At 53.8% G+C, this 57,290-nt stretch carries 57 protein-coding genes (2 of these 57 only partly in view); 14 read left to right on the top strand and 43 right to left on the bottom strand.

All coding sequences use genetic code 11. The features are described from left to right. The 3 genes in view from ptsH to crr are tightly spaced (at most 45 nt apart) and all read left to right on the top strand, a layout consistent with a single transcriptional unit that may run on beyond the window. Positions 1-92: the end of a phosphocarrier protein Hpr gene (ptsH, locus tag O6D90_RS06890; RefSeq protein WP_002913505.1), read on the top strand. Its footprint begins 166 nt before the window's first position; only the last 92 of its 258 coding nucleotides appear in the window; its start codon lies off the left edge, out of view; its stop codon occupies positions 90-92. Positions 93-137: 45 nt separating this feature from the next. Further along, positions 138-1,865: a phosphoenolpyruvate-protein phosphotransferase PtsI gene (gene ptsI, locus O6D90_RS06885; RefSeq protein ID WP_016153925.1), complete on the top strand. Its 1,728-nt coding sequence runs from the start codon at positions 138-140 to the stop codon at positions 1,863-1,865. 40 nt (positions 1,866-1,905) lie between these two features. Further along, positions 1,906-2,415 (top strand): PTS glucose transporter subunit IIA, encoded by a 510-nt coding sequence (gene crr / locus O6D90_RS06880; protein WP_000522253.1) that lies wholly within the window; start codon positions 1,906-1,908, stop codon positions 2,413-2,415. Positions 2,416-2,492: 77 nt separating this feature from the next. On the opposite strand, the gene O6D90_RS06875 is transcribed toward crr, so the two are convergent. After that, on the bottom strand, positions 2,493-2,732 hold the full coding sequence (locus O6D90_RS06875) for a hypothetical protein (RefSeq protein ID WP_016153926.1): 240 nt from the start codon (positions 2,730-2,732) through the stop codon (positions 2,493-2,495). Further along, a complete protein-coding gene (pdxK, locus tag O6D90_RS06870; protein ID WP_016157089.1) occupies positions 2,729-3,595 on the bottom strand; it encodes a pyridoxine/pyridoxal/pyridoxamine kinase in 867 nt (288 codons plus the stop codon). Before pdxK ends, O6D90_RS06875 begins: the two co-directional genes overlap by 4 nt. An 82-nt stretch (positions 3,596-3,677) precedes the next feature. Between pdxK and ptsJ the strand changes: the two genes are divergently transcribed. Beyond that, positions 3,678-4,970 carry a transcriptional regulator PtsJ gene (ptsJ, locus tag O6D90_RS06865; protein ID WP_016157090.1) on the top strand — a complete coding sequence of 431 codons (1,293 nt, stop codon included), beginning with the start codon at positions 3,678-3,680 and terminating at the stop codon, positions 4,968-4,970. A 13-nt stretch (positions 4,971-4,983) separates the two neighbouring features. After that, positions 4,984-5,700, top strand: coding sequence for a GMP synthase (locus O6D90_RS06860; RefSeq protein ID WP_016157091.1), 717 nt, complete (start codon positions 4,984-4,986; stop codon positions 5,698-5,700). A 91-nt stretch (positions 5,701-5,791) separates the two neighbouring features. On the opposite strand, the gene cysM is transcribed toward O6D90_RS06860, so the two are convergent. The 7 genes from cysM to O6D90_RS06825 all read right to left on the bottom strand — a co-directional run bounded on the left by cysM (position 5,792) and on the right by O6D90_RS06825 (position 12,413). After that, the gene (gene cysM / locus O6D90_RS06855) at positions 5,792-6,703 is read right to left on the bottom strand and encodes a cysteine synthase CysM (RefSeq protein WP_016153930.1); all 912 of its coding nucleotides are present in this window, start codon (positions 6,701-6,703) and stop codon (positions 5,792-5,794) included. A 118-nt stretch (positions 6,704-6,821) separates the two neighbouring features. Beyond that, positions 6,822-7,919 carry a sulfate/thiosulfate ABC transporter ATP-binding protein CysA gene (gene cysA, locus O6D90_RS06850; RefSeq protein ID WP_016157092.1) on the bottom strand — a complete coding sequence of 366 codons (1,098 nt, stop codon included), beginning with the start codon at positions 7,917-7,919 and terminating at the stop codon, positions 6,822-6,824. Further along, positions 7,909-8,784 carry a sulfate/thiosulfate ABC transporter permease CysW gene (gene cysW, locus O6D90_RS06845; RefSeq protein WP_271143280.1) on the bottom strand — a complete coding sequence of 292 codons (876 nt, stop codon included), beginning with the start codon at positions 8,782-8,784 and terminating at the stop codon, positions 7,909-7,911. The genes cysA and cysW overlap by 11 nt, the downstream gene beginning before the upstream one ends. Further along, a complete protein-coding gene (gene cysT, locus O6D90_RS06840; RefSeq protein WP_003038061.1) occupies positions 8,784-9,617 on the bottom strand; it encodes a sulfate/thiosulfate ABC transporter permease CysT in 834 nt (277 codons plus the stop codon). Before cysT ends, cysW begins: the two co-directional genes overlap by 1 nt. Then, positions 9,618-10,634, bottom strand: a complete 1,017-nt coding sequence (locus O6D90_RS06835) for a sulfate ABC transporter substrate-binding protein (RefSeq protein ID WP_016157094.1) — start codon at positions 10,632-10,634, stop codon at positions 9,618-9,620. A gap of 156 nt (positions 10,635-10,790) precedes the next feature. Next, positions 10,791-11,582: an SDR family oxidoreductase UcpA gene (gene ucpA / locus O6D90_RS06830; protein WP_016153934.1), complete on the bottom strand. Its 792-nt coding sequence runs from the start codon at positions 11,580-11,582 to the stop codon at positions 10,791-10,793. Positions 11,583-11,756: 174 nt separating this feature from the next. Then, a complete protein-coding gene (locus O6D90_RS06825) occupies positions 11,757-12,413 on the bottom strand; it encodes a FadR/GntR family transcriptional regulator (protein WP_016153935.1) in 657 nt (218 codons plus the stop codon). A gap of 144 nt (positions 12,414-12,557) precedes the next feature. Between O6D90_RS06825 and O6D90_RS06820 the strand changes: the two genes are divergently transcribed. Further along, positions 12,558-13,874 (top strand): anaerobic C4-dicarboxylate transporter family protein, encoded by a 1,317-nt coding sequence (locus O6D90_RS06820; protein WP_016153936.1) that lies wholly within the window; start codon positions 12,558-12,560, stop codon positions 13,872-13,874. 121 nt (positions 13,875-13,995) lie between these two features. On the opposite strand, the gene O6D90_RS06815 is transcribed toward O6D90_RS06820, so the two are convergent. The 7 genes from O6D90_RS06815 to O6D90_RS06785 form a co-directional block, all read right to left on the bottom strand. Continuing rightward, complete coding sequence (locus tag O6D90_RS06815) at positions 13,996-15,312, bottom strand: anaerobic C4-dicarboxylate transporter family protein (protein ID WP_016153937.1); 1,317 nt, start codon at positions 15,310-15,312, stop codon at positions 13,996-13,998. Between the two features lie 62 nt (positions 15,313-15,374). Continuing rightward, on the bottom strand, positions 15,375-16,475 hold the full coding sequence (gene argH, locus O6D90_RS06810) for an argininosuccinate lyase (protein WP_016157095.1): 1,101 nt from the start codon (positions 16,473-16,475) through the stop codon (positions 15,375-15,377). 8 nt (positions 16,476-16,483) lie between these two features. Beyond that, on the bottom strand, positions 16,484-16,750 hold the full coding sequence (locus tag O6D90_RS06805; protein ID WP_016157096.1) for a lyase family protein: 267 nt from the start codon (positions 16,748-16,750) through the stop codon (positions 16,484-16,486). Positions 16,751-17,206: 456 nt separating this feature from the next. Next, complete coding sequence (yfeX, locus tag O6D90_RS06800; protein ID WP_271143279.1) at positions 17,207-18,106, bottom strand: porphyrinogen peroxidase; 900 nt, start codon at positions 18,104-18,106, stop codon at positions 17,207-17,209. Positions 18,107-18,200: 94 nt separating this feature from the next. Next, positions 18,201-18,776, bottom strand: a complete 576-nt coding sequence (locus O6D90_RS06795) for an RpoE-regulated lipoprotein (protein ID WP_016157097.1) — start codon at positions 18,774-18,776, stop codon at positions 18,201-18,203. Positions 18,777-18,835: 59 nt separating this feature from the next. Then, on the bottom strand, positions 18,836-19,285 hold the full coding sequence (locus O6D90_RS06790; protein WP_016157098.1) for a DUF2919 domain-containing protein: 450 nt from the start codon (positions 19,283-19,285) through the stop codon (positions 18,836-18,838). Continuing rightward, positions 19,272-19,697, bottom strand: a complete 426-nt coding sequence (locus O6D90_RS06785; RefSeq protein WP_003038048.1) for a GNAT family acetyltransferase — start codon at positions 19,695-19,697, stop codon at positions 19,272-19,274. The genes O6D90_RS06790 and O6D90_RS06785 overlap by 14 nt, the downstream gene beginning before the upstream one ends. A 211-nt stretch (positions 19,698-19,908) precedes the next feature. Here O6D90_RS06785 and amiA point away from each other — a divergent pair, with 211 nt between their 5' ends. Both amiA and hemF read left to right on the top strand, forming a co-directional pair. After that, positions 19,909-20,778 (top strand): N-acetylmuramoyl-L-alanine amidase AmiA, encoded by an 870-nt coding sequence (amiA, locus tag O6D90_RS06780; protein ID WP_016153942.1) that lies wholly within the window; start codon positions 19,909-19,911, stop codon positions 20,776-20,778. A 2-nt stretch (positions 20,779-20,780) separates the two neighbouring features. Further along, entirely contained in the window at positions 20,781-21,680 is a 900-nt protein-coding gene (hemF, locus tag O6D90_RS06775; protein ID WP_016157099.1) for an oxygen-dependent coproporphyrinogen oxidase, read from the top strand. 67 nt (positions 21,681-21,747) lie between these two features. Here hemF and eutR read toward each other — a convergent pair whose 3' ends face one another. The 18 genes from eutR to maeB all read right to left on the bottom strand — a co-directional run bounded on the left by eutR (position 21,748) and on the right by maeB (position 38,961). Continuing rightward, on the bottom strand, positions 21,748-22,800 hold the full coding sequence (eutR, locus tag O6D90_RS06770; RefSeq protein WP_016153944.1) for an HTH-type transcriptional regulator EutR: 1,053 nt from the start codon (positions 22,798-22,800) through the stop codon (positions 21,748-21,750). Between the two features lie 48 nt (positions 22,801-22,848). Beyond that, positions 22,849-23,379, bottom strand: a complete 531-nt coding sequence (gene eutK, locus O6D90_RS06765) for an ethanolamine utilization microcompartment protein EutK (RefSeq protein WP_016157100.1) — start codon at positions 23,377-23,379, stop codon at positions 22,849-22,851. 11 nt (positions 23,380-23,390) lie between these two features. Beyond that, positions 23,391-24,050 carry an ethanolamine utilization microcompartment protein EutL gene (gene eutL, locus O6D90_RS06760; RefSeq protein ID WP_016153946.1) on the bottom strand — a complete coding sequence of 220 codons (660 nt, stop codon included), beginning with the start codon at positions 24,048-24,050 and terminating at the stop codon, positions 23,391-23,393. Positions 24,051-24,059: 9 nt separating this feature from the next. Then, positions 24,060-24,956 carry an ethanolamine ammonia-lyase subunit EutC gene (eutC, locus tag O6D90_RS06755; RefSeq protein WP_016153947.1) on the bottom strand — a complete coding sequence of 299 codons (897 nt, stop codon included), beginning with the start codon at positions 24,954-24,956 and terminating at the stop codon, positions 24,060-24,062. Between the two features lie 20 nt (positions 24,957-24,976). Next, positions 24,977-26,338, bottom strand: coding sequence for an ethanolamine ammonia-lyase subunit alpha (gene eutB / locus O6D90_RS06750; protein WP_003038029.1), 1,362 nt, complete (start codon positions 26,336-26,338; stop codon positions 24,977-24,979). Positions 26,339-26,349: 11 nt separating this feature from the next. Next, positions 26,350-27,753, bottom strand: a complete 1,404-nt coding sequence (gene eutA, locus O6D90_RS06745; RefSeq protein WP_016157101.1) for an ethanolamine ammonia-lyase reactivating factor EutA — start codon at positions 27,751-27,753, stop codon at positions 26,350-26,352. Continuing rightward, the gene (gene eutH / locus O6D90_RS06740; protein WP_016153950.1) at positions 27,750-28,982 is read right to left on the bottom strand and encodes an ethanolamine utilization protein EutH; all 1,233 of its coding nucleotides are present in this window, start codon (positions 28,980-28,982) and stop codon (positions 27,750-27,752) included. Before eutH ends, eutA begins: the two co-directional genes overlap by 4 nt. A gap of 27 nt (positions 28,983-29,009) precedes the next feature. Beyond that, positions 29,010-30,197, bottom strand: a complete 1,188-nt coding sequence (eutG, locus tag O6D90_RS06735) for an ethanolamine utilization ethanol dehydrogenase EutG (protein WP_016153951.1) — start codon at positions 30,195-30,197, stop codon at positions 29,010-29,012. After that, positions 30,187-31,026, bottom strand: coding sequence for an ethanolamine utilization protein EutJ (gene eutJ, locus O6D90_RS06730; RefSeq protein WP_016153952.1), 840 nt, complete (start codon positions 31,024-31,026; stop codon positions 30,187-30,189). Before eutJ ends, eutG begins: the two co-directional genes overlap by 11 nt. A 12-nt stretch (positions 31,027-31,038) precedes the next feature. Continuing rightward, a complete protein-coding gene (locus O6D90_RS06725) occupies positions 31,039-32,442 on the bottom strand; it encodes an aldehyde dehydrogenase family protein (RefSeq protein WP_016153953.1) in 1,404 nt (467 codons plus the stop codon). 11 nt (positions 32,443-32,453) lie between these two features. Next, entirely contained in the window at positions 32,454-32,741 is a 288-nt protein-coding gene (gene eutN / locus O6D90_RS06720) for an ethanolamine utilization microcompartment protein EutN (RefSeq protein WP_016153954.1), read from the bottom strand. Positions 32,742-32,855: 114 nt separating this feature from the next. Beyond that, positions 32,856-33,149: an ethanolamine utilization microcompartment protein EutM gene (eutM, locus tag O6D90_RS06715; protein WP_003835054.1), complete on the bottom strand. Its 294-nt coding sequence runs from the start codon at positions 33,147-33,149 to the stop codon at positions 32,856-32,858. Positions 33,150-33,185: 36 nt separating this feature from the next. Beyond that, positions 33,186-34,202, bottom strand: a complete 1,017-nt coding sequence (pta, locus tag O6D90_RS06710; protein ID WP_016153955.1) for a phosphate acetyltransferase — start codon at positions 34,200-34,202, stop codon at positions 33,186-33,188. Further along, positions 34,199-35,002, bottom strand: a complete 804-nt coding sequence (eutT, locus tag O6D90_RS06705) for an ethanolamine utilization cob(I)yrinic acid a,c-diamide adenosyltransferase EutT (RefSeq protein WP_016157103.1) — start codon at positions 35,000-35,002, stop codon at positions 34,199-34,201. Before eutT ends, pta begins: the two co-directional genes overlap by 4 nt. A gap of 9 nt (positions 35,003-35,011) precedes the next feature. Continuing rightward, on the bottom strand, positions 35,012-35,716 hold the full coding sequence (gene eutQ / locus O6D90_RS06700) for an ethanolamine utilization acetate kinase EutQ (protein WP_016157104.1): 705 nt from the start codon (positions 35,714-35,716) through the stop codon (positions 35,012-35,014). Next, a complete protein-coding gene (gene eutP, locus O6D90_RS06695) occupies positions 35,694-36,173 on the bottom strand; it encodes an ethanolamine utilization acetate kinase EutP (protein WP_016153958.1) in 480 nt (159 codons plus the stop codon). Before eutP ends, eutQ begins: the two co-directional genes overlap by 23 nt. 12 nt (positions 36,174-36,185) lie before the next feature. Then, positions 36,186-36,521 carry an ethanolamine utilization microcompartment protein EutS gene (gene eutS / locus O6D90_RS06690; RefSeq protein ID WP_003037995.1) on the bottom strand — a complete coding sequence of 112 codons (336 nt, stop codon included), beginning with the start codon at positions 36,519-36,521 and terminating at the stop codon, positions 36,186-36,188. A gap of 160 nt (positions 36,522-36,681) precedes the next feature. Then, complete coding sequence (gene maeB / locus O6D90_RS06685) at positions 36,682-38,961, bottom strand: NADP-dependent oxaloacetate-decarboxylating malate dehydrogenase (protein WP_016153959.1); 2,280 nt, start codon at positions 38,959-38,961, stop codon at positions 36,682-36,684. Positions 38,962-39,241: 280 nt separating this feature from the next. Here maeB and tkt point away from each other — a divergent pair, with 280 nt between their 5' ends. After that, positions 39,242-41,236: a transketolase gene (tkt, locus tag O6D90_RS06680; protein WP_016157105.1), complete on the top strand. Its 1,995-nt coding sequence runs from the start codon at positions 39,242-39,244 to the stop codon at positions 41,234-41,236. Here tkt and O6D90_RS06675 read toward each other — a convergent pair. From O6D90_RS06675 to aegA, 3 genes are all read right to left on the bottom strand, one after another. Then, complete coding sequence (locus O6D90_RS06675; protein ID WP_016157106.1) at positions 41,226-42,269, bottom strand: DUF1176 domain-containing protein; 1,044 nt, start codon at positions 42,267-42,269, stop codon at positions 41,226-41,228. The two genes, tkt and O6D90_RS06675, sit on opposite strands and share 11 nt — an antisense overlap. 123 nt (positions 42,270-42,392) lie before the next feature. After that, a complete protein-coding gene (nudK, locus tag O6D90_RS06670) occupies positions 42,393-42,968 on the bottom strand; it encodes a GDP-mannose pyrophosphatase NudK (RefSeq protein WP_016157107.1) in 576 nt (191 codons plus the stop codon). Positions 42,969-43,125: 157 nt separating this feature from the next. After that, positions 43,126-45,105 carry a formate-dependent uric acid utilization protein AegA gene (gene aegA, locus O6D90_RS06665; RefSeq protein ID WP_016157108.1) on the bottom strand — a complete coding sequence of 660 codons (1,980 nt, stop codon included), beginning with the start codon at positions 45,103-45,105 and terminating at the stop codon, positions 43,126-43,128. Positions 45,106-45,368: 263 nt separating this feature from the next. On the opposite strand from aegA, the gene narQ reads away from it, so the two are divergent. Together narQ and acrD are read left to right on the top strand one after the other, a co-directional pair. Beyond that, positions 45,369-47,066 (top strand): nitrate/nitrite two-component system sensor histidine kinase NarQ, encoded by a 1,698-nt coding sequence (gene narQ / locus O6D90_RS06660; protein ID WP_016157109.1) that lies wholly within the window; start codon positions 45,369-45,371, stop codon positions 47,064-47,066. Positions 47,067-47,250: 184 nt separating this feature from the next. Then, positions 47,251-50,364, top strand: coding sequence for a multidrug efflux RND transporter permease AcrD (gene acrD, locus O6D90_RS06655; protein ID WP_016153965.1), 3,114 nt, complete (start codon positions 47,251-47,253; stop codon positions 50,362-50,364). A gap of 75 nt (positions 50,365-50,439) precedes the next feature. Here the strand turns inward: acrD and ypfM are convergent, their stop codons facing one another. Next, a complete protein-coding gene (gene ypfM / locus O6D90_RS06650; protein WP_001386977.1) occupies positions 50,440-50,499 on the bottom strand; it encodes a protein YpfM in 60 nt (19 codons plus the stop codon). A 389-nt stretch (positions 50,500-50,888) separates the two neighbouring features. Here ypfM and O6D90_RS06645 point away from each other — a divergent pair, with 389 nt between their 5' ends. Genes O6D90_RS06645 through O6D90_RS06635 form a run of 3 tightly spaced genes read left to right on the top strand, consistent with a single transcriptional unit; the run spans position 50,889 to position 52,604 of the window. After that, complete coding sequence (locus O6D90_RS06645) at positions 50,889-51,245, top strand: ArsC family reductase (RefSeq protein WP_016153966.1); 357 nt, start codon at positions 50,889-50,891, stop codon at positions 51,243-51,245. Positions 51,246-51,248: 3 nt separating this feature from the next. After that, positions 51,249-52,376 carry a succinyl-diaminopimelate desuccinylase gene (gene dapE / locus O6D90_RS06640; RefSeq protein WP_016153967.1) on the top strand — a complete coding sequence of 376 codons (1,128 nt, stop codon included), beginning with the start codon at positions 51,249-51,251 and terminating at the stop codon, positions 52,374-52,376. Between the two features lie 27 nt (positions 52,377-52,403). Continuing rightward, positions 52,404-52,604: a YpfN family protein gene (locus tag O6D90_RS06635; RefSeq protein ID WP_003835080.1), complete on the top strand. Its 201-nt coding sequence runs from the start codon at positions 52,404-52,406 to the stop codon at positions 52,602-52,604. Between the two features lie 48 nt (positions 52,605-52,652). Here O6D90_RS06635 and ypfH read toward each other — a convergent pair whose 3' ends face one another. The 5 genes from ypfH to bamC all read right to left on the bottom strand — a co-directional run. Next, the gene (ypfH, locus tag O6D90_RS06630) at positions 52,653-53,351 is read right to left on the bottom strand and encodes an esterase (RefSeq protein WP_016157110.1); all 699 of its coding nucleotides are present in this window, start codon (positions 53,349-53,351) and stop codon (positions 52,653-52,655) included. Positions 53,352-53,424: 73 nt separating this feature from the next. Further along, positions 53,425-55,440, bottom strand: coding sequence for a tRNA(Met) cytidine acetyltransferase TmcA (locus O6D90_RS06625; protein ID WP_016157111.1), 2,016 nt, complete (start codon positions 55,438-55,440; stop codon positions 53,425-53,427). Between the two features lie 15 nt (positions 55,441-55,455). Further along, entirely contained in the window at positions 55,456-56,322 is an 867-nt protein-coding gene (gene ypfJ / locus O6D90_RS06620; protein ID WP_016157112.1) for a KPN_02809 family neutral zinc metallopeptidase, read from the bottom strand. Between the two features lie 128 nt (positions 56,323-56,450). Next, a complete protein-coding gene (gene purC, locus O6D90_RS06615; RefSeq protein ID WP_003835086.1) occupies positions 56,451-57,164 on the bottom strand; it encodes a phosphoribosylaminoimidazolesuccinocarboxamide synthase in 714 nt (237 codons plus the stop codon). 111 nt (positions 57,165-57,275) lie between these two features. Further along, positions 57,276-57,290, bottom strand: the 3' portion of a protein-coding gene (gene bamC, locus O6D90_RS06610) for an outer membrane protein assembly factor BamC (protein WP_016153971.1). The gene runs 1,020 nt beyond the window's last position; only the last 15 of its 1,035 coding nucleotides appear in the window; the start codon falls outside the window, past its right edge; the stop codon is at positions 57,276-57,278.

Raw genomic sequence — 57,290 nt, 5'->3', positions numbered from 1 at the left:
CTCAGGGTACCGTTGTCACCCTGTCCGCAGAAGGTGAAGACGAGCAGAAAGCAGTTGAGCATCTGGTTAAACTGATGGCTGAACTCGAGTAAGTTCAACGAGTTCTTTTAAATATCAGTCACAAGTAAGGTAGGGTTATGATTTCAGGCATTTTAGCATCCCCGGGTATCGCTTTCGGTAAAGCATTGCTGCTGAAAGAAGACGAGATCGTCATTGACCGGAAAAAAATTTCTGCCGACAAGGTTGATCAGGAAGTTGAACGTTTTCTGAGCGGTCGTGCCAAGGCATCTGCGCAACTGGAAGCGATCAAAACCAAAGCTGGTGAAACGTTCGGTGAAGAAAAAGAAGCCATCTTTGAAGGGCATATCATGCTGCTCGAAGATGAGGAGCTGGAGCAGGAAATCATAGCCCTGATTAAAGATAAGCACATGACGGCTGATGCAGCTGCGCATGAAGTTATCGAAGGTCAGGCCACAGCCCTTGAAGAGCTGGATGATGAATACCTGAAAGAACGTGCGGCTGACGTACGTGACATCGGTAAACGCCTGCTGCGTAACATCCTGGGTCTGGCTATTATCGACCTGAGCGCTATTCAGGAAGAAGTTATCCTGGTAGCCGCAGACCTGACCCCGTCAGAAACCGCACAGCTGAACCTGAACAAGGTGCTGGGTTTCATCACCGACGCGGGCGGACGGACTTCCCATACTTCTATCATGGCGCGTTCTCTGGAACTGCCAGCCATCGTAGGTACGGGTAGCGTCACCTCTCAGGTTAAAAACGACGACTATCTGATTCTGGATGCCGTAAACAACCAGGTTTACGTCAATCCGACCAACGAAGTTATTGAGCAACTGCGCGCCGTTCAGGAGCAGGTTGCTACCGAGAAAGCGGAACTTGCTAAGCTGAAAGATCTCCCGGCTATCACGCTGGACGGACATCAGGTAGAAGTTTGCGCCAACATCGGTACCGTTCGTGACGTTGAAGGCGCTGAGCGTAATGGCGCCGAAGGTGTTGGTCTGTACCGCACCGAATTCCTGTTCATGGACCGTGAATCGCTGCCGACTGAAGAAGAACAGTTTGCCGCATATAAAGCCGTTGCTGAAGCCTGTGGCTCTCAGGCGGTCATCGTCCGTACCATGGACATCGGCGGCGATAAAGAGCTGCCGTACATGAACTTCCCGAAAGAAGAGAACCCGTTCCTGGGCTGGCGTGCCGTACGTATCGCCATGGATCGTAAAGAGATCCTGCGGGATCAGGTTCGCGCAATCCTGCGCGCCTCTGCTTTCGGCAAACTGCGCATCATGTTCCCAATGATCATCTCTGTTGAAGAAGTGCGCGCACTACGCAAAGAGATCGAAATCTACAAACAGGAACTGCGCGACGAAGGTAAAGCATTTGACGAAAGCATTGAGATTGGCGTGATGGTGGAAACACCGGCAGCGGCAACAATTGCGCGTCATTTAGCCAAAGAAGTTGATTTCTTTAGTATCGGCACCAATGATTTAACGCAGTACACCCTGGCAGTTGACCGTGGTAATGATATGATTTCACACCTTTACCAACCGATGTCGCCATCTGTGCTGACGCTGATCAAGCAAGTTATTGATGCTTCTCATGCGGAAGGCAAATGGACTGGCATGTGTGGTGAGCTTGCAGGCGACGAACGTGCTACACTTCTGTTGCTGGGGATGGGTCTGGACGAATTCTCTATGAGCGCCATTTCTATCCCGCGCATTAAGAAGATTATCCGTAACACGAACTTCGAAGATGCGAAGGTGTTAGCAGAGCAGGCTCTTGCTCAACCGACAACGGACGAGTTAATGACGCTGGTTAACAAGTTCATTGAAGAAAAAACAATCTGCTAATCCACGAGATGCGGCCCAATTTACTGCTTAGGAGAAGATCATGGGTTTGTTCGATAAACTGAAATCTCTGGTTTCTGATGATAAGAAAGACACCGGAACTATTGAGATTGTTGCTCCGCTCTCTGGCGAGATCGTCAACATCGAAGACGTGCCGGATGTAGTTTTTGCTGAAAAAATCGTTGGTGATGGCATCGCTATCAAACCAACCGGTAACAAAATGGTCGCCCCTGTTGATGGCACCATCGGCAAAATCTTTGAAACCAACCACGCTTTCTCTATCGAATCCGACAGCGGCATTGAGCTGTTTGTTCACTTCGGTATTGATACCGTTGAACTGAAAGGCGAAGGCTTTAAGCGCATCGCTGAAGAAGGTCAGCGCGTTAAAGTGGGCGACCCGGTTATTGAATTCGATCTGCCGCTGCTGGAAGAAAAAGCCAAGTCTACCCTGACTCCGGTTGTTATCTCCAACATGGACGAAATCAAAGAGCTGATCAAACTGTCCGGTAGCGTGACAGTGGGTGAAACTCCGGTTATCCGCATCAAGAAGTAATTCTTGCTGCTGAGAAGAATGGCGCCTGGTGGCGCCATTTTTTTTATCTGGCAGACCTCAAAATCTGCCGGATAACGCTAAATTTGTGAGGTGACTGGTCGGTAACACGCCTCGCGCATCAGGATTTTCATCCCTTCCGGCCCGCTTTCCAGCATCCGTCGCTCCGAATCCGCCACTAACAGTTCACAATTGTAGCCACCCGCGATGCCAAACATGGCCCGCGCCACACAGATATCTTCCAGCGCCGTTGCCCCGCTGGTGTCAAAATGTCCAACCATACGCCCATTCTGGCGAACCACCAGCCGGTAACTCTTCATCGCGCCTCCCCTGCCGGTGGCAGAATTAACTCATCACAACCGCACAGATTGGTCCATTTCATCACTTCCAGTACGCGCTGAGCTGCATCGTGCGTCGCGGTTGTCAGCGCTTTACCCAGCACAATACCGCTCACCAGCTCAGCACAAAACAGATCGCCAGTTCCCTTCAGATCCGTTTTAACCCGTGGATGAGCGAACACCTCAACCGTTTCAGCCGTCACTACCGCCACGTTAATAATATCTTCGCTATCCCCCGGCGCGCTGGTGATCACCACCCATTTCAGCGTTTCGGTAAGCAGCGATTGCGCCGCCGTGATGGCTTCATCAAGCGTACGACACGGCTTTCCGCTCAGCATTTGCAGTTCAAACACGTTCGGCGTCAGTCCCTGAGCCAGCGGCAGCAAGTGCTGACGGTAGGCCTGCGGAATTTCAGCTTTTACATACATACCGCTGTCCGTATCGCCAATCACCGGGTCAACCAAAATGCACACTGTCGGATGCGTAGCCCGCACCGTTTCCAGCCACTGTGCTAATAGAGCGATTTGCTCTGCACTGCCCATATAGCCTGTAGTCACCGCCTTCAGCTCGCGCAAAGCATCACGCTCATTCAAGGCGCGGAGATACCCGCTAAACCAGTCGGACGGAATAACACCGCCGTAAAATGTTTCATAATGCGGGGTATTACTGAACAGCACCGTAGGCACTGCCGTCACGCGTAATCCCTGCGCTTTAATGGCCGGAACGGCGATGCTGTTGCCTACGCTGCCATAAACCACCTGTGACTGGACGGCGACGATATCGGTCTGTAACGCCCGATGCTTGTCGCCGAAGAGCACTGACTGAATATCACTCCCCTGCTCCATAAATTTCTCCTCTCGCTGGACAGCGGGCTTACGCCTCACTATTATCGTCATATGCTAAAATTCATTTTGTCATAGGTCAATAATGATCGACGGAAAAACCGCTAACGAAATTTTTGACAGTATTCGTCAACATGTCGCTACAGGCACGTTGGCAGCAGGAGAAACGTTGCCGCCGGTGCGTGAACTGGCAACAGCATTGAACGTTAACCGTAATACTGTCGCGGCGGCTTATAAACGCCTGGTCACCTCCGGGCTGGCACAAAGCCAGGGACGTAACGGCACGGTAATCAAGGGGATTTCAGCCCCCGTTGCGCTGGAAGGCGGCAATCCGGATACCGCGCTTATCGATCTTTCCGGCGGTAATCCAGCCCCCGCGCGTCTTCCCGATCTCAGCCGTTATTTCGCGCAAATAAATAAGAATCCTCGTTTGTACGGTGATGCCGCTGTATCACCCGGCCTTAAGGCGTGGGCCGCGCAATGGATGCAAGATGCGATGCCAGCCAAGGGAGAAATTGATATCACCAGCGGCGCCATTGATGCCATTGAGCGGCTGCTGTGCGCCCATTTACTGCCTGGCGACAGCGTTGTGGTAGAAGATCCATGCTTTTTGAGCAGCATCAACATGCTGCGTTATGCCGGATTCTCCGCCAGTCCGGTCAACGTTGACAGCGAAGGCATGCAGCCAGACATGCTGGAAATCGCGCTACAGAAAGGCGCGCGGGCGGTGATTCTGACGCCGCGCGCCCATAATCCGACAGGATGCAGTCTGAGTGCATCCCGCGCGGCGCAATTGCAGGAAATCCTGGCCCGCTATCCGCAGACGCTGGTGATCGTCGACGACCACTTTGCGCTGCTGTCCGCATGCCGTTGGTATCCGGTGATTGCGAAGGAAACAACGCACTGGGCGATTGTCCGCTCAATGTCGAAAACTTTAGGCCCGGATTTACGCCTGGCCATCGTCGCCAGCGATCCACTCACTTCCGCGAAACTGCGTTTACGGCTCAACGCCGGCAGTCAGTGGGTCAGCCATCTGCTGCAGGATCTGGCCTGCGCCTGCCTGAGTGACGAGACTTATCAACACACGCTGGCGCAAACTCAGCAGTTTTACGCCGCCCAGCAGCAAAAGCTGGCAGCGGCTCTGCGGCTTCATGCCATTACGCTGCCCGACAGCGACGGTCTTAATCTGTGGCTGCCGCTAGAAGATAACAGCCAGGCGATCGCTTTTGCGCTGGCAAAGTCCGGCTGGCTGGTACGTGAAGGCGAAGTGTTTGGCGTCAATACGCCTGCGCATGGCCTGCGCATTACGCTGTCAACATTAGCAGACAGCGACATTGATAAGCTGGCGACTGATATCCATCAGGCGCTAAAGCGCTAACAGGAGAGAAAAAGTGCGAGTTCATTTTGTTATTCATGAGTCTTTCGAATCTGCTGGCGCGTACCTGCCGTGGGCCGAATCACGCGGCTATACCATCAGTTGGTCGCGCGTTTACGCCGGAGAAACTGTTCCCGCTAATGCCGATGGCTTCGATATGCTGGTGGTATTTGGTGGGCCGCAGTCACCCCGCACCACGCTCGCAGAGTGCCCATACTTTGACTCTCAGGCAGAGCAGCATCTGATAAATCAGGCGATTGCGGCACGAAAAATCGTGGTGGGGATCTGTTTGGGGTCGCAGTTAATCGGCGAAGCACTGGGCGCGAAGGTGTGCCAAAGCCCGGAAAAAGAGATTGGTCACTATCCGATCGCCCTGACCGAGGCAGGCCAACAGCATCCGTTGTTCAGCCATTTCGGCTCACCGCTCAACGTGGGTCACTGGCACAATGACATGCCGGGATTGACCGACCAGGCGACAATTCTTGCCACAAGCGAGGGATGTCCGCGACAAATCGTACAATACGGTAATTTCGTCTATGGTTTTCAGTGCCATATGGAGTTTACCGCCGAAGCGGTCGAAGGATTAATTCAGCACTCTGAGCAAGAACTGGCCGAAGCGAAAGGGAAGCGCTTTATTCGCGCTGTTGAAGAGATGCGCACCTGGGATTACCAGCAGATGAATGAGACGCTGTGGCAATTCCTTGATAAGTTGGTAGAAAAACGTAACGATTGAACAGTGCGGGCCGGAGAAGACGCTTTGCGTCGTCATCCGGCGATCCTGCCGTACGGTTGCCTGCTAGCGCTACGCTTATCAGGCCGACAAATTAAATACCTAATCCCTGGCTGAAATGCTCTTCGCCAAAGACCCCGGTGGAAAGGTAGCGATCGCCGCGATCGCAGATGATCGCCACCACCACCGCCCCCGGTGTCGCGCGCGCCACGCGTAACGCGCCCGCAACCGCGCCGCCAGAACTCACTCCGCAAAAAATCCCTTCGCGAACGGCCAGTTCACGCATGGTGTTTTCCGCATCGTTCTGATGAATATCCAGCACCTCATCCACCAGCGAGGCGTTGAAAATGCCCGGCATATATTCCGCAGGCCAGCGACGAATGCCCGGAATACTACTGCCTTCTTCCGGCTGCAGGCCAACGATGGTGACGGGTTTGTCCTGTTCACGCAGAAAACGCGATACGCCGGTAATGGTGCCTGTCGTCCCCATGCTGGAGACGAAATGGGTAATACGGCCTGACGTCTGCTGCCAGATTTCGGGTCCGGTAGTCGTGTAGTGCGCATACGGGTTATCAGGATTATTAAACTGATCGAGAAGTTTACCTTCTCCGCGCTGCGCCATCTCAAGGGCTAAATCACGCGCCCCTTCCATCCCCTGCTCTTTGGTCACCAGAACCAGTTCAGCCCCGTAAGCACGCATCGCCGCACGTCGCTCCTGGCTCATGTTGTCTGGCATCAGGAGCTTCATGCGGTAGCCTTTCAGCGCGGCAATCATCGCCAGCGCTATACCCGTATTACCGCTGGTGGCCTCAATCAGCACGTCGCCTGGCTGAATTTCCCCGCGCTTTTCCGCTTCAACGATCATCGACAACGCCGCGCGGTCTTTCACTGAACCTGCGGGATTATTGCCTTCCAGCTTGACCCAAATTTCACTGCCGTTATCCGCCGTCAGACGTTGTAATTTCACCAGAGGCGTATTGCCAATTGTTTGTTCTAATGTGTTCACGTTTTCAGCTCAATAAAATGCCGGGTGGCGCTGCGCTTACCCGGCTTACAGGTCATGCACCACCCGTTAAGCCCGGTAAGCGCAGCGCCACCGGATGATAACTATACGAATTAACCTATCAGGCACTTTGCGCCAGGGCAAGTTCCTCTTCACGCGTTTCAATACGCTGGTCGCCATTATACAAACGCGCATTTTGCAGCCCAACAAACAGACGTTCGCCGCGGTTCGGAGAATCATCGCCCTGCATAACCACCGTCAGCGGTTCGTTATACCACCCCAAGGGTTGCACAACTAATTGGGTGTAGTGTCCTTTCGGGCTGGCTTCCAGCACCTGTACCGGCAACGGCGAATCCAGACTGGTACGGCGGCTGACGTCCACTTCCCACGGACGCAGGAACAGATCCACCGGGCCCTGATAGCCAGGCGTATAGCCCAACGGCCAGCGATGTGCGCCCACGTGGAATTGTCCACCGCGAATCGTCCCTTGCAGGCGGTTAACTTCACCCATAAATTCCAGGACAAAACGGGTAGCCGGTTCGCGCCATACCTGATCGGGCGCATCGGCCTGCTCGATATGACCCTGGCTCATCACCACCACGCGGTCTGCGACTTCCGTCGCTTCTTCCTGATCGTGGGTAACAAACACGCTGGTGAACTTCAGCTCTTCATGCAACTGACGCAGCCAGCGACGCAGTTCTTTACGCACCTGAGCATCGAGCGCGCCAAACGGCTCGTCGAGCAACAAGATCTGCGGCTCTACCGCCAGCGCACGCGCCAACGCCACGCGCTGCTTTTGCCCACCGGAAAGCTGTGCCGGGAAACGGTCCGCCAGATGAGCCAGTTGAACCATCTCCAGCAGTTTGATCACCTTTGCTTTGATCGTCGCCGCATTCGGGCGCTCCCGCCGTGGCAGAACAGTCAGACCAAAAGCGATATTGTCGAAAACGGTCATATGACGAAACAGCGCATAGTGCTGAAACACGAACCCCACCTTACGGTCGCGGGCGTGCAAACGACTGACATCAGTGCCGTGGAAACGGATATGCCCGCTGGACTGATGCTCCAGCCCGGCGATGATGCGCAGCAGCGTGGTTTTGCCCGATCCAGAAGGCCCCAACAGGGCGACCATCTGACCTGAAGGAATATCCAGCGAGATATCGTTCAGCACCTGGGTGCGACCAAAAGACTTCTTAATATTGGCAATCTCAATGCTCATGATTTTCCTCCTGCTGCGCGCGTTTCTCCGGGTTTTCCAGGCGCCATTGCAACATGCTCTTCAAAAACAAGGTAATAATCGCCATCAGCGTTAATAGCGCCGCGGCGGTAAAGGAGCCGACTGTGTTGTAGTCCTGCTCCAGTAATTCAATCTGTAACGGCAGAGACAAGGTTTCACCGCGAATCGAGCCAGAAACCACCGATACCGCGCCGAACTCGCCAATCGCACGGGCGTTGGTCAGCACCACACCGTACAGCAATGCCCAACGGATATTCGGCAGCGTAACGCGACGGAACATTTGCCAGCCGGAGGCGCCAAGCAGAACCGCCGCCTCATCTTCATGGCTGCCCTGACTTAACATCACCGGCACCAGTTCGCGCACCACAAACGGACAGGTCACGAACACCGTCACCAGCACCATTCCCGGCCAGGCAAACATAATTTGCAGGTTGTGTTCATCCAGCCATCCGCCAAGCGGGCCGTTAGAGCCGTATAACAGCAGATAGACCAGGCCGGCGACCACCGGTGAAACGGCAAACGGAATATCCAGTAACGTGAGCAACAACTGGCGTCCAGGGAAGTTAAAGCGGGTCACCAGCCAGGCCAGTAACACGCCAAACACCAGGTTTACCGGCACCGCAATCAGCGCAATCAGCACCGTCAGCCAGATGGCGTGCAGCATGTCCGGATCAGCCAGGTTGTGTAATACCGGCATCAACCCCTTGCTGAACGCCTGCACGAAGATGTAAACCATCGGCACCAGCAAAATAAAGGCGGATACCAGCATGCCCGTGCCGATCAGAAACCATTTCCCCCAGTTGATGCGGGGTGCGCCATAACGTTTCAATTGGGTAATGTCTGCCATCAGTGACCTACCACGCGTCGACCAAAGCGACTTTGCAGGGTGTTAATTGAAAACAGCAGCAGCAACGAAGCCCCGAGGATCACAGATGCAATCGCGCTGGCGGCCGGGTAGTCAAACTCCTGCAAACGAACAAAAATCATCAGCGAGGTCACTTCCGTTTTCCATGCGATGTTTCCGGCGATAAAGATAACCGCGCCAAACTCACCGAGGCTGCGGGTAAACGAGAGCGCAACGCCCGCGACTAGCGCGGGAGACAGCTCCGGCAGTACCACTTTACGAAAGCTCTGCCAGCGCGTAGCGCCGAGCGTTTCCGCCGCTTCTTCATACTCCGGACCTAACTCTTCCAGCACCGGCTGCACGGTACGCACCACGAATGGAATGCTGGTAAAAGCCATCGCCACCGCAATGCCAAGCCAGGTGTAAGTCACTTTAATATCCAGCTTCGCCAGCCACTCGCCGTAGAAACCGTTGACCGAAAACAGCGATGCCAGCGTCAGACCTGCTACCGCCGTAGGCAGCGCAAACGGCAGATCCATCAGCGCATCCAGCAGCGTACGGCCCGGAAAGCGATAGCGGGTTAAGATCCACGCCATCAGCAAACCAAACACGCCGTTAAAAATCGACGCCACAAACGCCGACAGCAGCGTCACTTTATAAGCCGCCACCACCTGCGGGTTGGTAATCACATCCCAGTATTGCGCCCAGCTCATTTGCGCCAATTGCATCACCAGCGCGCTAAGCGGCAGCAGCAAAATCAGGCAGACAAACAGTAAGCTGGTGCCCAAACTTAAGGTAAAGCCGGGCAGCACGCGTCGGGAAGAAACAGCAAACATTTACTTACGCCCCGCCGCCAACAGTTTGTCCAACTCACCGCCGCTGACAAAGTGCGTTTTCATTACCTCAGGCCACGAGCCAAACCTGTCTTCCACGCGGAAAAGTTCGGTCTGCGGGAATTTATCCTGCAGTTTGTCCATCACCTGCGGATTATTCACGCGGTAGTAGAAATCGGTAATGATGGCTTGCGCCTGCGGGCTGTACAGCCAGTTCAGGTAAGCTTTTGCCGCTTTTTCAGTACCGTTAGCCTGCACATTTTTATCTACCCAGGCCACCGGGAACTCCGCCAGAATGTTGATCTTCGGCACCACCACTTCGAAGCCCTGGTCTTCATACTGTTTACGGATGTTGTTCACTTCTGATTCAAAGGTGATCAGCACATCGCCCAGACCGCGTTCCACGAATGTGGTGGTTGCCCCGCGACCGCCAGTATCAAACACTTCCACGTTTTTCAGAAACTGGGTCATGAACTGTTCAGTTTTGGCTTTATCCCCACCATCCGCTTTATCTGCCGCGCCCCACGCAGCCAGATAGGTATAACGCGCGTTACCGGAGGTTTTCGGATTCGGGAAAATCAGTTTCACGTCCGGGCGAACCAGGTCGTTCCATTCGTGGATATTCTTAGGGTTACCCTTACGCACCAAAAACGCCATGGTTGAATAGAATGGCGAACTGTTATTCGGCAGACGACTTTGCCAGTCGGCCGGGATCAGCTTGCCTTTGTCATGCAGGATCTGCACATCGGTCACCTGGTTATAGGTCACCACATCGGCTTTCAGCCCCTGCAGAATCGCCAGCGCCTGTTTTGATGACCCGGCATGAGATTGTTTAATCGTCAGTTTGTCACCGCCGTTATCCTTCGCCCATTGCTGTTCAAACGGCGGGTTAAGGGCGGCAAACAGCTCGCGAGAGACATCGTATGAACTGTTCAGCAGCTCCGTTGCCTGCGCCTGACCCACCAGCAGCAGCATTGCTGCCAGCGTCAGGGTTCTTTTTTTCAGTAAGTTAACGGCCATTGCGCACCCTTATAAATTTAATGACTTTCTTATGGTCATCATATTTATAACCAGTGCTAAAGGAGTAACGGTTTTATATACCGTTTGATGATTTGAAAGTTGAAAAGAGAATAAGGGTACCTCCTCCCCAGCGCACGGGGAGGAGACCGGCATCAATCAGACGCCGACGCTAACGCTTTCAGGCAGGGTGCTGCCGCCATCAATCACGTTTTGCGTGCCAGTTAAGTAACTGGACTCATCCGACGCCAGGAATGCCGCCAGTTCACCAACCTCAAGTGGGCAGGCCAAGCGGCGCATCGGGATCGCTTTTGCCATTTCGACTAATACGGATTCAGGATCCTCCGGATTAGACTGACGAGCGATATTTTCCGCCATCGGCGTACGAACGTAGCCCGGGCAAATGGCATTAACGCGAATGCCGGACTGCGCGTATTCCACCGCCAGAGATTTGGTCAAACCGATGATTGCGGCTTTCGACAGCGCGTAGGCCGTTTCACCCGGATCGGCAACCATATCGCCGGTCACAGATGACATCATCACGATGCGCCCGTCTTTGCGCGCAATCATCTCCGGCAGAACGGCTTTCGTCACGTTCCAGACGCCTTTAATGTTGATATCAATGTGGAAATCGCGATCTTCATCGCTCATATCAAGGAAGTTGCCGAGGCGACATACGCCCGCATTGTTGACCAGAATATCGATTTTGCCTTCAATCTTCTTCGCGCGTTTTACCGCTTCCGTGACCGACGCAAAATCTCTGACGTCAGCGTGAACGGCGGTGCAACGGTGCCCGCGCCCAGCCAACTCATCCGCCAGTTTTTCAATCTCATCGGAGATATCCAGCAGGATTAGGTTCGCGCCATGGCGGGCAAATGTTCTGGCGATCCCTTCGCCAATACCCTGAGATGCGCCCGTAATCAATGCTGTTTTGCCCGTGAGTTTTCCCATTTCAATATTCTCCTTTTGAATATGAAGCATTCGCTTCATTCACGCAGAAGATACAGCAATAACAAATAAGTGCTGAGGAATAGCTCACTAAATCAGGTTAATCTCAGGTAAAAAAAATCCCCGGCGTTGCGGGGACCCAACGGTAAACATGCTCTGACCAGGTTAACAGAAGACTTACAGCCGTTTTTCCAGCAAATGTGCTCTCATCAACTCCGATGCCATCTGCGCATCCCCTTTTTTAATATGAAGCAGTATTTCCCTCTGTTTTGCCGCCGTATCAAGAAAATACTGACGATCGTTCGCAGGTAACGACTCCCTTGTTTTCTCAAAATAAGTAATGAGGACATCAGAGAAAACCTGCAGCACCCGGTTGCCACTCGCCTGTAGCAAGAGCAAATGAAAATCTCTATCGTGACGATCGGCCACCTGGGGGTTATCCGCATTCTCTTCAATAAGCCTTAGCTCATTTTCAAGTTTGGAGAGCATCGCCGGAAAAATTCTACGCGTTGCCAGAGGGATAATCGCGCACTCAATCAGGATCCTTGCCTCTGTAAATTCCGTGATATCAAACCCAGACAAATCAAACTGCATTAACAACTGGTGATTTATGTTGTGCTGTTCCAAATTCTTCAAGACGCTGCCACGACGAGGAGATCGTTCCAACATTCCCATCTGTACCAGTGTGCTAAGCGCCTGACGAACTTTATATCTTGATGTATTAAAACGAACGGCAAGCTCAGTTTCAGTTTCAATGCGACCATCAGCATTACGGTTAGCATCATCAAGCAGATAATTTTTAATACTTTCAAACAGTTCGTTTTTGTTATCCATAAACACTCTCGGATTAAAGTGCTGCAAAACTGATGAGTATAAATAATCTAATAAGTTAGATTGCTTAATATACTGTTATGGTAAGATTATAGCCCCTATTATTCAAATTATACCAAGCCATTTGTTAATAAAAAGGAATTAATTATGGTGTTATTCGTAACTCAGTTTGCGATAGTACTTATATGTATCGGTATAGGTGGGCGTTTTGGTGGGATTGGCCTGGGGGCTGCTGGCGGGTTAGGACTCGCTATCCTGACTTTTGGTTTTGGACTCCCTCCCGACTCACCTCCTTTCACTGTTATTTCTATTATCCTTGCGGTTATCACTTGCATCACAATCCTCCAGGCGGCTGGCGGGCTTGATTTATTCGTTACGATGGCAGAACGGATCCTCAGAAAGTGGCCGGGCGCGATCACTTTCCTCGGCCCCGCAGTCGCTTACCTTTTTACTGCTATCTGCGGAACAGGATATGTTGCCTTTTCGGTTTATCCAGTCATTGCTGAAATTGCAGCTGATGCCAGGGTACGGCCAGAGAGGGCCATGTCGATGTCAGTAATCGCTGCCAATTTTGGGCTTATTGCCAGCCCGGTCAGTGCGGTCGTTACAGGGACAATTGCTGTCCTTGCTGGATTACATGTCTCTGCTTTAGATATCTTGTTAGTCACCGTTCCCGGAACGTTCCTTGGCTGCGTTGTCGGCTGCCTGTTCGTCTTTAAAAGAGGTCATGAGCTTAAAAATGATCCGGAATTCCAACGCAGGGTTGCTGAAGGTGAGTTTGAATCAGTAAAAGCTGAAGAGCGAACAGCCAATATAGTGACAAAAGAGGCGAAGAGAGGATTGCTGATTTTCCTTACCGGTATCATTCTGGTCGTTCTTATGGGTTCAATTCCTGAATTACGTCCTGAGTGGAATAACGGTACCGGAATGGAGCGTATGAGTATCCCTACCACGCTGCAAATAGTTATGCTGACAACAGCATGTATTATTATGATGGTATGTCGAATTTCTCCGTCAAAACTCGATTCAGGTTCTGTTTTTAAAGCTGGTCTTGTGGGTGTTGTCGCCATATTTGGTCTGTCATGGATGATGAACTCCTTTTTTGAGGCATGGCACGAGTTATTTAACACGGCTTTCCACGGTTTTCAGAATCCAGTCTTGTTCGGCATTATTGTTTTTGGTCTTTCAGCCGTAATTTATAGCCCCGCAGCGACTGCTGTAGCGCTACTCCCCGCTGGCGTGTTAATGGGATATCCGGCAGAAACCCTGGTCGCCCTGCTCCCGCTGACTTGTGGATCATTCATTATTCCAGGGGGGGCACAGATTGGCTGTGTGGCGTTTGATCGTACCGGGACAACTCGAATTGGCAAGTATGTGGTTAATCACAGCTACATGCTACCTGGTCTTGTCACCGTTGTAGCATCAACCCTTTTTTGCTTCCTTTTTTCCAAAATGCTGATGTAGTGAGAGAGCAATTTAATTGTGGTAAACCTTTTCTTCATGGCATCCCCCCTGAATGAATTCAGAGAGGATGCCTGGTACTCACTTCTGAATAGCACCACTGCAATTTTCCATAGAATGTACTTTACAGAACAACCTGAGCAATGAGATAAGCAAAAATTACCTGAGAGATAACCATCACAAAGCCCGGACGAATATAGCTATGGTTGACAACAAAGCGTCCAATCTTTGTGGTACCTGTTCGATCAAATGCAACACAGCCGATTTGATTTGCTCCCGGTATAATAAAGTCACCACAGGTACAAGCAAAAATAGCGATAAGAAACGGGGCTGGAATACCTAAGGTAACACCGAGTGGCATGATGGCAGCTACCGTCGCCGCCGGGCTCATAATGACCAGCGAGAACAAGAATACAACCACACCAAATAGCATTGGTGCATCATTGACAATGCCACCAAAGACCTTAATCAGTTCTGGCTGATAGGCATCAAAAAACGTCGCCGTCATCCATGAAACGCCGAGTATTGCTACCACTCCCATCAAACCTGCACGGAAGACTGAGCCGCTATTCAAGGTACTACTTGGTACTTTACTGACAATCATAATAAACAACGCGGCTGTCAACATGACCATCTGAATAACCATTGGGGTTGACAGTCTTTTTCCATCCCAGGAAGGGAGTAACTCAGTAAAAGAACCTAAAATAAGTACCAGTACCACACCAATCGCAAAGATAACGACACCTTTTTTAGCGCCAGCTGAAGCAACAAATTCTTTTTTCTGCTCAGTATGCATGAACTCATATTCACCAGCAGCAACTCTCCTCTGGAATTCCGGATCATCCTCCAGCTCTTTTCCGCGTTTATAAACTGAAAAGCTGGTAACAATAGCAGCCATAAAGAATGATGGGAGAGCAATCGTCAGTATTTGCCCAAGGCTAATCCCGGCATATTCATGCAGAATAGCCAGCATCCCCGCGGTTGCCGCACTCATCGGACTGGCAGCAACCGCGACACTGGCCGCAATAACCGTTGCGGACAACGCTCGCTCCGGACGGACCTTTGCTTCAGCAGCAACTTCAGCGACAACCGGATACAAAGAGAAAGCAACGTAAGTAGTCCCACAGAATAACGTAAATATGGAAGTTAATATGGGGGCAACAAAAGTAATTGCCTGTGGTTTTTTACGGAGTAATTTTTCAGCCACGCGCACAAGATAATCAAGCCCACCAGCGGCCTGTAATACGCTGACAGCGCCAATCACACAAATAATAATTAGCATTGCAGTAATAGATGGTGCGGAGGGTTTTAGTCCAAAACCCAGAACTAATATTGCAACACCAAGTCCTCCACCAGCACCCAGCCCCATTCCGCCATAACGCCCGCCTATACCAATACAGGCGAGTACAATAAATAATTGTATAAAAAATAAAGCATCCATTTTTCACCTCAAAGCGTCTCCCGGATATTGCATCCGGGAGATATTAATTACTATGCTCGGGATTAGTTTAAATATGATTTAGCAATTTCGATCTGTTTTTTAACAGCATCAGTCCCTGTGCCACCATAAGACATTCTTGATTTAATACATGCTTCGAGAGATATACTCTCATAAATATCATTTTCGATTTTATCATCAAATGTGTGGAATTCATCCAGGGTAAGCTCTTCCAACATTTTTCTATGTTTTATACAGTAATTAACAGCACTGCCAACAATATGGTGAGCTTCTCTAAAAGGAATGCCTTTACGAACCAGGTAGTCAGCCATATCGGTTGCGTTTGAAAATCCTCTTGCCGCTGCGCTGCGAGTATTATCTGAAAGAATAACCATTTTTTCGAGCATCGGCGCCATAATTTTCAGACTGGTCTGTAAGGTATCCATAGAGTCATAGACCTGCTCTTTATCCTCACTCATATCAGTATTATAGGCCAGAGGGATACCTTTCATAATGGTTAACATCGCCATTAGATTTCCGTACATACGCCCCCCTTTGCCGCGCATTTTTTCAGCCACGTCGGGGTTTTTCTTCTGTGGCATGATGCTGGAACCGGTACAGAAATCATCTGAAAGCTCAATAAATTTAAAATCCTGACTTGAGAATAAAACCAGTTCTTCTGACAAACGGGTAAGATGCATAAAGCACATAGCAGCGGCGGCAGTGAATTCAACCATATGGTCACGATCGCTGACAGAATCAATACTGTTTTCAGTCGGTTTGTCAAAGCCAAGCTCTTTAGCCGTGAAATCACGATCAATGGGGAAAGTAGTACCGGCAAGGGCTGCTGAACCTAAAGGGCATTCCCCCATGCGTTGATAAAGGTCTGCAAAACGAGTCCAGTCACGGCGTAACATCCAATAATATGCCATTATCCAGTGCGACAGAAGAATAGGCTGACCGGTCTGTAAATGAGTATAGCCAGGCATGATCGCATTAATGTTATTTTCAGCCTTGCTGATAATAACTTTTTGTAGATGAACGATATCCTGCTGAATTTCACGAATAGTCGATCTCATGTGCATTTTCGAATCGACAGTCGTCTGGTCATTACGACTGCGGCCAGTATGTAGCTTCCCGCCTACAGGACCAATTATTTCTGTCATACGTCTTTCTATCGCCATATGAATATCTTCATCACGGTATCAAAAACGAATTGCCCTTCCTCAATCTCTTTATTAACTTGCCTTAACCCACCAATAATCGCATTCGCTTCATCCTGCGTGATAATCCCCTGACGGCCCAGCATAGTGGCGTGAGCAATACTCCCCTGAATATCAAAAGAGCAGAGACGTTGTTCCAGCATAATTGTCGCATTATAAGATTCGACCAGTTTATTTGTAGGCATATCAAAACGCCCACCCCATAATTTTGTAGACATAAAACCTCCAATGACCCTTTGTTGCAAAATGGTTAAATATAAATTCCGTTATTTTTCGGTCATTTTCAGATTACAAGACAGTCATTTTAATTGTCAACAAATGAAGGCATTAAATCAATTTATAGCGAAATTAATTACACTTATTATTTATTTTGTTTTCATAAATTGCATTAAAAAACCTGATCTTCCTCACATTTAAATTGTGATTTAATTCAGATATATTCAGAATTTTTAAAGTAATAAATTGGTATTAATAGTTTATTAATTCTAAATAATTCCATTTAATACCGTTCTCATAACCAATAAACTGGCAGGTAAATAATAATGAACGTGGGAGGTGATTTTTCAGGATGAGCGTCAACGCGAGTGCATCATCAGCATGGCGGACGTTGGGTGGTTCAAGGGAGAGCTATATTGTGCCAGATGGCGGCATCAGCGCCATCTGGCATCAAAAAATTACAGGGCCAGCAAACGATCCAGCGATGGCGCGAAATAATAGCCGCCGGTCACCGGTTTAGTGAAGCGCAGCATCGCGTCGCGCTTGCCGTCAGTGTCGCCAAACATGCTCAGCAGTTGCTGCTCGATGTTGTGCAACCGGGCGCAATAGGCACAGAAATAGAGGCCGTGCGTACCGCTGGCGGTGCCGTATGGCAGGCTCTGGCGCACAATTTTCAGTCCTTTACCATCTTCTTTGAGATCGACACGGCTCAGGTGAGAAGTAACCGGACGGTCATCACCGTCGATCTCTTCGTTGGCTTCCTTGGTACGCCCAATCATCATTTCCTGGTCATGAATGCTCATGCGGTTAAGCTGCTTCAGGTTATGTTCCCAACGCTGCACAAACACATAGCTGCCACCAGCATCCACGCCATCTTTAATAACCGCGACTTCACGGCGCGTTTCAACGCCTGCCGGGTTTTCCGTTCCGTCAACAAAGCCGCTGAGATCGCGCTCTTCAACCCAACGGAAACCGTGGATCTCTTCTTTGACTTCAATACAGTCGCCAAAGGCTTCCAGTGCCGCCTGTGCAACGGAGAAATTCACGTCATGACGCAAAGAGAGAATATGAATCAGCACATCATACTGGGTGGCTGGGGCAAGACCTTTACCGTAAGGGATAAAGTCTTTTAACTCTTCTGCGCCAACGCCGCCGCTCAGTGTACGCCAGGTGTTGTTGCCAAAAGCAACAACCGCGCCCAGATGCGCATCCGGGAACTTCGCTTCAAAGGTCGCCAGCTTATCGGCGAAGGTTTTGCTGGCCCCACGCAGGGCCTCAACGTCGCCTTTAACATTGGCTTCAATCCAAATCGCCGCACGGCAATGTTCTGGCAAAATGCCACTCTGAACCTGAGACATTGTTCCTCCTGAAAAAAAAGATGCCACGACATCGTGGCATTGATGGGCGCTATTCTACCTGTTTTTTTAACAAGCCGATTTGTTCAGACGCAAATTAACGCCGCCAGATAATTTTGCTTACTTTCCATGCTTTCAACGTATCGTCAGACGGCATTAAGCCCTCAGGCCCGCTCCACTCACCGGAAAAGACGTAGCTAATATGTTGACTTCCTTCTGCTTTACATTCAACACCCGCGCTGTCATCGCCAGTCGCCTTCTGACAATTACCAAAGGCTTTAGTGTAAAGGTCGCTAAACGGTGTACCGATTTCGACACCCGCAGAAGAGGGAATATCGCTGTCGACTACATCAATACGGCTAATCGTTCCCTGATTGCCATTGATAACCATCGCCAGCTTGTCATCTTTCATCGCTTCATAAAAGCGCACCACATTACCGTTATCGGTCTTCATCCCGCTACGCAGGCGGTAATCACCGTCCAGCGCATCAGCAATGTTTTTTTCATCCAGCGGGGTTGCGCCAGTTAACGCTCCGACGCCCTGCTCAGTGACCTGCGTTGAAGAACCAAACCAGTTCCACGGATTGGCGGCAGACCAGTTCACCGATGACAACGTTGAACACCCGGTCAATAGCAGCGGCATCGCGCATAAAGTCAAACGCAGTGATTTCATTTCACTTCCTTCCTTATTTATCAACGTTGCTTGGAGTCCGGTTTCGCCAAAAAGTGCCGTTATTCTTTCTCGAGGGAAAAACAGGCGCGCAGACGTTGATTAGTTAACAGCCAGATCAGCGCAACGACATCCGCCACCAGCAGCGCCAGCCCGACGCCGTTGACCGGATCGCCTGCCAGCCACATCACCGGCTGCCAGCACAGTAGCACCAGTTGAGCGAGGATCAGTAATCCTCGCAGCCAGCGCCATACCACCGGAAACGCAAAGCGTCGCCCGCTGAGTAAAAATGCTAATACCGCGGGAACGCCGGGAAGCAAACCCAGCCAGAAAGCGTCGTGATCGGGATAAAACAGATTCAGCAGCGTGTTGCCTTGCTCACGGGAAGAACCGGCAATCACAAACAGAACCCAGGTGCGCGCCTGCAGCAGCAGCACGCACCAGAAGAGAAAAGGCAGGCGCAGACGCCCATGAGCGTCATAGTCGGCCGGATGAAACTCAGTACTCTTCATCTTCGATCAAACGCTTGCCCAGATTGAGTACATCCGCATGTTCATAACCCAGACGTTCATACATACCCTGTACGACGTCATTATCGTCACGCACCATGATTTGAATCTTCGGACAACCGCGGGCAATGAGCTTTTTCTCCAGCCGGTTGAGCAGCGCATTGGCAATGCCGCGACCGCGAAACTCAGGATGTACGCCCAGGTAATAGGCCGAGCCGCGATGCCCGTCATATCCGCCCATCACCGTACCGACCACCTCGCCATTCACTTCAGCGACCAGGAACAAGCTGACGTCATGATTGACTTTACGCTCAATGTCCATTTCAGGGTCGTTCCATGGACGCAGCAAATCACAGCGCTCCCAGAGGGTGATCACCTCTTCGAAATCTTCCTGGCGAAAAACGCGTATTTCCATGGTATTGGTTACCTTTTCAGGACGTTAAAAAGCGATTATGGCGCGAACGGCTGATTTAGCCAATATCTGACGCGAAGCGGCGGAAAAAATGGCATAATACGGAATTGTCACGTATTGAAATGAAAAGTAAAACAATTCTTATCCCGATCCGTCGCAACGGACAACGCGATACGATATAACGTTTAGAACCTTTTTTTACAACTCAGGCCGTATGAGCACTTTTAAACCACTAAAAACACTCACATCGCGCCGCCAGGTGTTGAAAGCCGGGCTGGCCGCCCTAACGCTGTCAGGCATGTCGCAAGCCATCGCTAAAGAAGAAGCGCTTAAGACCAGCAATGGACACAGCAAACCGAAAGCGAAAAAAGCCGGCGCTAAGCGCGTTGTTGTCCTTGATCCGGGTCACGGAGGGATTGATACCGGCGCAATTGGTCGCAATGGGTCGAAGGAAAAGCACGTGGTACTGGCGATTGCCAAAAACGTGCGCTCGATTCTACGCAACCAGGGGATTGATGCACGCCTGACGCGCTCCGGCGATACATTTATTCCGCTTTACGATCGCGTCGAGATCGCACATAAGCATGGCGCGGACCTGTTCATGTCGATCCACGCCGATGGTTTTACCAATCCGAGCGCTGCAGGTGCGTCGGTCTTTGCGTTGTCCAATCGCGGTGCCAGTAGCGCCATGGCGAAGTATCTGTCCGATCGTGAAAACCGGGCCGATGAAGTGGCCGGGAAGAAGACCACCGATAAAGACCATTTGCTGCAGCAGGTGCTGTTCGATCTGGTGCAAACGGATACCATTAAAAACAGCCTGACGTTAGGCTCGCATATTCTCAAGAAGATCAAGCCGGTACACCGTCTTCACAGCCGCAGCACGGAACAAGCCGCCTTCGTGGTGCTAAAATCACCATCAATTCCGTCGGTACTGGTCGAAACCTCGTTCATTACCAACCCGGAAGAAGAACGTCTGCTGGGTACGGCGGCATTTCGCCAGAAAATCGCCACCGCTATCGCCAATGGCATCATCAGCTATTTCCACTGGTTTGATAACCAGAAAGCACACTCGAAGAAACGTTAACCATGAAGCCCGATGCACAGCGCGTAAAACAGTTCCTGCTCAGCCTGCAAGATGATATTTGCCAGCAGTTATCCGCCGTAGACGGCGCCGAGTTTGTTGAGGATAACTGGCAACGTGAAGCAGGCGGTGGCGGGCGCAGCCGGGTGCTGCGTAACGGCGGTATTTTCGAGCAAGCGGGCGTCAACTTCTCCCACGTTCACGGCGAGGCAATGCCGGCCTCGGCTACCGCCCATCGCCCCGAGCTTGCGGGACGCAGCTTTGAGGCCATGGGCGTCTCGCTGGTGGTACATCCGCAGAATCCCTACATTCCGACCAGTCATGCCAACGTGCGATTTTTTATCGCGGAAAAACCGGGCACTGACCCGGTCTGGTGGTTTGGCGGCGGCTTTGACTTAACGCCCTACTACGGCTTTGATGAGGATGCGGTTCACTGGCACCGCACGGCGCGAGATCTGTGCCAGCCGTTCGGCGAAGACGTTTATCCCCGTTACAAGAAGTGGTGCGATGACTACTTCTTCCTCAAGCATCGCAACGAACAGCGCGGCATTGGCGGGCTGTTTTTCGATGATTTGAATACGCCGGATTTCGACCACAGCTTCGCCTTTATGCAGGCGGTAGGTCAAGGCTATACCGAAGCGTATCTGCCCATCGTTGAGCGCCGCAAAGCAATGAGCTGGGGCGAACGTGAACGCAATTTTCAGCTTTACCGTCGCGGACGCTATGTGGAATTTAACCTGGTGTGGGATCGCGGCACGTTATTCGGTCTGCAGACCGGCGGCCGTACGGAATCGATTCTGATGTCGATGCCGCCGCTGGTGCGCTGGGAGTATGACTGGCAGCCGGAAGCGAACAGCCCGGAAGCCGCCCTTAGCGCGTTTATTCAGGTTCGCGACTGGGTGTAACCCCAGACAATACCAGCCCCCAGGCCGGATAAAACGCATTTGCGTCACATCCGGCACATTCATCGCATCATGCCCACTGGCGCATGCGCTGATGCAGCGTCAATGAAGGTTTTTCCGCAAACAGCTGCTGGTAGTCAGTGGCAAACTGCCCTAAATGCCAGAACCCCCACTGCATGGCGGCGTCTTTCACCGTCGTACTCTGCGACCACGGGCTTATCAGCTCGCGACGTACGGCGTTCAGGCGAATGCGTTTTAACCAGGCATTCGGACCGATACCAAGGATCGCATGAAAGGCGTTTTGCAACGTCCGGCGGCTGACGTGCAGTTGATTACACAGATCGAGCACAGTCAGCGGTTCTGACATATTTTCCAGCACATATTCCCGCGCACGCGACAGCAGGCGACGATAGCTCTGATGGCTGATGCTCTCAGCCGTGATAATCGGCTGCGCTTCTTCCAGCATAGTGCCCATCGCCAGCAGCAGGTTATCGCCCAGCACTTTGCGTACCGCAGGTTGATGGAGGTTTTCCGGATTTTCGCTAAACGTCGCCAGCGCCTGCTGCACAAAGCCCCATAACGCGGCTTTGTGTTGTTCTTTCACTTCCAGCGCCGACTGGTTGCGCAGCATATGCAGCACTCTTTCCGGGTTATGCAGGAAGTTGGCCTGACGGGCAATCGCCTCTTCCGAAATGACGACACCCAGAATGGTGTAATCATCCGGCGTACTCAGTTCAAACTCTGTCCCGCCAGGGCGGGTGGCAATTTCAGCGCTCCCCAGACACTGGGTGCCAATAAATCCCTGTTCGCCGCGCGTGGCCGGAATACCAAACCAGAAAGAGTTCGGCCAGACAAGACACGACTGACGTAACGCCAGTCCGGTGTATTCACGGAACACCTGAATATCATCGAGCAGGATTTCCGTGAACTCGCCATGAAATTTTCCCGGATGTAACTGGTCGTAGATCTGCTGCCATGCGGTAATCGTCAGCGCATGCTCATACACATCCGTTGTTCGCCGCTGGTGAACGTTGTCCACCTCCACTTTCGGCGTAAGTTTAACGTCTTCGGGTAATGCTTCATGATAAAGATGGTGCAGGTTTGCAGTACGGTTCTTTTTCATGATCTTTTAAGCCGGAAGCTTCAACGAAGCCCCCGGCCCTCCGACAGGTTAATTTTTTAAGCGATAGCGACTACTGCGTTTACGCAACGCTCCGTCAGAAAAGAGCTGTTCCAGCGCCTTTCTGGCTTCATCAAGTGACCAGCCAAAGTGGGCAGCCACTTCCCCTGCCGTCATTCCTTGACGGACCGATGCCAACAGCGTCAGAAGTTGATCAGAGGATTCAGGCGTCAACGGGGCGTCCTGCGTCTTCTGCGTTTTTACATCTGTTTTCACTTCTGGCTTCTGTTCTGGTTTCTTCGGCTGGCGCTTAAAACCGCCGATCAGCCACTGGGTATCATCGTCCGGTCGGCCGATTTCCTTACGGCTGATAACACGGCCTGTACGCGCAGCAGCGGCGCTACCGGCATCCAGCGCTGCGCGGCACGCAGCCAGATCGCCTTCCACCACCAGCGTCAACCGGCCAGGATCGAGCACTTCGTGGCTAAGCAGCCGCACGTTCGCGGCTTTCAGCATGGCATCCGCCGCATCCACGGCAGCGACCATGCCATCCACTTCAAGTAATCCCAGTGCATTGATCATCACAACCTCTCTTACGCGCGCTGGATTGGGTTACGGGCAATATCCAGAACGGCATCGGCAAAGGCGTTACATGCAGCTTTACAAGCGGCCTGGCTACCGGTCATAAACGCAGCCGAATAGTTGGTTTCTGACGGCGGCGGAACGTAAGTCACCAGTTGTACATCAGCCGATTTCAGCGCAGCATCAATACCAAATGTCGCTTCCAGCGGCGGCGCCACCAGATACGCCATCGGATCGCCAAGCCGGCATCCTGCGGTCGCCGAGAGATACGAGCCGGTACGCGAAACCACATGCGCCAGGAAGGCGGTATCTTCTGCGTCATTCGCCCACTGAAACGCCGCGCCGCTTTCAATATTGGCTACCATCGCGTCCAGACCTGCACGAACTTCTGCCGGGTTGGGTCCACCGAGCATAATCAGCACTTCACCCGAAGTTGGAGAGGGACTGTGCGCCGCGCCGGCATACAGCGAGCGGCCATAAACCACTTCCACCATTGCCTGTTTTGTCGCTTCGTCTGCGGCAATATACGCCACGTCATCAGAATCTGCTGTGATGAGTCCGAGGCTACGTATATGTGGCGGTAATTTAAGTTCACGGGCAAAACCGTCATTTACCGAGGCAATCACGCGCATTGCGGTGACTGAAGGTCTAATCAAATCTAATGCTGGCATGATGCCTCCTTAACGGGTCATATTGATGCCGGATGCTTTTTGCTCCAGCATGCGCTTGGCCAAATCCACAATGACCGCCGCCGCTTCAACCGGTGGCGTACCGCCCTGGTGAATGTTCGAGATACAGGTACGGTCAGCTTCAACGGTCGTCGCCACACGCGGCGAATAGACGGCGTAGCAAGAAAGGCTTTCCGACTGGCCCAGGCCCGGACGTTCCCCAACCAGCAGGATCACCGCTTTCGCGCCCAGCAGTTCGCCGATCTGATCTTCGATTTTCACGCGACCATAGCGAACAAAGAACGGCGTCCCGACCTTCAATCCGGCCTGTTTTAAGCCAGACAACAGCGGCGGCAGGATCTCTTCGTAGTTAGCGGTGATAGCGTCCGTAGACAGGCCATCAGAAATAATCACCTGCACATCCGGGTTCATTACACACTGTGACTTCAGCGCTTCAATGGCTTCCGCACTCAAACGGCGCCCCAGATCCGGACGCGTCAGATACAGGTTTTTGTCACTGATTTCCGAGCGCACTTCCAGCAGCCCCTGGGCTTTTACCCACTCTTCCGGCACTTCTTTCAATACCGTATCTTTCGAACGCGAGTGGTCGGCCAGGAAGCGCAGCAGCGCCTGGGTACGCGGACGTGGACCGGCTCGACCGGTACATACACGCGCCGCAGTGCTGCGACGCAGTTCAGTCAACACCTCTGCGCGGTGCGGATTCTCAACGCCAATCCACGCTTTAGCCTCGGCTGAGCCTAAATCCATCGCACAGCTTTCACCGGTCGGCGCGGCGCACTGGGTGGTGCTGCATTGCGCTTGTACTGCCGGCGCTTGAGCCTGCGGCTGCGACTCACCCATTGACGCCATCACGCTGCGTACAATTTCTTCAATCTGTTTTTGATCCATCGTGTGTCATCCCCGCGTCATCAGAAGAACAGTGACGGATCGCCCGCCCGTTTGGTCAGGCGACCGTTTGCCATAATGCCCATGGTTTCCAGCCAGCGTTCAAACTCCGGCGACGGACGCAGGTTCAGCAACTGGCGCACGGTCGCGGTGTCGTGGAAGGCGGTGGTCTGATAGTTGAGCATGATGTCGTCACCGAGCGGCATGCCCATGATGTAGTTGCAGCCAGCGGTGGCGAGCAGAATCATCAGGTTTTCGTTGAGGTTCTGGTCAGCATCAGCATGGTTGGTATAGCAGCAGTCGCAGCCCATTGAGATGCCGCTCAGCTTGCCCATAAAGTGATCTTCCAGACCCGCGCGAATAATCTGACGGTCGTTGTAGAGATACTCCGGCCCGATAAAGCCGACAACGGTGTTCACCAGGAACGGATCGTAGTGACGCGCCAAACCGTAGTTACGTGCTTCCATCGTCACCTGATCGGCGCCGAAGTTAGCGCCAGCGGAGAGCGCAGACCCTTGTCCGGTTTCGAAGTACAGGCAGTTTTCCCCGGCGATACGGTTAAACTCAGCGCCCACTGCACGCGCTTCATCCAGCATGGCCAGCTCAACGCCAAACTCTTTTAAGCCTTTCTCGCTGCCGCAGATACTCTGGAAAATCAGCCCGCCCGGCGCGCCGCGACGAATGGCTTCGATCTGGGTAGTAACGTGCGCCAGGACGCAGCCCTGGGTCGGGATATTGAATTTGTCGATGACGCCGTACACGGTATCAAGTACGCGGCTTAAGTTTTCCACGTCATCTGTTACCGGGTTAACGCCAATCACCGCATCGCCCGCCCCGAAGGACAGCCCTTCGTAGATTTGTGCCGCAATACTCTGCACGTCATCACGGGTGTCGTTCGGCTGTAAACGACAGCTGAAGGTGCCCGGCAGACCAATGGTGGTGTTGGCCTTTTTGATCACCGGCATTTTCTTACCGCCGTAGATCAGGTCCGCGTTAGAGCAGATTTTTGCAACCGCTGCGACCACTTCCGACGTTAATCCTTTGCGCGTAAACGCAATGTCATCAACGGAGGTTTCATCGCTCAGCACGTACTCGCGCAGCTCGCTGATACTCCAGTTTTTGATGCGGTTATAGGCCGTTTCGTTGACGTCGTCCTGAATCAGACGCGTCACGCAGTCCTCTTCATAGGAAATCACCGGGTTGTTGCGGATATCCGCTACCGTCATTTCCGACAGCACCTGTTTGGCCGCCACTCGCTCTTGCGAACTGGTTGCAGCTACCCCTGCCAGCACATCCCCCGAACGCAGTTCGTTGGCTTTTGCCAGCACCTCTTTAACATCCTTAAACTGATAAACATTGCCGAACAATGTGGTCTTTAGTTTCATAAGTCGTTCCCTCAGGAAGGAAATGCGAGTGATTTCACCGTCACCGGCACAACCGATCCGCCAAAAAGAGGCGTACCAATGTCGATATAGTCCCCCGCCCGGACAACCACCTCATCGATGACTGCCAGCGGGTGTTGCTGTAACTGTGGGCGTAACAGCATGCCCAGGGCTTTACCAAAATCCTGCTCGGCTACCACCAGCAGGGGATGCGGATTCGGATGGCGCGCGACAAAGGCCAGTAGCGCATCAATAACCGTTAACAGCGCGGCGTAGCGCACCGGCAGCGAACCGGGTAGCGCCAGCACGTAAGCGTCTGTTTGCGGGTCCAGATCGAGCTGCATCAGCGCTTGTTGCCAGGCGGCCACCAAATCAGCCTCATCAACCGGAATCGCCACCGGCAGATTGCGCAGCGGAAGCGCCACACCTTCCAGCCAGATGGTGCTGCCCGAAAGCGACAGCGTATGCGCACCGGCGCCAATCACCGTGGCGCGCACGGTTTGCGCCGGGAACTGCACGTTCATCTCACGCAGGCGCGGATGTTCATGCAGCGCCGTCGCTAACAGCGGCCCAATATCGGAAAAACAGAATGGATCGGCAGGCTGGTTGCGGTAGCACTCGCCCACCCCGCCGGACAACGTAATCACTTCCGGCTTCACACCCGTCGGCAACAGACCGGTTTGCATCAGCGCCTGCGCCAGCGGTGACAGCGTGCCGTCAATCACCTCAACGATCAGCGCCGCCATCCGTCGGGCCACCTGAACAAGCTGCGCCGCATTAAGGGTCCGGGCGTCGGTGCCAGGGCCAAATACGTCATCAACAATCATCTGTCCTGGCTGATGCGCATGCACCACCCGCCCCTGACCGTCTGTCTCCAGCAGCCGTCCGCCGACGTTCAGGCAGGCCGAACCGCTGACTTTTCCGGCATCGAACAGGACGTAGTTCGACGTCCCGCCACCGATGTCGATATTCAGTACGCGGCACAACTTATGCTCTGACAGGGTTTGAGCCCCTGCGCCGTGACCGGCAATCACTGATTCCAGATGCGGACCGGCGCTGGCAACCACGAAGTCCCCCAGCGACTGAGAGAGCGTCATCACCGCTGGTCGCGCGTTGCGGGTTTTGGCACTTTCTCCGGTGATGATGATCGCGCCGGAATCGACGGTCTCAGGCGCAATTCCCGCCGCCTGATACTGGGCGAGGATCAGCGCCTTAAGTTCGGCCTCTTTCAGCCCGCCCTGCTTATCAACGGGGGTAAAGAACACCGGGCTTTGCCAGCTAATTTCGCGTTTGATGAATTCGTAACGCGGCACCTGCGACACTGCCGCACGGTTGACCAGCTCAAGGCGCGAGAAGATGACCTGAGTGGTGGTGGTGCCGATATCGATACCGACGCTGAGTAGCTGGCGAGTATTCACGATTGCGCCTCCGGGTTGGTTTCTGCTGGTGCCGGAACATCTTCGTCTTTCGGTACCAACAGCATAGCCACACCAATCGCCGTCACGCCGCCAATCAGCTTGCCGACAATCATTGGGAAGATCATCGCGTTCATGTTGGCCGCGGCGAAACCTAAGTGGTCACCCAGAGCGAAGGCTGCGGAGACCGCAAAGGCGCAGTTGATCACTTTGCCGCGGGTATCCATATTCTTCATCATGCCGAACATTGGGATGTTGTTCGCCAGCGTCGCCACCATGCCAGCAGCCGCGATATTATTGATTTTTAACAGGTTACCGACGCTCATCAGCGGCTTTTCAAACCAGCGGGTCAGCAGCAGTACCATTGGGTACGCACCCAGCAGCACGCAGGAGATAGAACCGATAACTTCGATGGCGCGCATCACTTCACCCGGCTTGTCACCCGGTGCCATGAAGATAGGATCAAGACCCGGAATCAGTTCCCAGCCGAGCAGGAATTTGATTACCGCTGCCGCCAGACCGATGGTGATCAGCGCCACCAGGAATTTCGCGAAGATCTGGAAGCCGTTGATCATTTTTTCCGGGATGAATTTCAGTCCCAGCGCCACCAGCACGGCAACGATCAGCACCGGGATCATGTTCATCAGGATTAGCGCGAAGGTGAACTCCACCGGCTGCCCGTTGATTTCGACACCGGAGTACATCGCGATCAAACCACCCGCAATACAGCCAATCGGAATGGTGACGATCCCCGCCAGCACGCCCAGCGCCAGATAACGACGGTCGGACGGCTCAATAATCCCCAGCGCAACCGGAATAGAGAAGACCAGCGTCGGCCCCATCATCGCCCCGAGGATCAGGCCAGAGTACAGCCACGCCGCAACGTCGCCGCCCGCCAGTTCTTTCGCCAGGAAGAAGCCGCCCATATCGCACGCCAGCAGCGTTCCGGCAAACATCGACGGGTTAGCACCCAACATTTCGTACAGTGGAATAATCACCGGCCCGAGCACATGCGCCAGTACCGGTGCCAGCGCGGTCATACCGACCATCGCCAGACCCAGCGCGCCCATCGCCATAAAACCTTCTTCAAACTGGCCGCCCGATCCCTCAATACTCTTCCCGAACTTACCGAGGAAGCGTGCCGAACCGCCGAATTGCGACAGGATCCTGTCCACGGCGGCAATCAGCATAAAGAACATCATGATGTACATGATGATTTCGTTAATTCCCATAACCTTCACTCCCTGTCATATGTGTATTTATTGTGCCGCCGCATACAACGCGATAATGTCGGCCTGCGTGGCGGTGCGTGGGTTACTGCGAATACAAATATCCTCCAGCGCGGCGTGAGCCCATGCGCTGTAATGCTCGGGCTTCGCCCCAACGTCAGAGAGTCGTTTGGTCTGGCCCACTTCGCTAATCAACTCGCTGACGGCGTTGATGGCATCGCGATCGTCCGACTTCTTGTTGGTTAGCGCCCGTCCGATATGGCTGAAACGCTCACGACACACCATGCGGTTGAAACCCATTACTGTGGGCAGCAGCATGGCGTTAGCCTGTCCATGTGGAATGTGCAGCGTCGCACCCGGCTGGTGCGCCATCGCGTGACACAGGCCCAGCCCTGCGCTGGAAAACGCCATCCCGGCCATACAGGAAGCCAGTAGCATGCTTTCTCGCGCCGCCAGATCCTGACCATAGCCAACGGCCTTCGGCAGCGATTTACCTATCATCGCAATCGCGCCAATCGCCAGACTGTCGGTAAACGGCGTCGCGTTCAGAGCGCTATACGCTTCAACAGCGTGCGTCAGCGCATCGATCCCGGTCATCGCCGTTACGTGTGCGGGCACACCTTCCGTCAGCGCGGCGTCAAGAATCGCCACATCCGGCATCAGGGTTGCGTGGGCCAGCACTTTTTTAAGCCCGGTCGCGGCGTCGATAATCACCGTGACATTAGTGGTTTCTGAACCCGTTCCTGCGGTAGTCGGTACGGCAATCAGCGGCAGACGCGGGCGTAACGCGCTGCTCTCGTCCATGTCAGCCAGCGTCTGGGTGGGATTGGTCACCAGCAACGCCACAGCCTTTGCGGCATCCAATACGGAACCACCACCAAAGGCCACTACGCCATCGCACTTCGATTCACGCAGTTGCGCGACCGCCGCGCAGACGTCCGTAATGCACGGTTCGCCCACCGGACATGGCCACAGCGTCATCGCCACACCTTTCATCGCCAGGCTGCGTTCCAGTGCGGCGGTCATCCCCGCCTGGTGCAGGAAACTGTCGACCATGACGAACATATGCGTCAGGCCGCGCGTTTGTGCTTCCTGTCCGCAGGTACTGAGCGCTCCCAGTCCACACAACGTAACCGGTGGAACGCTAAACGTTTTTACGCGTTGCAGATTCAGGGTATCGAATGCCTGAAAGAGCGCGGTCTGCAATTCAGCTTGCATAGATTCCTTCCGCTTTTTCTTTTCCGCTATTTGCAATCGCCAGCGGGGTCATAAACAGGCTGTGCTGGGGTAAATGCACCTGCAGTTCCGGGAAACGCTTACGAAACAGTTCATCAACGCCCGGCTGCATACAGGAACCACCGGCCAGCCATAAATCTGCCACGCCCTGTCCGGCAATATGGTGAGCCACAATTTCCGCCATTTTTTCGTAGACCGGCTTAACCACCGGCCAAATTTCTTTACCGTTGCTGCGTTTGTACTGCTCCGCCTCTTCCAACTGGATGCGACGGTTCCCGGCAAGCGTCAGAGAAATGTGGTGCCCGCCGGTCGCTTCATCGGCGGAGTAAGTCACCTTGCCTCGCTTCACAATCGCAATCCCGGTGGTACCGCCACCGATATCCACCACGCCAGCGTTATCAAGCTGCAACAGGTCTGCCACCGCGGTCGGTTCGTCGAGCACATGACTGACTTCAAGCCCGGCAGATTCCAGCACGTTGATCGAGATCCGTGGGTCAGTTCCCGGTGGAAACGAGGTTGCCGCGTGGGTAAAGCGGCAACCCAACTGTTGTTCGAGCGTATCGAGATGGCGACGAACGATAGTCACCGCACCGAAGAAATCCCAGACGATGCCATCGCGCACGACGTCGGCCCAGTCCAGGCAAACCGCAACCGGCTGTCCGTCACTGTCGACAACCATCGACACCACATCACACGTCCCCAAATCCACGCCCAGCCACAGCGGTGAATCGCTCTTTACGGGCGTCTGGTTACATAGCGTTGCCGCTTTTAGCAATCTGGGTGTCAGCCAACGTTGTTCGTCGTGCGCCATGTCGTTCACTCCTTATACAATTCTGAAGGCATCCACCAACACACAGCGACGCAGACGCACAAACGTGCGTGCGCTGGTCACCCCTTCCCCGGTTGGCGTGGTAATGGTCATCGTGGTCCAGCCTTCGCCGCCGAGTCCAAGACCGGCAATGCACGGTCCGTTCTTAACGAAAATGCTGGTATCAATGGCGTTGGCCATGCGGTTCATGTTGTCGATATTGCGCGAGTGCATCGCCGCCGTATGGTGACAGCCGCCTTCAAGCTTGACCGCCAGTTCAATGGCCTCATCGACGTTGGCGACCCGCACGACCGGCAGAACCGGCATCATCAGTTCGGTTACGGCAAACGGGTGAGTCGCAGAGGTTTCGACGAACAACAGCCGGGTTTGCTCCGGTACGTTCAGACCAATCGCCGCAGCGATTTTTCCTGCGTCGCGACCTACCCAGTCACGACTGACCGTGCCTTTACCGCGTTCATCGACATTTTTCAGCAGCACCGGTTGCAGCTGTTCGGCCTGAGCCGTGGTCAGCTTGACTGCATGCTGGCTTTCCATCAGACGCATCAGCTCATCAGCGACGCTATCGACCACGATCAGCACTTTTTCGTCGGCGCAGATAATGTTGTTGTCAAACGAAGCGCCTTTGACGATCGACTGGGCTGCGCGTGCCAGATCAGCCGTTTCATCAACCACCACCGGCGGATTTCCCGCACCGGCGGCAATCAGACGTTTGTTGGTGTGCTTACGCGCGGCATCCACTACGGCTTCACCGCCGGTCACCACCAGCAGGCCGATGCCTGGGTACTTAAACAGACGCTGGGCGGTTTCAATATCCGGATTGGCCACGGTAACCAGCAGGTTTGCCGGTCCGCCTGCAGCAACTACCGCCTGGTTAAGCAGAGTGATAGCGCGCTGAGACACGCCCTTGGCAGCCGGATGCGGTGCGAAGACCACGCTGTTGCCAGCCGCAATCAGGCTGATGGCGTTGTTAATAACGGTCGCAGCCGGGTTGGTGGACGGTGTCACCGAGGCCACCACGCCCCACGGCGCGTTTTCAATCAGCGTCAGGCCGTTATCACCGGTCAGAACCTGTGGAGACAGGCATTCCACGCCCGGCGTGGCGCGTGCCTGCGCCACATTTTTGGCAAATTTATCTTCAACGCGTCCCATGCCGGTTTCTGTGACGGCAAGTTCCGCTAATTCTCGGGCATGTTTTTCGCCCGCCTCACGTAGAGCCGTGATAGCCAGTTGGCGCATGGCAACGCTTTTCAGCCCTTGCTGGGCCAGTTTTGCTGCCGCCACTGCGTCATCCAGGGAGGCAAAAACGCCCATTTCTTGAACGGCACTGACGGGTTGGCTGCTGTCTTTCATTTTCAGCAGTACCGCTTTCACGACCTGTTCAATATCCTGTTGATTCATGATTTTCTGCCTTATTTATGGAAGATCACCTGACCACCTGCCACCACTTCATCAACAATGCCAATCACGCACAGATCGACAGGTGATGATTCGTTACGGTGCGCCTGACGGGCTGAGCTTCCGCTGACCAGCAGCACCCACTCTCCGGTTCCCGCCCCAATGCTGTCGATAGCAACAGCACATTGCCCGTCGGGATTTCCGCAGGCATCAATCATTTCCACCATCAGCAACTTGTCGTGCGCGAGCCCCTGATGGCGTACGGTACAAACAATTTGTCCTGTGACGATTGCCAGTTTCATACGCGCCTCCGTGGCATATTTCAGGTAAAACCTCCCCCTACCCTCCGCAGAAGGTAATGTGAAAAGGAGAGAGGGTGACGCCAGCAATGAAGTCTGTGGCGTCACATGGACGACTTACATGTCGTTGCTGTCGCCTTTAAAGCTGATCGGGAACACTTCTTCCAGATCGCCATGCGGACGCGGGATTACGTGTACGGAAACCAGCTCACCAATACGCTGTGCAGCAGCAGCACCAGCATCCGTTGCGGCTTTACATGCCGCTACGTCGCCACGGACCATTGCAGTAACCAGACCGCCGCCGATCTGCTTCACGCCGACCAGTTTCACGCGTGCCGCTTTAACCATTGCGTCAGAAGCCTCAATCAGTGCAACCAGGCCCCGGGTTTCAATCATTCCTAATGCTTCCATTGTGTTTTCCTCTCATTAAGGGGTCCAGAACGGGACCTAAACAACCAGTGTGTGTGAGGCGTTTTCACGACTCATGTCAGTCTGACGCGGCACTGCTGCCACCAACGCCAGTTCGATAATTTCCTGTACGCTACAGCCGCGAGAGAGGTCATGAAGCGGTGCGGCAAGCCCTTGGATCAACGGACCTACGGCACGATACCCTCCCAGACGCTGGGCGATTTTGTAGCCAATATTGCCTGCCTCCAGCGATGGGAAGACCATCACATTGGCATTGCCCTTTAACGGACTGGCGGGCGCTTTTTGCGCGGCGACATCCGGAACAAAGGCGGCATCAAATTGCAGTTCCCCATCCACGGTAAGCTGCGGGGCACGCTCACGAACGATCTCCGTAGCCTGCTGCACGTTAGCGACGTTGGGATGACGAGCGCTGCCTTGACTTGAAAACGACAGCATGGCCACGCGCGGTTCTTCACCGGTAATCGCCTGCCATGTCTGCGCGCTGGCAATCGCAATATCCGCCAGCTGCGCGGCTGTGGGCTGCGGCACGACGCTGCAATCGGCAAACCCTAATGCCGGCCCGAGGTACTGCGGCAGCATCAGGAAAATTGACGACAGCGTTTTACAGCCTGGCTGTAGCCCAATAATGCGTAACCCAGCGCGCAGCACGTTTGCTGTCGACGACAAATTGCCCGCAATACAGACGTCAGCTTTACCCGCGCTAACCATGGCGGCGGCGAACATCAGCGGATCGTTGAGTTTTTCCAGCGCATCTGCAGGCGTTTTATCTCCCGCGCGGGCCAGCCAGCGCAGCGCAAACTCTTCACGCATGGACTGGTTGCTTTGCGGGTCGATAACCTGAATGCCATCCATCGCCACCCGATGGCTGAGGGCAAACTGGCGCAGCGCAAACGGACTGGCGACGAGAACAGGATGTGCCAGACCGTGCTGATGCAGGTAATTTGCCGCTTTCAACACCCGAACATCCAGCGCATCCGGGAACACCACCCGTGCAGGTGAGCGCTGGGCGAGTTGACGAGCACGTTCAATGATCATTGCTTCTCCCCCAGTCGCTGTTGAATTTGGCTAACCGTCAGTGGATGCTTCGCTACGCTCAGAATCATCATCACGTAGACCGTACTGGAAAGGCGATTGAGCGCCTGCATGATGTCCGGTCGCATCACGTCAAAACTACGGGTGATGAATACCTGGGCCGCCACCGTCTCCGTTTCACGAACTTTGGTACGCAGCAGATTAAGCAACGCGCAATCACGGCCATGACTGGCTTCAGGCACCAGATGGTCGTGGTCCAGATAGCGCAGCGGCTGATGCGAAAGCCGGTGTAAATCTTCGTCGCTTAACCCGACGATAGCTTGTGCTGCCAGCGGCTCGTCGATAGCGTCGGCGCGCATAATGTTGCCCAGACGCGAACGGATATCCGCCAGCCACGGCTGCCACGGTTCCGCCAGCTCTATCTGCAACCACACGGCCAGGGCGATGGTGCTGTCCAGCGCGGCGCGAAATCCCAGGCGCGGGTCACTTTTAGCGACCATCTTGTCCGCTGTCAGATGCGTCAGCGTGTCTGCTTTCTTCACCACCGGTTGATGACACAGTTCGCAACTGGCCTGTGGATGCGTATCGCTGCTGGTTAAACCATGCACCGGCTGCGGCTGCAGTTCTTCGTCATCAATAAACAGGCTGCCCTGCTCGTTGATAAACTTAATGCGCAGATGTCGGCTTTCCAGTAATTCCCGGGCAGATGGCGTCAGGCGAGCATCAGCGGGGAGATGAATTTCAGCCCCTTCGCTGAGCGTATGATTCGCTCTAAGCCACGCTTCGGTAATGAAATCCTTCATACATCCGCCTTAGCAGGACTGCCAGTTCGCAGGCCAGGCCACATACAGAAATTTCACCGTCGATGGCGTACCAAATTCGATGCTGGAGCCTTTCGGGATAAACATCACGTCCCCGGCTTTAGCAATCATGGTTTCGCCTTCGTGGCGAACGTGCAGCTCGCCTTCCAGAATCATGTCGATTTCGTCGTAGTTCAGCGTCCATGGGAAAAAAGCGTTATCCCACTGCATGAACCCGGCGGCCATGCTGCTACCGTCCTGGTCGGTCACCAGATCGGTTAAACCCACGCAGTGCGGCTGTGCGCCGTCAAAACGACCAAACTTCACGCTGCTGCCGTCGATGACTTTGACGCCGCCTTTGCCGGTCACAGAGTTAAAGCTCGGCTGCATTCCGCCCTGCTCCAGCGACTGTTTCTCCTTCATGACTTTGTCCATCAGTTGGGCGACCAGGCTTTCGGTAAACTGCCCTTCCGGTAACTGCGCAATGATGGTTTCGCGAATGCGCTGGCTTTCCGTTTTGCCATCATCCACCGCAGCCGGTGCGACAGCAGCAGCGGTTGGCGTGGATTCATCGCATTCACTGATGGTGACGCCCAGCAGCTCCGCAACTTCGCGCGCCTCCGGGGTGATGATGCTGGCGCGCAGAACAACCGACATTTCCTGTTCGCCGCGTGCGTGGGCCGCACGAATATCGTTAGCTGTGATGAGTTTTTTCACCTGCCCTTTCCTCCTTTTGGCTGAGCTCAGTCAGATAATCCACCAGGTGCTGCACGCTGCGCGGGTCATGGCTGTTGAGTTCGAAAATCGGCTCCTGGAACCCTATCCCGCGAAGTAGTTGTCGCGTTGCGGCGACGTCGGCATCCGGCATGTCCGTTTTGCTGATAACGGCGATTTGTCGTTTACTGGCGCCGATATCCAACAGCCCGGCAGGTAAGCGACTTTCTTTATCATTTGCCGCGTGTATATAAATCAACGTATCAACATCCTGCAGCGTGGTAATTAAGGCGTGATACCAGCGCGGATGGCTAAAATATTCTCCTGGCGTGTCGATATCGCCATTTTCATTAAACTCCACGGCCTGTGTTTTTCTGGCGAGGGAATAATTTCCCTGTAGCGCATTAAAGAGCGTTGTTTTCCCCGCCCCCACCGTACCGACAAACGCAATACGTTTCATCGCCGCCTCTGATTAACTTTTTGTCAGGTTGCACAAAGTGAAATTTAATAACCGACCCAGACCGCTTACCGTCTGTAATAACGCTTCTTCTACCGCGCCTACCGAGCCGTAGATGACCAGCGCACCGCTGAATCGATCGAGAAAGCCGATATGTACATCTGCCGCCTTCATAGCTAAGTCACCGGCAATCATCGCGGTTTCGCCTGGCGTCAGCGTCATGATGCCGATGGCGCCCGCTTCGGGAACGCCGATCTTTTTCGCCAGTTCCTCACCAGGGTGCGCAATGAGATGCGCCAGCGTAACCTGTTTCCCCGGCACAAATTCCTGAATAATGCGTTCTTTTTCCATTGCTCACCGCCTCCTCTAAAACTGCCCTCATCGTGGCAATTTTTTGTCAGAGTAAATAACAAAATTCGGCAACCATGTTTAAAAGGTGAAGTGGATCACTAAGAAAGGGGAAATAAAAAGGCGCGGGAGAAACCCGCGCCGGAAATAAATTAAAGTGAAATTACAGCGGCTGAGTTTGGGCTTCTACGACCGCCAGCGCCACCATATTAACGATACGACGAACAGATGCGATCGGCGTTAATACGTGAACCGGTTTCGCAACCCCCATCAGCACCGGGCCGACCGTTACGCCTTCAGAGCTGGAAACGCGTAGTAAGTTGTAACTAATACGGGCAGCTTCCATATTCGGCATCACCAGAATATTCGCTGAGCCTTTCAGCGGACTGTCCGGCATGCGGTCATGACGGATGCTTTCCACCAGCGCGGCATCGCCGTGCATTTCGCCATCAATCATCAACTCTGGCGCACGCGCCTTAATCAGCTCCAGCGCTTCGCGCATTTTGCTGGCCGACGGACAGTTAGATGAACCAAAGTTGGAGTGCGACAGCAGCGCCACCTTCGGTTCGATACCAAAGCGGCGCACGGTTTCTGCCGCCATCACGGCGATTTCCGCCAGTTGCTCCGGCGTAGGATCGTCGTTAACGTAGGTATCGGCGATAAAGGTGTTACCGCTTGGCAGCAGCAAGGCGTTCATCGCCCCGGCAGTATGCACGCCATCGCGATGACCAAACACCTCTTTCACCACGCTGAAGTGCTCATGGTAGTCGCCTATCGTACCGCAGATCATTGCATCCGCTTCGCCGCGCTGCACCATGATCGCGCCGATCACCGTGGTGTTGGCAATTACCGCACGCTGCGCCTGCTCCTGGGTAATACCACGACGTTTCATAATCTGGTAGTACTCGCTCCAGTACTCTTTAAAGCGCGGATCGGACTCATTGTTGACGATCTCAAAATCGACGCCCGCTTTGATCTGCAGACCCAGTTTCTGGATACGCATTTCGATAACGCTCGGACGACCGATCAGGATCGGTTTCGCCAGACCTAAAGTGATCAGCTCCTGCGTGGCATGCAGTACACGCGCCTCTTCCCCTTCAGTCAGCACCACACGCTTCGGCGCTTTGCGTGCCAGGGAGAAAATCGGCTTCATGAACAGGTTGGTTTTGTAGACGAATTCGGTCAGCTTATCGATGTAAGCATCAAAGTCGGCAATCGGACGCGTTGCCACACCGGAATCCATCGCCGCCTTCGCCACCGCAGGGGCGATTTTGACGATCAGACGCGGGTCGAACGGTTTCGGAATAATGTATTCCGGCCCGAAGCTCAGGTCCTGGTCGCCATAGGCGGAGGCCACCACTTCGCTCTGCTCGGCGTGCGCCAGCTCAGCAATGGCGTGTACCGCGGCCAGTTTCATCTCTTCGTTGATGGCAGTAGCGCCGACGTCCAGCGCGCCGCGGAAGATGAACGGGAAGCACAGGACGTTGTTAACCTGGTTCGGGTAGTCGGAACGGCCGGTGCAAATGATGGCGTCGGAACGCACCTCTTTCGCCAGCGGCGGCAGGATTTCCGGTTCCGGGTTGGCGAGGGCCAGGATCATTGGCGCACGCGCCATCTTCTTAACCATTTCCTGCGTCAGCACTTTCGGACCAGAGCAACCGAGGAAAATATCCGCGCCGTCAATGACATCATCCAGCGTACGCTTACCGTCATCCACCACTGCGTATGCCGCTTTGGTTTCCGCCATGTTTGGTTCACGATCTTTGTAAATCACCCCTTTGGAGTCGCAGACCACAATGTTGTGTTTCTGCATCCCCAGCGCCACCAGCAGGTTCATACAGGCAATCGCCGCCGCACCTGCACCGGACACCACCATGCGCACATCAGAGATATTTTTCTCAACCACCCGCAGACCGTTAAGGATTGCGGCAGTACTGATGATTGCCGTGCCGTGCTGGTCATCATGGAATACCGGAATATTCATGCGCTCACGGAGTTTTTGCTCAATGTAGAAGCACTCCGGCGCTTTGATATCTTCGAGATTAATGCCGCCAAACGTTGGTTCAAGTGCCGCTACCACGTTGATAAATTTATCCGGATCGAGTTCATCAACTTCGATGTCGAACACGTCAATCCCGGCGAATTTCTTAAACAGAACGCCTTTACCTTCCATCACTGGTTTACCGGCCAGCGCGCCAATATTACCCAGGCCCAGAACCGCAGTACCGTTGGAAATAACCGCAACCAGGTTGCCGCGTGCGGTGTATTTGTAGGCTGCCAGCGGGTCCTTTTCAATTTCAAGACACGGTGCAGCCACGCCCGGCGAGTAGGCCAACGCGAGGTCGCGCTGGGTTGCCAGAGGCTTGGTCGGAGAAACCTGGATTTTACCGGGTACCGGAAATTCGTGGAAATCGAGGGCGCTTTGTTTTAACTGGTCATCCATCTTGTTGTTCCTTTCACGTATCTATCAAAAAAGTGGCGCGGGTAACCATTCTACTGAGCCGCACATTATCACCTTAGTCAACGGCACAAACTTTGAAGGTCCCCATACTCTCACCATTCAAAGAAAGAATTTGTTATCAATTTATAACATCTATGTTACCTGCTTAAGCCAGCAATACCATGCTTGTCTGCTATGCTTTTTGCTGACAACACCCGCAATTATCTCAAAAGTGTGAATCACAACACGCATCTAACACTTTACTTTTCAAGGAGTATTTCCTATGACCCGTAAAGAGCTTGCCAATGCCATTCGTGCGCTAAGTATGGATGCCGTCCAAAAAGCTAACTCTGGCCACCCTGGCGCACCAATGGGGATGGCCGATATCGCCGAAGTGCTGTGGAACGATTTCCTGCGCCATAACCCGTCCGATCCCACCTGGTACGATCGTGACCGGTTTATTTTATCCAATGGCCACGCCTCAATGCTGCTTTACAGCCTGTTGCATCTTTCCGGCTACAACCTGCCGCTCGAAGAGTTAAAGAACTTCCGCCAGCTCCATTCGAAGACGCCAGGACACCCGGAAATTGGCTATACGCCGGGCGTGGAGACCACCACCGGACCGTTGGGTCAGGGTTTAGCCAACGCTGTCGGAATGGCGATTGCAGAACGCACGCTGGCGGCGCAGTTTAACCAGCCAGACCACGAGATTGTTAATCACTATACCTGGGTCTTTATGGGCGACGGCTGTCTGATGGAGGGCATTTCTCACGAAGTGTGCTCGCTGGCGGGCACCCTGGGACTTGGCAAACTCATCGGCTTTTACGATCACAACGGCATCTCAATTGATGGCGAAACCGACGGCTGGTTTACCGACGATACCGCGAAACGCTTTGAGGCCTATCACTGGCATGTGGTGCACGAGATTGACGGTCATGACCCTGAGGCGGTGAAAAAAGCGATTCAGGAAGCACAGGCCGTTACCGATAAACCGTCGCTGATTATCTGCCGCACGGTGATTGGTTTTGGTTCACCGAATAAAGCCGGGAAAGAAGAAGCGCACGGCGCGGCGCTGGGTGAAGAAGAAGTGGCGCTGACCCGGCAGAAGTTGGGGTGGCATCATCCTGCCTTTGAAATCCCCAAAGAGATTTACCGGGCGTGGGACGCTCGTGAAAAAGGCGAGAAAGCCCAACAGAGCTGGAATGAGAAATTCGCCGCTTATCGACATGCGCATCCGGATCTGGCGGCAGAGTTTACCCGCAGGATGAGCGGTGGACTGCCGGAAGAGTGGGAAGAAACGACCCAGAAATATATCACCGAACTGCAGGCCAATCCGGCCAAAATCGCCACCCGTAAGGCCTCGCAAAATACCCTGAACGCCTACGGGCCGATACTGCCTGAGCTGCTTGGCGGTTCGGCGGATCTGGCGCCCAGCAACCTGACCATCTGGAAAGGCTCCACTTCTCTTAAAGAGGATCATGCAGGAAATTACATCCACTACGGCGTGCGGGAATTTGGCATGACCGCGATTGCCAACGGTATCGCTCACCACGGGGGCTTCGTACCGTACACCGCAACGTTCCTGATGTTTGTCGAATATGCCCGTAATGCCGCACGCATGGCGGCGCTGATGAAAGCCCGACAAATCATGGTTTATACTCACGACTCGATTGGCCTTGGGGAAGATGGTCCCACGCACCAGGCCGTCGAACAGCTCGCCAGCCTGCGTCTGACGCCTAATTTCAGCACCTGGCGACCCTGCGATCAGGTTGAAGCGGCGGTAGGCTGGAAGCTGGCGGTCGAACGCCATGACGGGCCAACGGCGCTGATCCTCTCGCGGCAAAATCTGGCGCAGGTTGAGCGGACGCCTGAGCAAGTGCAGCAGATTGCCCGCGGCGGCTATGTGCTGAAGGATGGCGGGGGTAAGCCGGATGTTATCCTGATTGCTACCGGTTCAGAAATGGAAATCACGCTGCTGGCGGCGGAAAAACTGACCGGTGAAGGTCGTAACGTGCGGGTGGTTTCTCTGCCCTCAACCGATATTTTCGACGCCCAGGATGAGGCGTACAGGGAATCGGTCCTCCCCTCAAACGTCAGCGCGCGCGTGGCGGTAGAAGCAGGAATTGCCGACTACTGGTACAAATATGTTGGGCTGAAAGGGGCGATTGTCGGTATGACGGGTTATGGGGAGTCGGCTCCGGCAGACAAGCTGTTCCCGTTCTTCGGCTTTACGGTGGATAACATTGTCGACAAAGCGCATAAGGTGCTTAACGTGTGATCCACAGCGTGGGCCAGGCATCTGGCCCATGCCAGTTATCGCAGCTTGGCTCTTGGGCATAGCGCACCAGACGAAAACGCTGACCGTCGTAGCGCCAGCGAGTCTGGATACCGCAATCTGCCAACCCTCGTCCTTTAGCGAGGGTTACCAGCTCGCGCGACTTCTCATCAAACGTGGCGTTGGTCAGCTCCATATCGCGACTTTCCGCATCCGTTTTAAAAGGCAGGCTTAGCCGTACCGCCCGTGACGTCAACGGGGTAGTACGTGAAACCACCCACGCCAGATCGATGGTGTTATATGCCCCGGCTTCACAGCCGATCATCAGCAGCGCTTTATCATCCGTTAAGGCCGTGACGCGCATCTCGCGACGCAGCGGATCGATCGAACAGCGAATACCGTTGATCCGCCAGTTACCGTAATCCAGCAATTCACTGCGCTCTTGTTGCGTGAGAGGCGTTGGCGTTGGGTTAATCACAGCCACGCCTTTTAAAGCAGGAGCGGGAGGTACGCTGAGCGGAGGCTCGTCGCCTTTTTCAATCCATGCGGTTTCGCTGCCGACCCGTTTTTGCTGGGCGTCGATAAAAAGCAGCGCGGCTTTTAGCCCGACCAGGGACAGGTTTTGCGTCCCTTTTTGCAGGGTTATCGCATTCGCGTCCTGTACGGTTGTTAAAAATGCGCTGATGGTGGCCGGATCATCGGTCATCAGCTGCCAGGGGGTAATACGCCAGTGTTCACCGCGAAGCGGGAGCGGCGCGCCATCCAGTAGCAGACGTGGCGCAATATCGCTCTCTTTGGCTGTGGGCGATTCCAGCCCACCCAGTTCAATACGCAACACGGCGTCGGTATGTGCCCCGGCACTGCGGCTCAAGGTCATGACCAGGCCGTGATGTTCTCCGGTATTGCGCGCCACGCAAAAGTTTTGGTTATTGCACGTCACCTGCCAGTCAGAAAACGTCTGTTGCGCGGGCGCGGCCCACAGCAAACGGACGGGTAACAACCCGAGCAGGAAAAGTAAAATAACGCGATAGCGCATGGACGGTACAACCCCGAAGTCAAAACACACAGCCTAAGCGGTATCTTCCTTGCGCGACTGATGTGGCTCAATAAGAATCGTCGGATTGGCCGAAAATTTGTAAAGAAATATAAATCCCGCGCATTAGTCCATGAGATGCGACGATTGCAAATAGTTCAGCAATAGCACCGTCTTACCGTCACGGATCTCACCCGTTTTAATCATTTCCAGCGCCTGGGTGAACGGCAGCTCCAGAACCTCAATATCTTCATCTTCCACCCCTCCGCCCGCATTTGCCCGCTGGCTGTCGCTGTATTGCGCAATAAAGAAATGAATTATCTCCGTCACGCCGCCCGGCGACATATAGAGCTCAAACAGCTTACGCACTTCACCCACTTCAAAGCCGGTCTCTTCAATGGCCTCTTTCCGAATGCACGCTTCCGGTTCGTCGTTATCCAGCAGCCCGGCGCAGGTTTCAATCAGTTGACCGCTTTCATTACCATTGACCCAGGTGGCGACGCGAAACTGGCGGATGAGCACCACCGTTTTCTTCTCCGGGTTATACAGCAGGATAGTGGCGCCGTTGCCGCGATCGTAAACCTCGCGTTTGTGACGAATCACCTCTCCATTGCTACGGGTCAGGTCATAGGTGATATTGCGCAGGATGAAGTAGTTATCGGAAAGGACTTTATCTTTGATGAGGGTAATTTTTTGCGACATACCGGCTCCACAGCAAGAAGTGAGAAATAATACTACGCCGTGAAACCGGGTTTGTCTTGGTGCAATGTCGGCCTGATAAGCGAAGCGCCATCAGGCAATTATGCGGCACAGAGCCGGATAGCAACGCTAACGCGCCTTATCCGGCCTTCTTAGCGACTTAGTGAGATTTGACTGATTTTACGCCCAGCCAGTCGACGATCCCTTGGGCGGCATGCCGTCCTTCCGCCATGGCCGTAACCACCAGATCCGCACCGCGTACCGCGTCACCACCAGCGAAGATTTTCGGGTTACTGGTTTGATAACGGTATGCGCTTTCAACATTGGCGGCTATGCGCCCCCAGTTATCGACCTTAACCCCATGCGTCTCCAGCCACGGCATGCCATGTGGGTGAAAACCAAACGCCATGATCACCGCATCTGCGGGCATGACAAACTCACTCCCGGCGAGGGGAACCGGGCGACGACGTCCCTGCGCGTCTGGCTCGCCAAGCTGGGTACGTAAAAAACGCACGCCGCTGACTCGCCCATCATCATGTAACACCAGCTCAACCGGCTGGACGTTAAACTCGAAGTTAGCCCCCTCTTCCCGGGCGTTCTTCACCTCTTTTTTCGAACCGGGCATGTTGGCTTCATCACGACGATAAGCGCAGGTCACCTGGCGTGCGCCATGACGCAGCGCGGTACGCACGCAGTCCATTGCCGTATCGCCTCCGCCCAGTACAACCACGTTCAGTCCGGCGGTGTCGATGAACGGCTCTTCAGGCAGTTCATCCAGCCCCATCACCTGCTTGGTGTTGGCAATCAGGAACGGTAACGCGTCATAAACGCCAGGCGCGTCTTCATTCGGCAGATCCGCCTTCATGGAACGATAGGTTCCTACGCCCACGAACACGGCATCGTAATCCTCCAGCAGCGCCGACAGCGCCACATCCTTACCCACTTCACAGTTAAGTTCGAAATGAATACCCATGGCGCTGAAGATTTCACGGCGGCGGGCCAGCAGCGATTTGTCCAGCTTGAAGGCCGGAATGCCGAACGTCAGCAAACCGCCGATTTCAGGGTGGCGATCGTATACGGTGGCGCTGACTCCGCTGCGCGCCAGCACATCCGCGCAGGCCAGACCCGCCGGACCCGCGCCGATGATAGCAACGCGCTTATCCACTTTCTGCACGTGGCTTAAGTCCGGTCGCCATCCTTTGCTCAGGGCCCGATCAGAGATGTAACGCTCAATATTTCCGATAGTGACCGCCCCATGCTCGCTACGCACCGTACATGCCCCTTCGCAAAGTCGGTCCTGCGGACATACGCGCCCGGTCACTTCCGGCAGGCAGTTGGTCTGGTGAGAAAGCTCAACCGCCGCATCGATATTCCCGGCTTTGACCAGTTCAATCCACTGCGGAATATGGTTATGCAATGGGCAGGTCCATTCGCAAATACTGTGGTCGCCGCATTTCAGGCAGCGGGACGCTTCCCGTTCCGCCTGCGCCGTACGAAACGGCAGATAGATCTCCTCAAAGCTGGTTTTACGGGCCTCAATTGCCAGCTTATCCGGCTCACCACGCGCAGGCGTCGCCTGCATTTGCTCACGTTTGGTAATTTTATGCGAAACGAAATCGGTGGCGTTGGCGTGCCAGGGCTGGCTTTCCAGACTGGCGGTGCGTAGCCTGCGCGCTTTTGACAGACCAGTAAGCGAATTTTCCGTCACCAGTTGTAACGCTTGTGCCGGACAGTTCTCTACACAGGCAGGCCCTTGTTCGCGTCCCTGACACAAATCGCATTTGTGCGCAGTGGCTTTCACCTTCCCTTTAGCGACAGGAGTGAGTACGATCTGCATCGTGCCGAAAGGACAAGCAACGACGCACGATTTACAGCCAATACACTTTTTCGGGTTCACCTGAACGCTGTCGTTATCATGGCTGATTGCCCCGTTCGGGCAACTTCTGGCGCAGGGCGCATCTTCACAGTGATGGCAGGTTACCGCACTGCGCTGCTGCTGATGCTTGATGACGGTAATTCGGGGCTGGAAATGCCGTTGACTCAGGACATGCTGCTCGCCATTGTGAGCCATGACGCAGGCGACCTCACAGGCATGGCATCCCAGGCACTGCTGGCTATTAACCATAATAAAACGATTCATGGCTTCCTTCTTTTTTGGTTGCAAAAACCTTATTCTTTATATGAGTGTTGTTATTAACCGACACGGAAGGAAGCGGCAATGTTCATTTGCCCAGGAAGCACAACTATTTATCCAGAACCTGTGGCAGATCAATTTATTTCATCGCATATGAAATTGCGTTTCAGTTACCATCCAGTTTCATGGCGTTTTATTAACATTTATCAAATACACCGCATCGTTCGGGCTGTTTTAAGGCGCGACGTGTATTGTGTGAGGATGCACAAGTGACGGTAAAGCGTCCGGTCTCGGCCAGTCTGGCTAAAGCTTTTTTCTACATAGTGCTGTTGTCGATTCTCTCAACGGGTATTGCGCTGCTCACGCTGACCAGCAGCTTACGAGATGCCGAAGCCATCAACGTGGCTGGCTCATTGCGCATGCAAAGTTACCGTCTGGGTTACGATCTGCAAAGCCAAAGTCCGCAGCTTAACGCTCACCGCCAGCTTTTCCAGCAGGCGCTAAACTCGCCAGCACTACAGAACCTGAACGCGTGGTACGTGCCTCAAGCGGTAAAAAGTCGCTATGGACGTCTACATGCAAACTGGCTGGAAATGAACGCCCGTCTGATCGATGGCGATTTAAATTGGTACCAGAGCAATATCAATAACTATGTCGATCAAATCGATCTCTTCGTGCTGGCGCTGCAACATTATGCCGAACGCAAAGTGATGCTGGTTTTTGGTATTTCACTGGCGGGCGGGATCGGCATTTTCACCCTCGTTTTCTTTACCTTACGGCGTATTCGCCAGCAGGTGGTGCGTCCGCTGAATAAGCTGGTGGTGGCCAGCCAGCACATTGAACACGGTCAGTTTGACATCCCCTCGCTGGATACTGATTTGCCCAACGAACTCGGGTTGTTGGGCAAGACCTTCAGCCAGATGTCGAGTGAATTACACAAGCTGTACCGCTCACTGGAAGCGTCTGTCGCTGAGAAGACCCACGATCTCCACGAAGCTAATCGTCGTCTGGAAGTGTTGTATCAGTGCTCTCAGGCGTTAAATACCAGTCAGATTGATGTGTACTGCTTCCGCCATATTTTACAGATCGTCCGCGAGCATGACGCCGCCTATTTCCTGGAACTCACCGTCGGAGATAACTGGCGAATTAGCGAAGGCGCAAAAAGCCCCGAGCTGCCGATGCAGATCCTGCCGGTCACCATGCAGGAAACCGTCTACGGTGAACTGCACTGGCAAAGCCCGAACGTCAATGCTTCTACCCCGCTGCTTAACAGCGTCTCCTCGATGCTGGGTCGCGGGTTGTACTTCAACCAAGCGCAAAAACATTTTCAGCAGCTGTTGTTAATGGAGGAGCGCGCGACGATTGCGCGCGAGCTGCACGACTCGCTGGCGCAAGTGCTCTCTTATTTACGCATTCAGCTCACGCTGCTGAAGCGTTCGATTCCCGAAGATAACGCCCCAGCGCAAAGCATTATGGCGGATTTCTCTCAGGCGCTGAACGACGCCTACCGCCAGCTACGCGAACTGCTCACCACCTTCCGCCTGACTTTACAGCAGGCCGATCTCCCCTCCGCCCTGCATGAAATGCTGGAAACGCTGCAAAATCAGACCTCGGCTAAACTGACGCTTGATTGCCGGTTACCGACCCTGGCGCTGGACGCGCAAATGCAGGTGCATCTGCTGCAGATCGTCCGTGAAGCGGTGCTGAACGCGATTAAACATGCCAGCGCAACCGAAATTGCCGTCAGTTGCGTGACCGCGCCGGATGGTAATCACACGGTTTATATTCGCGATAACGGCATCGGCATTGGCGAGCCGCATGAGCCTTCGGGGCACTATGGGTTAAATATTATGCGCGAGCGGGCGGAAAGGCTGAGCGGCACGCTGACTTTCTCTCAACCCTCCGGAGGGGGAACGCTGGTGAGTATCAGTTTTCGTTCGGCAGAATCCGACGGAGAGCTAACGTAAAGAACCGCAAAGCGCCGTCGGTTCTCGATCCAGGCCTGACGGCGTTGGCACGAAAGGTATGCTGTAAACGGGCATGATAATTTACATTATCTTCTTTTTTTCTCCACGTTTGCCCCGTACCTTGCCGCTAAAGTGAAGCAATTCACACCCATAACGATACGCAGAAACACGAGGTCCCCTTTTAATGGCGAATTTTTTCATCGATCGCCCCATTTTTGCCTGGGTGTTAGCAATCCTGTTGTGCCTGACAGGAGCCCTGGCTATTTTTTCGCTGCCCGTTGAGCAATATCCCGATCTGGCACCGCCAAACGTGCGGGTAACCGCGAACTACCCTGGCGCGTCCGCACAAACCCTGGAAAATACCGTCACCCAGGTTATCGAGCAGAACATGACTGGTCTCGATAATCTGATGTACATGTCGTCGCAGAGCAGCGGGACAGGCCAGGCGTCAGTTACGCTGAGCTTCCTCGCGGGAACCGATCCTGATGAAGCCGTCCAGCAGGTGCAAAACCAGCTGCAATCGGCAATGCGTAAGCTGCCGCAGGCGGTACAGAATCAAGGGGTCACGGTGCGCAAGACCGGGGACACCAATATTCTGACTATCGCCTTCGTCTCCACCGATGGCTCAATGGATAAGCAGGACATCGCCGACTACGTCGCCAGTAATATCCAGGATCCGCTCAGTCGTATAAACGGCGTGGGCGATATTGACGCCTACGGTTCACAATATTCCATGCGTATCTGGCTCGACCCGGTCAAACTTAACAGCTTCCAGATGACCGCCAAAGATGTGACCGATGCTATCGAATCACAGAATGCGCAGATTGCCGTCGGGCAACTTGGCGGCACGCCTTCGGTAGACAAACAAGCGCTGAATGCGACAATCAACGCCCAGTCGCTGCTGCAGACTCCGGATGAATTCCGCGCGATTACGCTACGCGTCAACCAGGACGGCTCAGAAGTTAAACTGGGTGATGTGGCGACGGTCGAAATGGGTGCGGAAAAGTACGACTATCTCAGCCGCTTCAACGGCCACCCGGCTTCCGGTCTGGGGGTAAAACTGGCCTCCGGTGCCAATGAAATGGCAACGGCGGAGCTGGTTATCGACCGCCTGAACGAGCTCTCACAGTATTTTCCGCACGGGCTGGAATACAAGGTGGCGTATGAAACTACCTCCTTTGTCAAAGCCTCAATCATCGACGTGGTGAAAACACTGCTGGAAGCGATCGCGCTGGTATTCCTTGTGATGTACCTGTTCCTGCAAAACTTCCGCGCCACGCTGATTCCTACAATCGCCGTTCCCGTCGTCCTGATGGGTACTTTTTCCGTGCTCTACGCCTTTGGCTACAGCGTTAACACCCTGACGATGTTTGCGATGGTGCTGGCGATCGGCTTGCTGGTCGATGATGCCATTGTGGTGGTGGAAAACGTCGAGCGTATTATGAGTGAGGAAGGCCTCTCGCCGCGGGAAGCGACGCGGAAATCGATGGGGCAAATCCAGGGCGCGCTGGTCGGTATCGCCATGGTGCTGTCGGCGGTGTTTATCCCGATGGCCTTCTTCGGCGGCACTACCGGGGCTATTTACCGCCAGTTCTCGATTACCATCGTCTCCGCAATGGTTCTTTCAGTTCTGGTGGCGATGATCCTCACCCCTGCCCTGTGCGCCACTCTGCTCAAACCGCTACATAAAGGCGAGCATCACGGGCAAACCGGTTTCTTTGGCTGGTTTAACCGGATGTTTAACCGCAACGCCGAACGCTACGAAAAAGGCGTCGCCAGGATCCTGCACCGCAGCCTGCGCTGGATACTGATTTACGGCCTGCTGCTCGGCGGTATGGTTTTCCTGTTCCTGCGCCTGCCAACCTCCTTCCTGCCGCTCGAAGACCGCGGCATGTTTACCACCTCGATACAGTTGCCCAGCGGCTCCACGCAGCAGCAAACATTGAAAGTGGTTGAGGAAGTGGAGAAGTATTACTTCACCCATGAGAAAGACAACATTACGTCGGTCTTTTCCACGGTCGGTTCCGGCCCCGGCGGGAACGGTCAAAACGTGGCGCGGATGTTTGTCCGCTTAAAAGACTGGGATGATCGCGACACCACCACCGGAACCTCTTTCGCCATCATCGAGCGCGCGACCAAAGCCTTTAATAAGATTAAGGAAGCCCGCGTCTTCGCCAGCAGCCCTCCGGCGATTAGCGGTCTCGGGAGCTCTGCCGGTTTCGATATGGAGCTGCAAGATCACGCCGGTGCGGGCCATGATGCGTTAATGGCCGCGCGCGACAAGCTGATTGAGCTGGCCGGGAAAGACGCGTCTCTGACCCGCGTTCGTCATAATGGTCTGGACGACAGCCCGCAGTTGCAAATTGATATCGATCAGCGCAAAGCCCAGGCGCTGGGCGTTTCCATTGATGACATCAACGACACCTTGCAAACGGCCTGGGGCTCCAGCTACGTCAATGACTTTATGGACCGGGGTCGCGTGAAGAAGGTTTACGTGCAGGCGGCGGCAAAATATCGCATGCTCCCGGACGACATCAATCTGTGGTACGTCCGCAATAATAGCGGCGGCATGGTGCCTTTCTCGGCCTTTGCCACGTCGCGCTGGGAAACGGGTTCACCGCGTCTGGAACGCTATAACGGCTACTCCGCCGTCGAGATTGTTGGCGAAGCCGCCCCAGGCGTCAGTACCGGTACGGCGATGGACATTATGGAATCGCTGGTCCACCAGTTGCCGACCGGATTCGGCCTCGAATGGACCGCGATGTCTTACCAGGAACGGCTGTCGGGCTCTCAGGCGCCAGCTCTGTACGCCATTTCTTTGCTGGTGGTGTTCCTGTGTCTGGCGGCTCTGTACGAAAGCTGGTCGGTTCCCTTCTCCGTCATGCTGGTTGTACCGCTGGGGGTCATTGGCGCGCTGCTCGCTACCTGGATGCGCGGTCTGGAAAACGACGTGTACTTTCAGGTCGGATTACTCACCGTTATCGGGCTTTCGGCGAAGAACGCAATATTGATTGTTGAATTCGCCAATGAGATGAACGAGAAAGGTCACGACTTGCTCGACGCCACGCTGCATGCCTGTCGCCAACGCTTACGCCCAATTCTGATGACGTCACTGGCGTTTATCTTTGGGGTGTTGCCGATGACCATCAGCAGTGGTGCAGGTTCCGGCGGTCAACATGCGGTGGGGACTGGCGTAATGGGCGGGATGATTTCAGCCACAGTCCTGGCGATTTACTTCGTTCCTCTGTTCTTTGTGCTGGTACGCAGACGCTTCCCGTTGAAGCCACGCCCAGAATAATCGGACACAAAAAAGGCGACTTACGTTGAGTCGCCTTTTATTATCCTTTGCAGGATATGAATTTCTTCCAGAAAATTATTTACGAAGCATCACTTCGATAAAGTCTTTCCAGTTCCCCAGTTCACGTTCAATCATAACAACCTCTCTTATTATTATGGGCATTCTACGAAATCATCATCATAAAAAGAAGATCATTTAACCAATGGTTGCGATTACATCCTCCAGTGTTCGGGGGTATATGTAATCACTATGCGCTAACCCCATAAATTTTATGTGACTTACTGCAATATTTTGAAATATTCATACATCATCTACGACTTTGGCAATTCTGATGGAAAAACAGGCTGATGCAAACAGGCAAATTCTGATTTTCAGTTTCCCGTGAATTTTGGAACTTTCAGGAATCATTATTCACCATTCAACAACAATGTTATATTTTTCTATAACGGTTCGATGACAATATGTATTATTCATGTTTATAGAACACGAGAATAAATATTCAAATTACGTCAATAAGGATTCAAATGATCACCCTCTACGGCATTAAGAATTGCGATACGATTAAAAAAGCCAGACGCTGGCTGGAAGACAATGGGGTCGACTACCGCTTCCATGATTATCGCGTCGACGGCCTGGACAACGCGTTATTACACGCCTTTATCAGCGAATTAGGTTGGGAGGCGCTGCTCAATACACGTGGAACCACCTGGCGCAAACTGGATGAAGCCACACGTAACCAAATCACCGATGCGTCCTCTGCTGCTGCATTGATGATTGAAATGCCTGCAATTATCAAACGCCCATTGCTCTGCGCGCCGGGTAAGCCTATGCTGCTTGGCTTTAGTGAATCCAGTTATACGCAGTTTTTTAATGAGGTATAGTCTATGTCGTGCCCGGTTATTGAGCTGACACAGCAGCTTATTCGCCGTCCTTCCCTGAGCCCGGATGATGCCGGGTGCCAGGCGTTAATGATTGAACGCCTGCGCGCGGTAGGTTTTACCGTTGAGCGTATGGATTTTGGTGACACACAGAATTTTTGGGCATGGCGCGGCAAAGGTGAGACTCTGGCATTTGCCGGTCACACTGACGTAGTGCCTGTCGGCGATGTCGATCGTTGGATTAATCCACCGTTCGAACCGACCATTCGCGATGGCATGTTGTTCGGGCGTGGCGCAGCCGATATGAAAGGCTCACTGGCGGCAATGGTCGTGGCCGCAGAACGTTTTGTCGCCCAGCATCCGAACCATCAGGGTCGTCTGGCGTTTTTGATAACCTCTGACGAAGAGGCCAGCGCCCAAAACGGCACCGTAAAAGTGGTTGAAGCACTTATGGCACGCAATGAACGACTGGATTATTGTCTGGTTGGCGAGCCGTCCAGCACGGAAATCGTTGGCGACGTGGTGAAAAATGGGCGTCGTGGTTCACTGACCTGCAATCTGACCATTCACGGCGTGCAGGGCCACGTAGCCTACCCACATCTGGCCGATAACCCGGTACACCGCGCGGCGCCAATGCTTAATGAACTGGTGGCGATTGAGTGGGATCAGGGCAACGAATTCTTCCCGGCGACCAGCATGCAGATTGCCAATATTCAGGCAGGAACCGGCAGCAACAATGTTATTCCCGGCGAACTGTTTATCCAGTTCAACTTCCGTTTCAGCACCGAATTAAACGATGAAATGATTAAGTCCCGGGTGCTGGAACTGCTGGAGAAACATCAGTTGCGTTATACCGTCGACTGGTGGCTTTCCGGTCAGCCGTTCCTGACCGCACGCGGTAAACTGGTGGATGCGGTGGTGAACGCCATTGAGCACTATAATGAGATTAAACCGCAGTTACTGACTACAGGCGGGACGTCCGACGGGCGTTTTATTGCCCGCATGGGGGCACAGGTAGTAGAACTGGGGCCGGTCAACGCGACCATTCATAAAATTAATGAATGTGTTAATGCCGCCGACCTGCAGCTGCTTGCCCGTATGTATCAACGTATCATGGAGCAACTCGTCGCCTGATGAGTGTTCCTGTAAGAGGAAATGAGCATGGACTGGCTGGCAAAATACTGGTGGATTCTAGTGTTGGTGTTTCTGGTAGGCGTATTGCTGAACGTGATTAAAGATCTCAAGCGCGTCGACCACAAGAAATTTCTTGCCAATAAGCCGGAGCTTCCCCCGCATCGTGATTTTAACGATAAATGGGATGACGACGACGATTGGCCAAACAAGGATCAACCGAAGAAATAAGCCAACGCAGGCCGAATGGCGGTTTCACATCGCCATCCGGCCTGCGAGTTAAATCATCTCAATCACATCATCATCGTGAGGCTTACCGCCGCTCAGCGCTTCATCAAAGTAGTGCTTCGGTACGGTAAAACGCAGGTGGTCGAGCGCAAACTGCATACTGCGTTCATCAATGGCGTGCCCCAGATTTTCGACGATATCCAGCGTCACATCCCCACCGGCACGTATTAACGCCTCCTGCGCGGCAACGGCATGAGATAACTCAATCACCCGGTCTTCACCGCCGTGAATCAAATGCACCGTCGTCGCGGTAGTTGCAACCTCCGGCAACGTGGCATAGCGACCATTAAAGGCGATGACCCGCGACGCCAGCCCTGGCTCGGCTTTAATACTCTCAAGCGACATAATCGAGCCCTGAGAAAAACCAATCAGCGCGGTCGCCTGAGGCGAAACGCCGCTTTGCTTCTGCCAGTAGCGAACGGTTTCGATAAAGACCGGCATAATCGCGTCAATACGCGCCTGGCGGTTCTCTTCCGTTATCCCCTGTACCGAAAACCACTGACGCCCGGAAGTCGTACCATAAGGCTCTGCCCCGCCAATGCTGACGATTAGCGCATCTGGAAACAGCGGCGCAAACCAGGAGCCAATTTCGCCCATGGCAACCGGGTTATCGCCGACGCCATGAAACAGCAACAAGAGCTGTTGAGCGGGTTTATCGGGACTTTGAACAACAAAATGGTCATGTTTCATGGCGATCTCCTTAACTGATGAGAATCATTCTACGCCGCTTAACCGCAATGACCATGCCAGGAAATTGAAGAAGTCAGTGAAAAAATTGCCATTGCATAATGCGATTATGTAGCCGTTGTTCACGTTCAGCATCCAGCTGTTTTAAGGCCTGCGCCGCCTCGGCGCGCTGAACTGCCAACAGCGCTTTGCGACCCGATATTTTCAGCTGTTGGCACAATTCAGCATCGCTGCGTTGAGCCTGTATACGCCCGCGCAATGCCGGAAGAGGCAACTCGCTGCGCTCAAGCAAACGACTCAGACAACCTAATGATGTCAGTAATGGTCGATGCGCGAAGGCAAACCCAGCCAGCTCACCCCAGTCATCCTCATTAAGCGTAGTCTCTTTCAGCGGTACCAGCGGAATGCGCTCTGCGTTCCACTGAGCAAGAATCTCCGCATCCCGTCGCAGGCGCAGGTGCGCCCGCCGGGCAAGGCATTTTCCCGCTTCGCTGATGGGCAGCACCGCCATAGCGGTATAACAGCCGCTGCTGGCTTCCCGATGATTACCCATCCGTACCAGGACAAAACCGCAGCGCTGCCAGAAACGCCATAATTCAGCCGTATAACCAAAGCTGACGGACAGATAGTCGCACTGCGTGCAATAGTGCCGGGCCTGCAGAATCAGCTGTTGCCCAATACCTTCTCTTTGACGTGCGGGATGAACCGCAATTCGACTGACCCGCCGCCCGACGAGCGTCGCTGCCAATGGGTCTCCGCCGTGCGCCGCCAGTGACTGCGCAACCAAATTTCCTCTTGGTCGGCGATATCCGGCCCAGACGGCCTGGCTTAATTCTGCGGATAATCCCCCCTCGTCGACCAGCCAGACGGCGCCCGCCACCGAGTCAGCAGCCGAAGCCTGAAGAAAATGCTGACCCGGCGCGTCCATCATTCGCCGCAGATCCAGTGGCGAGGTGCGATAATGCGCGCCGGAAAGCAGCTGATATACCGCTAACGGCAGCGCCGGGTTTGTCTGCCATGAGAGTTGCTCAAATTCCGAGAAGCTAAGCTCCCCCAAGGGGGCATGCGCAAAGGTTTCGTCGTCAAACACCAGCGCATCGCTGACGATTTTCTCCAGCGGACATCCCTGCGCCCAGCGTACGGGTTGTTGCAACTCATAGCGTCGAAGATGGGGAAAGCGGGCGCAGAATTTCAGCAAAAAGCCTCTGCCGGTTCCCTCGTAGCCCTGTACGGTGGTGGTTAACAGCGTACGAGGGAAACGCGCAACCAGTTGGTGTAGCAGCGGCGCGGGGATCGCGGCGGCTTCATCCACAATCAGCCAGTCTGCGGTTGCAGAGCTGCTTAACAGCGCATCCGGGGCCATAAAGCGGTATCGCTCTGCGGCAAATTGCGCCAGCACATCCGTTGCCGCTTTAGCAGGCGCGGTGACAATCGCGGTCCCGTTGATACGTGCTATCAGTTGCCCTGCCAGAGCCGATTTGCCCCGGCCACGTGCAGCTGTGACCGCAGCCACGCCGGGAGGCATATCCAGCAACTGGGTTAAAATCATCGCCTGTTCAGGCTGAGGGTAACCGGTTGCCGCGTGCCAGACTGCACGAACAGGAAAACGCGGGCTGGAAACTGCGTGATGCTGCTGCCAGTGCAGAGCCTGTCCGTCACGGGAAATCACCCGTTTGACATGTTCAACAAAGTGCGGCGTTGGGATAGGTTCAGCACAGTCGCTCCAGCGCAGTGAATCCACGTCCGGATGCGTGTGCCAGGTATGCCAGGGGGGAGTCAGCAAAACCAGCCAGCTCCCGGCGATCAGCGTTCCGCTTAAGGCGGCAAACGCCGCAGCGTCAAATCCCTGCCCGGCGTCAAAAACCGCATGACGAAACTCGCGGCCTAATAACGTTTGCAGCGCCTGTGGCGTACAGTTTGGCTCAGCAGGGGCGGGTGCGCCCACCCATAACCAGTCGCCGGGTAACGTGTCGCGTAGCGCTAATGCCCGCTCCTGACACCAGTTCCCCTCGCCACTGATAATCAGCAGACGACGGATCCCTTCGTGGGCCATCTGTTCGGTTAACGCGCTCAGCGCCGTATTATCAGACATCCCTGCCTCAGTAGCTTAAATGCCTTTACCAAAAGTATTACATTGTCCCGGATCGCCGCTGTCAAAACCGCGTTTGAACCAGCTAAGCCGCTGCTCAGAAGTGCCGTGGGTAAAGCTGTCCGGCACAACGCGTCCTTGTCCCTGCTGCTGCAGGCGATCGTCGCCAATGGCCTGAGCGGCGTTCAGCGCTTCTGCCAGGTCGCCGGACTCCAGCACGCCTTGCTGCTGCATACTGTTGCCCCAGACGCCGGCAAAGCAGTCCGCCTGCAGTTCCATACGTACGGAAAGACGGTTCACCTCAGCCTGTGAGGCATTCTGCTGCATCTGGCGAATTTTCGGTTCAATACCCAGCAGTTTCTGCACGTGGTGGCCCACTTCATGGGCGATAACATAGCCCTGAGCAAAATCACCATCGGCGCCCAGCTTGTTTTTCATGTCATCATAAAATGAGAGGTCGATATACACCGTACCATCCGCCGGGCAGTAAAACGGCCCCATCACCGACTGACCCGCGCCACAGCCGGTACGCGTCGCTCCGCGATACATTACCAGCTTCGGCTGTTGGTAGGTCCGGCCCATTTTTTCAAACTGCTGCCCCCAGGTATCTTCCGTGGTGGCCAGAATCACCGAGGTAAATTTTGCTGCTTCATCATCATTTGGGCTGATGGAGTGTGATGATTGCTGTTGGGAAACTGGCTGGCCGGTCATTAATCCGGTGAGATCCACGCCATAATATCCCGCCACCAGCACCACAATCAGCAGGATGATGCCGCCTTTACCACTGGGCAAACGAAAACCAGGGCCGCCTATAGAAGGGCCGCCACCGGAGCTATTTCGTCTGTCTTCCACATTGTCACTTTCACGACGCCCTTGCCAGCGCATAATCACCTCAACTTTTTATTCATTATGATGATGATCGTAGGCGCTTCGGAACAGGATTACCATAAGAAACAGTAATCAAAATCGGCGGGATTGATGAGCCGGAGAGCGATCGCCGGCTCAGGGGAGGATTAGTCTAACTTCACACCCAGACGATGCGCGACGGCTTCATAGGCTTCGATCAGGCCGCCCAGGCTCTGGCGGAAGCGATCTTTGTCCATTTTATCCAGCGTTTCTTTGTCCCACAGACGGCTGCCGTCCGGTGAGAACTCATCGCCCAGGACCACTTCACCTTTATACAAACCAAATTCAAGTTTGAAGTCGACCAGAATCAGACCGGCATCATCAAACATCTTTTTCAGCACGTCGTTGGCTTTGTAGGTCAGCTCTTTCATACGCGCCAGATTCTCTTTGCTCACCCAACCAAAAGTTTCGCAATAGGAATCGTTAATCATTGGATCGTGCATAGCATCGTTTTTCAGGAACAGATCAAACAGCGGCGGATTCAGTTCAATACCTTCCTCAACGCCTAAACGCTTAACCAGGGAACCTGCTGCGCGGTTACGAACCACACATTCAACCGGTACCATCTCCAGTTTTTTCACCAGACATTCAGTATCGGAAAGCAGTCGCTCCATCTGGGTAGGAATGCCCGCTTCTTGCAGTTTAGTCATAATGAAATGGTTGAACTTGTTGTTCACCATGCCTTTACGATCAAACTGTTCAATGCGCGCGCCATCCCCTGCTGACGTATCATTGCGGAATTCGAGCACCAACAGGTCCGGGTTTTCCGTGCTGTATACGGTCTTCGCTTTACCACGATACAACTCAGCTTGCTTTTGCATCTTTATTACTCCTGGGTGTGAATTAACGATAAATATTGCGTTTTTCTGCCGACGCACACGTTTGCGTATCATATCAGAAAAAAAGGGCTGGAGTTATCCAGCCCTTTATTTTTACTTACTGAACGC

It is taken from the genome of Citrobacter sp. 21OH12SH02A-Citro (genome assembly GCF_027919895.1).
Lineage (GTDB): Bacteria > Pseudomonadota > Gammaproteobacteria > Enterobacterales > Enterobacteriaceae > Citrobacter > Citrobacter braakii.
This window is presented reverse-complemented; position numbering and strand designations above follow the sequence as displayed.

Excerpts from the sequence above, each read along its gene's own strand:
- ptsI (WP_016153925.1), top strand. The coding sequence starts at position 138 with ATGATTTCAGGCATTTTAGCATCCCCGGGTATCGCTTTCGGTAAAGCA.
- crr (WP_000522253.1), top strand. The coding sequence starts at position 1,906 with ATGGGTTTGTTCGATAAACTGAAATCTCTGGTTTCTGATGATAAGAAA.
- O6D90_RS06875 (WP_016153926.1), bottom strand. The coding sequence starts at position 2,732 with ATGAAGAGTTACCGGCTGGTGGTTCGCCAGAATGGGCGTATGGTTGGA.
- pdxK (WP_016157089.1), bottom strand. The coding sequence starts at position 3,595 with ATGGAGCAGGGGAGTGATATTCAGTCAGTGCTCTTCGGCGACAAGCAT.
- ptsJ (WP_016157090.1), top strand. The coding sequence starts at position 3,678 with ATGATCGACGGAAAAACCGCTAACGAAATTTTTGACAGTATTCGTCAA.
- cysA (WP_016157092.1), bottom strand. The coding sequence starts at position 7,919 with ATGAGCATTGAGATTGCCAATATTAAGAAGTCTTTTGGTCGCACCCAG.
- cysW (WP_271143280.1), bottom strand. The coding sequence starts at position 8,784 with ATGGCAGACATTACCCAATTGAAACGTTATGGCGCACCCCGCATCAAC.
- cysT (WP_003038061.1), bottom strand. The coding sequence starts at position 9,617 with ATGTTTGCTGTTTCTTCCCGACGCGTGCTGCCCGGCTTTACCTTAAGT.
- O6D90_RS06835 (WP_016157094.1), bottom strand. The coding sequence starts at position 10,634 with ATGGCCGTTAACTTACTGAAAAAAAGAACCCTGACGCTGGCAGCAATG.
- ucpA (WP_016153934.1), bottom strand. The coding sequence starts at position 11,582 with ATGGGAAAACTCACGGGCAAAACAGCATTGATTACGGGCGCATCTCAG.
- O6D90_RS06825 (WP_016153935.1), bottom strand. The coding sequence starts at position 12,413 with ATGGATAACAAAAACGAACTGTTTGAAAGTATTAAAAATTATCTGCTT.
- O6D90_RS06820 (WP_016153936.1), top strand. The coding sequence starts at position 12,558 with ATGGTGTTATTCGTAACTCAGTTTGCGATAGTACTTATATGTATCGGT.
- O6D90_RS06815 (WP_016153937.1), bottom strand. The coding sequence starts at position 15,312 with ATGGATGCTTTATTTTTTATACAATTATTTATTGTACTCGCCTGTATT.
- argH (WP_016157095.1), bottom strand. The coding sequence starts at position 16,475 with ATGACAGAAATAATTGGTCCTGTAGGCGGGAAGCTACATACTGGCCGC.
- O6D90_RS06805 (WP_016157096.1), bottom strand. The coding sequence starts at position 16,750 with ATGTCTACAAAATTATGGGGTGGGCGTTTTGATATGCCTACAAATAAA.
- yfeX (WP_271143279.1), bottom strand. The coding sequence starts at position 18,106 with ATGTCTCAGGTTCAGAGTGGCATTTTGCCAGAACATTGCCGTGCGGCG.
- O6D90_RS06795 (WP_016157097.1), bottom strand. The coding sequence starts at position 18,776 with ATGAAATCACTGCGTTTGACTTTATGCGCGATGCCGCTGCTATTGACC.
- O6D90_RS06790 (WP_016157098.1), bottom strand. The coding sequence starts at position 19,285 with ATGAAGAGTACTGAGTTTCATCCGGCCGACTATGACGCTCATGGGCGT.
- O6D90_RS06785 (WP_003038048.1), bottom strand. The coding sequence starts at position 19,697 with ATGGAAATACGCGTTTTTCGCCAGGAAGATTTCGAAGAGGTGATCACC.
- amiA (WP_016153942.1), top strand. The coding sequence starts at position 19,909 with ATGAGCACTTTTAAACCACTAAAAACACTCACATCGCGCCGCCAGGTG.
- hemF (WP_016157099.1), top strand. The coding sequence starts at position 20,781 with ATGAAGCCCGATGCACAGCGCGTAAAACAGTTCCTGCTCAGCCTGCAA.
- eutR (WP_016153944.1), bottom strand. The coding sequence starts at position 22,800 with ATGAAAAAGAACCGTACTGCAAACCTGCACCATCTTTATCATGAAGCA.
- eutK (WP_016157100.1), bottom strand. The coding sequence starts at position 23,379 with ATGATCAATGCACTGGGATTACTTGAAGTGGATGGCATGGTCGCTGCC.
- eutL (WP_016153946.1), bottom strand. The coding sequence starts at position 24,050 with ATGCCAGCATTAGATTTGATTAGACCTTCAGTCACCGCAATGCGCGTG.
- eutC (WP_016153947.1), bottom strand. The coding sequence starts at position 24,956 with ATGGATCAAAAACAGATTGAAGAAATTGTACGCAGCGTGATGGCGTCA.
- eutB (WP_003038029.1), bottom strand. The coding sequence starts at position 26,338 with ATGAAACTAAAGACCACATTGTTCGGCAATGTTTATCAGTTTAAGGAT.
- eutH (WP_016153950.1), bottom strand. The coding sequence starts at position 28,982 with ATGGGAATTAACGAAATCATCATGTACATCATGATGTTCTTTATGCTG.
- eutG (WP_016153951.1), bottom strand. The coding sequence starts at position 30,197 with ATGCAAGCTGAATTGCAGACCGCGCTCTTTCAGGCATTCGATACCCTG.
- eutJ (WP_016153952.1), bottom strand. The coding sequence starts at position 31,026 with ATGGCGCACGACGAACAACGTTGGCTGACACCCAGATTGCTAAAAGCG.
- O6D90_RS06725 (WP_016153953.1), bottom strand. The coding sequence starts at position 32,442 with ATGAATCAACAGGATATTGAACAGGTCGTGAAAGCGGTACTGCTGAAA.
- eutN (WP_016153954.1), bottom strand. The coding sequence starts at position 32,741 with ATGAAACTGGCAATCGTCACAGGACAAATTGTTTGTACCGTACGCCAT.
- eutM (WP_003835054.1), bottom strand. The coding sequence starts at position 33,149 with ATGGAAGCATTAGGAATGATTGAAACCCGGGGCCTGGTTGCACTGATT.
- pta (WP_016153955.1), bottom strand. The coding sequence starts at position 34,202 with ATGATCATTGAACGTGCTCGTCAACTCGCCCAGCGCTCACCTGCACGG.
- eutT (WP_016157103.1), bottom strand. The coding sequence starts at position 35,002 with ATGAAGGATTTCATTACCGAAGCGTGGCTTAGAGCGAATCATACGCTC.
- eutP (WP_016153958.1), bottom strand. The coding sequence starts at position 36,173 with ATGAAACGTATTGCGTTTGTCGGTACGGTGGGGGCGGGGAAAACAACG.
- eutS (WP_003037995.1), bottom strand. The coding sequence starts at position 36,521 with ATGGAAAAAGAACGCATTATTCAGGAATTTGTGCCGGGGAAACAGGTT.
- maeB (WP_016153959.1), bottom strand. The coding sequence starts at position 38,961 with ATGGATGACCAGTTAAAACAAAGCGCCCTCGATTTCCACGAATTTCCG.
- tkt (WP_016157105.1), top strand. The coding sequence starts at position 39,242 with ATGACCCGTAAAGAGCTTGCCAATGCCATTCGTGCGCTAAGTATGGAT.
- O6D90_RS06675 (WP_016157106.1), bottom strand. The coding sequence starts at position 42,269 with ATGCGCTATCGCGTTATTTTACTTTTCCTGCTCGGGTTGTTACCCGTC.
- nudK (WP_016157107.1), bottom strand. The coding sequence starts at position 42,968 with ATGTCGCAAAAAATTACCCTCATCAAAGATAAAGTCCTTTCCGATAAC.
- aegA (WP_016157108.1), bottom strand. The coding sequence starts at position 45,105 with ATGAATCGTTTTATTATGGTTAATAGCCAGCAGTGCCTGGGATGCCAT.
- acrD (WP_016153965.1), top strand. The coding sequence starts at position 47,251 with ATGGCGAATTTTTTCATCGATCGCCCCATTTTTGCCTGGGTGTTAGCA.
- O6D90_RS06645 (WP_016153966.1), top strand. The coding sequence starts at position 50,889 with ATGATCACCCTCTACGGCATTAAGAATTGCGATACGATTAAAAAAGCC.
- dapE (WP_016153967.1), top strand. The coding sequence starts at position 51,249 with ATGTCGTGCCCGGTTATTGAGCTGACACAGCAGCTTATTCGCCGTCCT.
- O6D90_RS06635 (WP_003835080.1), top strand. The coding sequence starts at position 52,404 with ATGGACTGGCTGGCAAAATACTGGTGGATTCTAGTGTTGGTGTTTCTG.
- ypfH (WP_016157110.1), bottom strand. The coding sequence starts at position 53,351 with ATGAAACATGACCATTTTGTTGTTCAAAGTCCCGATAAACCCGCTCAA.
- O6D90_RS06625 (WP_016157111.1), bottom strand. The coding sequence starts at position 55,440 with ATGTCTGATAATACGGCGCTGAGCGCGTTAACCGAACAGATGGCCCAC.
- ypfJ (WP_016157112.1), bottom strand. The coding sequence starts at position 56,322 with ATGCGCTGGCAAGGGCGTCGTGAAAGTGACAATGTGGAAGACAGACGA.
- purC (WP_003835086.1), bottom strand. The coding sequence starts at position 57,164 with ATGCAAAAGCAAGCTGAGTTGTATCGTGGTAAAGCGAAGACCGTATAC.